The sequence below is a fragment of the Rhizobium sp. 62_C5_N11_2 genome, assembly GCF_051811185.1.
Classification (GTDB): domain Bacteria; phylum Pseudomonadota; class Alphaproteobacteria; order Rhizobiales; family Rhizobiaceae; genus Rhizobium; species Rhizobium leguminosarum.
Map to the genome: position 1 here is coordinate 3560473 of NZ_JBPWPW010000001.1, position 55147 is coordinate 3615619.

At 62.0% G+C, this 55147-nt stretch carries 57 protein-coding genes (2 of these 57 running past the window's edge); 33 read left to right on the forward strand and 24 right to left on the reverse strand.

All coding sequences use genetic code 11. The features are described 5' to 3' along the window. Positions 1-751, reverse strand: the 5' portion of a protein-coding gene (locus tag AB8B31_RS17735) for an inositol monophosphatase family protein (protein WP_018243486.1). It extends 50 nt beyond the left edge of the window; the window shows 751 of its 801 coding nt (coding positions 1-751); its start codon is at positions 749-751; its stop codon lies beyond the left edge, outside the window. 218 nt (positions 752-969) lie between these two features. Here AB8B31_RS17735 and AB8B31_RS17740 point away from each other — a divergent pair, with 218 nt between their 5' ends. Continuing rightward, on the forward strand, positions 970-1548 hold the full coding sequence (locus AB8B31_RS17740; RefSeq protein ID WP_018243487.1) for a TetR/AcrR family transcriptional regulator: 579 nt from the start codon (positions 970-972) through the stop codon (positions 1546-1548). 74 nt (positions 1549-1622) lie between these two features. After that, on the forward strand, positions 1623-2363 hold the full coding sequence (locus tag AB8B31_RS17745; RefSeq protein WP_018243488.1) for a 3-oxoacyl-ACP reductase family protein: 741 nt from the start codon (positions 1623-1625) through the stop codon (positions 2361-2363). A gap of 83 nt (positions 2364-2446) precedes the next feature. Here the strand turns inward: AB8B31_RS17745 and AB8B31_RS17750 are convergent, their stop codons facing one another. From AB8B31_RS17750 to AB8B31_RS17795, 10 genes are all read right to left on the reverse strand, one after another. After that, positions 2447-3544, reverse strand: coding sequence for a protein-glutamate methylesterase/protein-glutamine glutaminase (locus AB8B31_RS17750; RefSeq protein ID WP_018243489.1), 1098 nt, complete (start codon positions 3542-3544; stop codon positions 2447-2449). A 60-nt stretch (positions 3545-3604) separates the two neighbouring features. Beyond that, entirely contained in the window at positions 3605-4462 is an 858-nt protein-coding gene (locus AB8B31_RS17755) for a CheR family methyltransferase (protein ID WP_018243490.1), read from the reverse strand. A gap of 30 nt (positions 4463-4492) precedes the next feature. Beyond that, complete coding sequence (locus AB8B31_RS17760; protein ID WP_018072866.1) at positions 4493-4975, reverse strand: chemotaxis protein CheW; 483 nt, start codon at positions 4973-4975, stop codon at positions 4493-4495. Further along, positions 4972-6780 (reverse strand): methyl-accepting chemotaxis protein, encoded by a 1809-nt coding sequence (locus AB8B31_RS17765; protein WP_018243491.1) that lies wholly within the window; start codon positions 6778-6780, stop codon positions 4972-4974. The genes AB8B31_RS17760 and AB8B31_RS17765 overlap by 4 nt, the downstream gene beginning before the upstream one ends. A 162-nt stretch (positions 6781-6942) precedes the next feature. Next, on the reverse strand, positions 6943-8865 hold the full coding sequence (locus AB8B31_RS17770; RefSeq protein ID WP_018243492.1) for a HAMP domain-containing methyl-accepting chemotaxis protein: 1923 nt from the start codon (positions 8863-8865) through the stop codon (positions 6943-6945). Positions 8866-9112: 247 nt separating this feature from the next. Next, positions 9113-10819 carry a methyl-accepting chemotaxis protein gene (locus tag AB8B31_RS17775; RefSeq protein ID WP_018243493.1) on the reverse strand — a complete coding sequence of 569 codons (1707 nt, stop codon included), beginning with the start codon at positions 10817-10819 and terminating at the stop codon, positions 9113-9115. A gap of 33 nt (positions 10820-10852) precedes the next feature. Further along, positions 10853-11365, reverse strand: a complete 513-nt coding sequence (locus AB8B31_RS17780) for a chemotaxis protein CheW (RefSeq protein WP_018243494.1) — start codon at positions 11363-11365, stop codon at positions 10853-10855. Beyond that, positions 11362-13401: a chemotaxis protein CheA gene (locus AB8B31_RS17785; RefSeq protein WP_018243495.1), complete on the reverse strand. Its 2040-nt coding sequence runs from the start codon at positions 13399-13401 to the stop codon at positions 11362-11364. The genes AB8B31_RS17780 and AB8B31_RS17785 overlap by 4 nt, the downstream gene beginning before the upstream one ends. Continuing rightward, a complete protein-coding gene (locus AB8B31_RS17790; protein WP_003552634.1) occupies positions 13398-13766 on the reverse strand; it encodes a response regulator in 369 nt (122 codons plus the stop codon). The genes AB8B31_RS17785 and AB8B31_RS17790 overlap by 4 nt, the downstream gene beginning before the upstream one ends. Continuing rightward, a complete protein-coding gene (locus AB8B31_RS17795; RefSeq protein ID WP_018243496.1) occupies positions 13763-14092 on the reverse strand; it encodes an STAS domain-containing protein in 330 nt (109 codons plus the stop codon). The genes AB8B31_RS17790 and AB8B31_RS17795 overlap by 4 nt, the downstream gene beginning before the upstream one ends. A 339-nt stretch (positions 14093-14431) precedes the next feature. Between AB8B31_RS17795 and AB8B31_RS17800 the strand changes: the two genes are divergently transcribed. Beyond that, positions 14432-16174, forward strand: coding sequence for a hypothetical protein (locus AB8B31_RS17800; protein WP_018243497.1), 1743 nt, complete (start codon positions 14432-14434; stop codon positions 16172-16174). A gap of 15 nt (positions 16175-16189) precedes the next feature. On the opposite strand, the gene AB8B31_RS17805 is transcribed toward AB8B31_RS17800, so the two are convergent. Together AB8B31_RS17805 and AB8B31_RS17810 are read right to left on the reverse strand one after the other, a co-directional pair. Beyond that, positions 16190-17272 (reverse strand): tetratricopeptide repeat protein, encoded by a 1083-nt coding sequence (locus AB8B31_RS17805; RefSeq protein WP_018243498.1) that lies wholly within the window; start codon positions 17270-17272, stop codon positions 16190-16192. 10 nt (positions 17273-17282) lie between these two features. Then, positions 17283-17936: a thiamine phosphate synthase gene (locus AB8B31_RS17810; RefSeq protein WP_018243499.1), complete on the reverse strand. Its 654-nt coding sequence runs from the start codon at positions 17934-17936 to the stop codon at positions 17283-17285. A gap of 107 nt (positions 17937-18043) precedes the next feature. Here AB8B31_RS17810 and AB8B31_RS17815 point away from each other — a divergent pair, with 107 nt between their 5' ends. Next, positions 18044-18808: a sulfite exporter TauE/SafE family protein gene (locus tag AB8B31_RS17815; protein WP_018243500.1), complete on the forward strand. Its 765-nt coding sequence runs from the start codon at positions 18044-18046 to the stop codon at positions 18806-18808. Positions 18809-18989: 181 nt separating this feature from the next. Continuing rightward, entirely contained in the window at positions 18990-19250 is a 261-nt protein-coding gene (locus tag AB8B31_RS17820; RefSeq protein ID WP_003542830.1) for an ArsR/SmtB family transcription factor, read from the forward strand. A gap of 206 nt (positions 19251-19456) precedes the next feature. On the opposite strand, the gene AB8B31_RS17825 is transcribed toward AB8B31_RS17820, so the two are convergent. After that, positions 19457-19630: a YdcH family protein gene (locus tag AB8B31_RS17825; protein WP_003542831.1), complete on the reverse strand. Its 174-nt coding sequence runs from the start codon at positions 19628-19630 to the stop codon at positions 19457-19459. A 228-nt stretch (positions 19631-19858) separates the two neighbouring features. On the opposite strand from AB8B31_RS17825, the gene AB8B31_RS17830 reads away from it, so the two are divergent. The 6 genes from AB8B31_RS17830 (at position 19859) to AB8B31_RS17855 (ending at position 23933) form a co-directional block, all read left to right on the forward strand. After that, positions 19859-20062 (forward strand): YdcH family protein, encoded by a 204-nt coding sequence (locus AB8B31_RS17830; RefSeq protein ID WP_017968168.1) that lies wholly within the window; start codon positions 19859-19861, stop codon positions 20060-20062. Positions 20063-20080: 18 nt separating this feature from the next. Continuing rightward, on the forward strand, positions 20081-20575 hold the full coding sequence (gene purE, locus AB8B31_RS17835) for a 5-(carboxyamino)imidazole ribonucleotide mutase (protein ID WP_011653459.1): 495 nt from the start codon (positions 20081-20083) through the stop codon (positions 20573-20575). After that, positions 20572-21648 (forward strand): 5-(carboxyamino)imidazole ribonucleotide synthase, encoded by a 1077-nt coding sequence (locus tag AB8B31_RS17840; protein ID WP_439007479.1) that lies wholly within the window; start codon positions 20572-20574, stop codon positions 21646-21648. Before purE ends, AB8B31_RS17840 begins: the two co-directional genes overlap by 4 nt. Positions 21649-21812: 164 nt before the next feature. Then, complete coding sequence (ykgO, locus tag AB8B31_RS17845) at positions 21813-21938, forward strand: type B 50S ribosomal protein L36 (RefSeq protein WP_003566454.1); 126 nt, start codon at positions 21813-21815, stop codon at positions 21936-21938. 111 nt (positions 21939-22049) lie between these two features. Next, positions 22050-22685, forward strand: a complete 636-nt coding sequence (locus AB8B31_RS17850; protein WP_018243502.1) for a tetratricopeptide repeat protein — start codon at positions 22050-22052, stop codon at positions 22683-22685. A gap of 192 nt (positions 22686-22877) precedes the next feature. Then, positions 22878-23933, forward strand: a complete 1056-nt coding sequence (locus AB8B31_RS17855; protein ID WP_439007480.1) for an alpha/beta fold hydrolase — start codon at positions 22878-22880, stop codon at positions 23931-23933. A gap of 58 nt (positions 23934-23991) precedes the next feature. Here AB8B31_RS17855 and AB8B31_RS17860 read toward each other — a convergent pair whose 3' ends face one another. Then, positions 23992-24708 (reverse strand): SDR family oxidoreductase, encoded by a 717-nt coding sequence (locus AB8B31_RS17860; RefSeq protein ID WP_018243504.1) that lies wholly within the window; start codon positions 24706-24708, stop codon positions 23992-23994. 116 nt (positions 24709-24824) lie between these two features. Between AB8B31_RS17860 and AB8B31_RS17865 the strand changes: the two genes are divergently transcribed. From AB8B31_RS17865 to AB8B31_RS17875, 3 genes are all read left to right on the forward strand, one after another. After that, positions 24825-25682 (forward strand): helix-turn-helix transcriptional regulator, encoded by an 858-nt coding sequence (locus AB8B31_RS17865; protein ID WP_018243505.1) that lies wholly within the window; start codon positions 24825-24827, stop codon positions 25680-25682. Positions 25683-25818: 136 nt separating this feature from the next. Next, complete coding sequence (gene ggt / locus AB8B31_RS17870) at positions 25819-27555, forward strand: gamma-glutamyltransferase (RefSeq protein ID WP_018243506.1); 1737 nt, start codon at positions 25819-25821, stop codon at positions 27553-27555. 156 nt (positions 27556-27711) lie between these two features. Beyond that, a complete protein-coding gene (locus AB8B31_RS17875; RefSeq protein WP_018243507.1) occupies positions 27712-28686 on the forward strand; it encodes a threonine ammonia-lyase in 975 nt (324 codons plus the stop codon). A gap of 96 nt (positions 28687-28782) precedes the next feature. Here AB8B31_RS17875 and AB8B31_RS17880 read toward each other — a convergent pair whose 3' ends face one another. Further along, positions 28783-29580: an SDR family NAD(P)-dependent oxidoreductase gene (locus AB8B31_RS17880; protein WP_018243508.1), complete on the reverse strand. Its 798-nt coding sequence runs from the start codon at positions 29578-29580 to the stop codon at positions 28783-28785. A 116-nt stretch (positions 29581-29696) separates the two neighbouring features. Here AB8B31_RS17880 and AB8B31_RS17885 point away from each other — a divergent pair, with 116 nt between their 5' ends. Continuing rightward, a complete protein-coding gene (locus AB8B31_RS17885; protein ID WP_018243509.1) occupies positions 29697-30641 on the forward strand; it encodes a GlxA family transcriptional regulator in 945 nt (314 codons plus the stop codon). Between the two features lie 39 nt (positions 30642-30680). Here AB8B31_RS17885 and AB8B31_RS17890 read toward each other — a convergent pair whose 3' ends face one another. Together AB8B31_RS17890 and AB8B31_RS17895 are read right to left on the reverse strand one after the other, a co-directional pair. Then, positions 30681-31487, reverse strand: coding sequence for a phytanoyl-CoA dioxygenase family protein (locus tag AB8B31_RS17890; RefSeq protein WP_018243510.1), 807 nt, complete (start codon positions 31485-31487; stop codon positions 30681-30683). Between the two features lie 229 nt (positions 31488-31716). Beyond that, entirely contained in the window at positions 31717-32613 is an 897-nt protein-coding gene (locus tag AB8B31_RS17895) for a LysR substrate-binding domain-containing protein (RefSeq protein WP_018243511.1), read from the reverse strand. 117 nt (positions 32614-32730) lie between these two features. On the opposite strand from AB8B31_RS17895, the gene AB8B31_RS17900 reads away from it, so the two are divergent. The 3 genes from AB8B31_RS17900 to AB8B31_RS17910 are packed head-to-tail and all read left to right on the forward strand — an operon-like array spanning position 32731 to position 34105. Next, positions 32731-33150, forward strand: a complete 420-nt coding sequence (locus AB8B31_RS17900; protein WP_018243512.1) for a tautomerase family protein — start codon at positions 32731-32733, stop codon at positions 33148-33150. Further along, a complete protein-coding gene (locus AB8B31_RS17905; protein WP_018243513.1) occupies positions 33147-33551 on the forward strand; it encodes a cupin domain-containing protein in 405 nt (134 codons plus the stop codon). Before AB8B31_RS17900 ends, AB8B31_RS17905 begins: the two co-directional genes overlap by 4 nt. Next, on the forward strand, positions 33548-34105 hold the full coding sequence (locus AB8B31_RS17910; RefSeq protein WP_018243514.1) for a DUF4865 family protein: 558 nt from the start codon (positions 33548-33550) through the stop codon (positions 34103-34105). Before AB8B31_RS17905 ends, AB8B31_RS17910 begins: the two co-directional genes overlap by 4 nt. A 2-nt stretch (positions 34106-34107) precedes the next feature. Here AB8B31_RS17910 and AB8B31_RS17915 read toward each other — a convergent pair whose 3' ends face one another. From AB8B31_RS17915 to AB8B31_RS17925, 3 genes are all read right to left on the reverse strand, one after another. Continuing rightward, positions 34108-34743 carry a LysE family translocator gene (locus tag AB8B31_RS17915; protein ID WP_018243515.1) on the reverse strand — a complete coding sequence of 212 codons (636 nt, stop codon included), beginning with the start codon at positions 34741-34743 and terminating at the stop codon, positions 34108-34110. 139 nt (positions 34744-34882) lie between these two features. Next, positions 34883-36322 (reverse strand): pyruvate kinase, encoded by a 1440-nt coding sequence (gene pyk, locus AB8B31_RS17920; protein WP_018243516.1) that lies wholly within the window; start codon positions 36320-36322, stop codon positions 34883-34885. Beyond that, positions 36322-36807: a DUF1036 domain-containing protein gene (locus AB8B31_RS17925; RefSeq protein ID WP_017967841.1), complete on the reverse strand. Its 486-nt coding sequence runs from the start codon at positions 36805-36807 to the stop codon at positions 36322-36324. The genes pyk and AB8B31_RS17925 overlap by 1 nt, the downstream gene beginning before the upstream one ends. 201 nt (positions 36808-37008) lie before the next feature. On the opposite strand from AB8B31_RS17925, the gene AB8B31_RS17930 reads away from it, so the two are divergent. The 3 genes from AB8B31_RS17930 to AB8B31_RS17940 all read left to right on the forward strand — a co-directional run bounded on the left by AB8B31_RS17930 (position 37009) and on the right by AB8B31_RS17940 (position 38473). Beyond that, a complete protein-coding gene (locus AB8B31_RS17930) occupies positions 37009-37797 on the forward strand; it encodes an N-formylglutamate amidohydrolase (protein WP_131703032.1) in 789 nt (262 codons plus the stop codon). 15 nt (positions 37798-37812) lie between these two features. Then, positions 37813-38118 carry a DUF1244 domain-containing protein gene (locus AB8B31_RS17935; protein WP_003582233.1) on the forward strand — a complete coding sequence of 102 codons (306 nt, stop codon included), beginning with the start codon at positions 37813-37815 and terminating at the stop codon, positions 38116-38118. 91 nt (positions 38119-38209) lie between these two features. Then, the gene (locus AB8B31_RS17940) at positions 38210-38473 is read left to right on the forward strand and encodes a DUF2312 domain-containing protein (protein ID WP_008533181.1); all 264 of its coding nucleotides are present in this window, start codon (positions 38210-38212) and stop codon (positions 38471-38473) included. Positions 38474-38627: 154 nt separating this feature from the next. Here AB8B31_RS17940 and AB8B31_RS17945 read toward each other — a convergent pair whose 3' ends face one another. Together AB8B31_RS17945 and AB8B31_RS17950 are read right to left on the reverse strand one after the other, a co-directional pair. Further along, positions 38628-40475, reverse strand: a complete 1848-nt coding sequence (locus tag AB8B31_RS17945) for a DUF882 domain-containing protein (RefSeq protein ID WP_018243518.1) — start codon at positions 40473-40475, stop codon at positions 38628-38630. A gap of 178 nt (positions 40476-40653) precedes the next feature. Beyond that, positions 40654-42198 carry a sigma-54-dependent transcriptional regulator gene (locus tag AB8B31_RS17950; RefSeq protein ID WP_018243519.1) on the reverse strand — a complete coding sequence of 515 codons (1545 nt, stop codon included), beginning with the start codon at positions 42196-42198 and terminating at the stop codon, positions 40654-40656. A gap of 310 nt (positions 42199-42508) precedes the next feature. Here AB8B31_RS17950 and AB8B31_RS17955 point away from each other — a divergent pair, with 310 nt between their 5' ends. From AB8B31_RS17955 to AB8B31_RS18010, 12 genes are all read left to right on the forward strand, one after another. Then, the gene (locus AB8B31_RS17955) at positions 42509-44365 is read left to right on the forward strand and encodes a M3 family oligoendopeptidase (RefSeq protein ID WP_018243520.1); all 1857 of its coding nucleotides are present in this window, start codon (positions 42509-42511) and stop codon (positions 44363-44365) included. A gap of 92 nt (positions 44366-44457) precedes the next feature. Next, on the forward strand, positions 44458-45618 hold the full coding sequence (locus AB8B31_RS17960) for an aminodeoxychorismate synthase component I (protein ID WP_018243521.1): 1161 nt from the start codon (positions 44458-44460) through the stop codon (positions 45616-45618). Next, positions 45615-46244 (forward strand): aminotransferase class IV family protein, encoded by a 630-nt coding sequence (locus AB8B31_RS17965; RefSeq protein ID WP_020572932.1) that lies wholly within the window; start codon positions 45615-45617, stop codon positions 46242-46244. Before AB8B31_RS17960 ends, AB8B31_RS17965 begins: the two co-directional genes overlap by 4 nt. 2 nt (positions 46245-46246) lie before the next feature. Continuing rightward, complete coding sequence (locus AB8B31_RS17970; protein WP_018243523.1) at positions 46247-46531, forward strand: YciI family protein; 285 nt, start codon at positions 46247-46249, stop codon at positions 46529-46531. A gap of 17 nt (positions 46532-46548) precedes the next feature. Beyond that, positions 46549-46914: a nuclear transport factor 2 family protein gene (locus AB8B31_RS17975; protein ID WP_026188523.1), complete on the forward strand. Its 366-nt coding sequence runs from the start codon at positions 46549-46551 to the stop codon at positions 46912-46914. 195 nt (positions 46915-47109) lie between these two features. Continuing rightward, a complete protein-coding gene (locus tag AB8B31_RS17980) occupies positions 47110-48561 on the forward strand; it encodes a homospermidine synthase (RefSeq protein WP_018243525.1) in 1452 nt (483 codons plus the stop codon). 171 nt (positions 48562-48732) lie between these two features. Then, entirely contained in the window at positions 48733-49101 is a 369-nt protein-coding gene (gene omp10 / locus AB8B31_RS17985; protein ID WP_018243526.1) for an outer membrane lipoprotein Omp10, read from the forward strand. Between the two features lie 27 nt (positions 49102-49128). After that, positions 49129-49449 carry a hypothetical protein gene (locus AB8B31_RS17990; protein ID WP_018243527.1) on the forward strand — a complete coding sequence of 107 codons (321 nt, stop codon included), beginning with the start codon at positions 49129-49131 and terminating at the stop codon, positions 49447-49449. Between the two features lie 175 nt (positions 49450-49624). Next, positions 49625-51583 carry a bifunctional metallophosphatase/5'-nucleotidase gene (locus tag AB8B31_RS17995; protein WP_018517637.1) on the forward strand — a complete coding sequence of 653 codons (1959 nt, stop codon included), beginning with the start codon at positions 49625-49627 and terminating at the stop codon, positions 51581-51583. A gap of 125 nt (positions 51584-51708) precedes the next feature. Then, a complete protein-coding gene (gene hemH / locus AB8B31_RS18000) occupies positions 51709-52743 on the forward strand; it encodes a ferrochelatase (RefSeq protein WP_018243529.1) in 1035 nt (344 codons plus the stop codon). 285 nt (positions 52744-53028) lie between these two features. Continuing rightward, a complete protein-coding gene (locus AB8B31_RS18005) occupies positions 53029-54069 on the forward strand; it encodes an SPFH domain-containing protein (RefSeq protein ID WP_003542866.1) in 1041 nt (346 codons plus the stop codon). Positions 54070-54072: 3 nt separating this feature from the next. Then, positions 54073-54528, forward strand: coding sequence for an NfeD family protein (locus AB8B31_RS18010; protein ID WP_018243530.1), 456 nt, complete (start codon positions 54073-54075; stop codon positions 54526-54528). A 14-nt stretch (positions 54529-54542) separates the two neighbouring features. On the opposite strand, the gene AB8B31_RS18015 is transcribed toward AB8B31_RS18010, so the two are convergent. Further along, positions 54543-55147, reverse strand: partial view of a KpsF/GutQ family sugar-phosphate isomerase gene (locus AB8B31_RS18015; protein ID WP_018243531.1) — the 3' portion only. The gene runs 391 nt beyond the window's last position; the window shows 605 of its 996 coding nt (coding positions 392-996); the start codon falls outside the window, past its right edge; its stop codon occupies positions 54543-54545.

The following is a 55147-nucleotide window of genomic DNA, read 5'->3' on the forward strand; positions in this document are numbered from 1 at the left end:
TGATCTCGTTGCCGGCGACGATCGCGCCGCTCTCCAGCATCGTCGCGCCACCGTCCCAGTCGGTGGCGAAACCGCCGGCTTCGCGGATGAGCAGAATGCCGGCAGCCATGTCCCACGGCGCAAGCTCCGCTTCCCAGAAACCGTCGAACCGCCCGGCAGCGACATAGGCAAGATCGAGCGTCGGCGAACCCAGACGGCGGATGCCCGCCACTTCGCCCATCACGTGGCGAAGTTCGACCAGGAACTTGCCGTGATTGCGCTTGCCGAGCGCCGGCACACCGCAGCCGATGACGCAATCCGACAGCGCGCGACGCGCGGCGACGCGCAGGCGTCGGTCGTTGAGGAAGGCGCCGCCCCCGCGTTCGGCGGTATAAAGCTCGTCGGTTGCCGGATTGAAAACGACGGCGGCAACGATCTCGCCGTTGCGTTCGAGCGCGATCGAGACAGCAAAGGCCGGGATGCCGTGCAAGAAGTTCGTCGTGCCGTCGAGCGGGTCGACGATCCAGCGATGCGCGCCGTCGGTGCCCTTGATTTCCTCGCTTTCCTCGCCGAGGAAGCCATAGGTCGGACGCGCCTTGAGCAGCTCTTCCCTGACGATCTTTTCGGCCTTGCGGTCGGCGGTGGAAACGAAGTCACCCGGTCCTTTCACGGACACCTGCAGGTTCTGCACTTCGCCGAAATCACGTCCCAGCGACTTTCCTGCCTTGAGGGCAGCCTGAACCATGACATTGAGAAGAGCTGAACGGGCCATCGGCGCATTTTTCCTTGGGACTGATACGGGGCGCGCGCGCTGCCAGGGGCGGGAAGTGTCCCTGAACATGCATGACAGGCAGCGCTGCGAAGATTGGCGGCCTCAAGACCACAAAATCAGGGAAATTTCAAGGGGAGGCACGCATGGCTGCCCTGCGGCGGCGGAAACCATTCATTTTATTCTGGACAGATCAGTCCAATAAGAGTAGAAGCCTGTTCATGGCACGACACAAGGAATTCGATCGCGACACCGCCCTTCATGCCGCCATCGGCGTATTTTCCGAGCATGGCTATGAAGGCACCTCGACCGAGCAATTGCTGACGGCGATGAAGATCAGCCGGCAAAGCATGTACGACACCTTCGGCGACAAGCGCGGTCTCTATCTGGAAGCGCTAAAGCGTTACAATGTGGAGAGCATCGACAAGATCATCGCCGATCTTCGCCGCGAAAACCGGCCGATCGAGGCTCTGGAAGGCGCTCTCGTCGCCTTCGCCTCGCGTCCCGCTGCCGAGGCGCGGCGCGGCTGCCTCGGTGTCAGCGCCATCTGTGAATTCGGCCGTACCGATGCCGAGATCGCAGCTCTTACCGACAGCGCCGGCCACGCGCTTCACGCGGCGATCGAAAGCCTTCTCGCTGAGGCTCGCAGGACCGGAGATCTCGCAACAGATATCGATATCGCCGACGCCATTCCGTTTCTCGGCGCTGCCCTGTCGGGCATGAAAGTCAGCGCCCGAAACGGCGTCCCACCCGAGACGCTCCGCGGTATCGCACACATGGCAATCAGAAGCCTCCGCTGACGACGGGGCACCTCCGAACCGGCCTTTCCATGACCAATTATAGACTGATCAATCCAAAAACAAAGGAAACCTGCATGTCTCAACCCCTTTCCACCAAGATCGCTCTCGTCACCGGCGGCTCGCGCGGCATCGGTGCCGCCATCGTCCGAAGGCTCGCCGCTGACGGCGCCGCCGTCGCCTTCACTTATTCCAACTCCGAGCACAAAGCGAAGGCAATCGTTGCCGAGCTGGAGGCTGCTGGCGGCAGGGCGCTGGCGATCCGGGCCGACAGTGCCGATGCGAAAGCCGTACAGGATGCCGTCGCGCTGACAGCCGGGCATTTTGGCGGTCTCGACATTCTCGTCAGCAATGCCGGCATTCTCATCCTCAACCCGCTCGACGACTATTCGCTCGAAGATTTCGACCGGATGTTCGCCGTAAACGTCCGCGCTGCCTTCGTCGGCATCCAGGCAGCGGCAAGACACATGAAGGAAGGCGGCCGCGTCATCACCATCGGCAGCGTCACCGCCGATCGCAGCGGCTTTCCGACCTCCTCGGTCTATAGCATGACGAAAGGCGCGATCGCCTCGATGACCAGCGGCCTCGCCCGCGATCTCGGCCCACGCGGCATCACCGTCAACAACATCCAGCCCGGCCCGACGGCGACCGACATGAACCCCAATGAGGACGATCATGAGCGCCTCAAGCCGCTGATGGCGCTTGGCCGCCTGGGTGAGGACCGCGAGATCGCCGGCCTCGCCGCCTATCTCGCCAGTGCCGAGGCCGCGTTCGTCACCGGCGCCAGCCTGACGATCGACGGCGGTTATCTCGCCTGAATGCAGAACCTAGAGGGCTACAATAAAAGTCGGCGGCATCCTGCGACACCGCCGGCTTCGATCCCGTCCAGTTCAAACAGGTCCTAAAACTTCTGTTGTGTCATCAGCACTTCGCGAGCGATCTGATCGAGCGGCAGGACCCGGTCGACGCCGCCTTTGGCGATCGCCTCCTTCGGCATGCCGAAAACGACGGAACTCGCCTCGTCTTGCGCCACCGTGTAGGCGCCGGCCTGGTGCATTTCCAGCATGCCGCGCGCACCGTCGTCGCCCATGCCGGTCATGATGATGCCCATGGCGTTGGAGCCGGCCGAGCGCGCCGCCGAGCGGAAGAGCACGTCGACGGAAGGCCGGTGTCGCGACACCAGCGGCCCGGTCTTCACGCTCACATAATAGCGCGCACCCTGGCGCTCGAGCAGCATGTGCTTGTCACCAGGCGCGATCAGCACATGGCCGCGCAGCACCGGATCGCCATCGACGGCTTCCTTGACCTCGACCTCGCAGAGCCCGTTCAGCCGCTTGGCGAAGGCGGCGGTGAATTTCTCCGGCATGTGCTGGACGATCACCGTACCAGGCGCATTGGCCGGCAGTTCTTCCAGGAACTCGCGCAGTGCTTCGGTGCCGCCGGTGGAAGCTCCGACGCAGACGACCATCTCCGTCGTCTTCGCCATGGCCCGCCCCGTCGGTGGCGGCAGCATCACATCCGCCGTCAGTTTCTTGGCCGGCCCCTCCGCTGAAGCGGAACGGATGGTTCCGGCGGCGCGGCGGACATTGGAAAGTCGTGCATGCGAGGCGCTCTTGACGACTTCGCGAATACGCATCGCATCATCGGCAAGGCTGTCGGCGGCCCCGATCTTCGATTTCAGAATGACGTCGACCGCACCGGCCTCCAGCGCCTGGATCAGCGTCTCCGAACCCGCCTCCGTCAGCGACGAACACATCACGACAGGGATCGGCCGCTGCGCCATCAGCTTGCGCAGGAAGGTAATGCCATCCATGCGCGGCATCTCCACATCGAGCGTGATGACATCGGGGATCTCCTCCTGCAGCTTCCGCGCCGCCATGAAGGGGTCGGATGCGACCGCCATGATCTCGATATCGGGATCCTGCTCCAGCACGTGGGTCAGCGTCTGGCGGACGCTGGCGGAATCGTCGATGATGAGAACGCGGATTTTCTTAGCCATGAATGCCCCTAATGCATGCCGTCCAGAAGTGCGCAGCGGTTTTGGGATGACGCCATGCGCTTAGATACGCTGAAATACCGTATTCGAGACCTGCTTCAACGGCAGATCGAAGCCGGTGATCGATTCAGAATGGCCGATGAACATGTAGCCGCCCTTCGCCAGGCAATCACAGAGGCGGTTGAGCACGCCGGCCTGAGTCTGCTTGTCGAAGTAGATTAGCACGTTGCGGCAGAAGATGACGTTCATCGCCTCGCCGATCTGGTATTTCTCGTCCATCAGGTTCATGCGGGCAAAACCAATCTTGCTGCGCAGTTTCGGCGTGATGCGCACCTCCCGCCGATCCGATTGCTTGGCCGTCAGCACGTATTTGCGCTGTAGATCGCGCGGCACGGGCGCGACGAGGTCTTCCGGGTAGATGCCGCGGCGCGCCGTCTGCAGCACGTCGGTGGAAAGGTCGGTGGCCAGAACGCTGTAGGAGACGTCGTTGCGGCCTTCGGTGAATTCCGCCAGCACCATCGCCATCGTGTAGGGCTCGGCTCCCGTCGAGCAGGCAGAGCTCCAGGTGCGGATGGTCCGAACGCCGCTATTGGCGATCGTTGGCAGCGCTACCGTCTGCAGATAGTCGAAATGCTTGGCTTCGCGGAAGAAGTCGGTCTTATTCGTCGTCACCACGTCGATCAGGTAGACGGTTTCCTGGTCGAGCCCGTCGTGATTGAACAGGAAGTCGCAATAATCGTCGAAGGTGGCATGGTTGGTTGCGCGAAGGCGGCGCCTCAGCCGCCCTTCGAGCATCGTCAGCTTGGTCGGCGGCATCTTGATGCCGCTGTAATCGTAGATGAACCGGGCAAGCTTGTCGAAATTGCGCTTGCTGATCCGGTCGCCCGGCAATTGGGTTTCCACCGCTGCTGCCATACTCATAGAACGCAGTACTCCGAGTTGATGCGCGGGTCAGGCCGCCGATTGCAGTGCCGAGGCGTCCTCGCGCGACAGCAACCGTGCAAGATCGATGATGACGACGAAGCCGTTTTCACGGCGAACGACGCCGGCGATATAGTCCGAGCGCCAGCGCACGCCGATGTCAGGCGCCGCCTCGATCTGCTCGCGCCGGAACGGCGTGACCTCGAAGACGCGGTCGGCGACGAGGCCGAGGGTCAGGAGCCGGCTTTCCATCGGCACGTCGAGGACGAGCACGCGCGTATGCGGCGTCGGCACGGTCTTCGTCATGCCGAGCTTCAATCGAAGATCGATCGTCGGCACGCCCTGCCCGCGCACGTCGCGCAGGCCGAGCAGATAGTCTGGACCATTCGGAATCTTGAAAGCTTCCGCATAGTCAAGGATTTCCCGTACGACCTCAACCGGCACGGCGAAAATCTCCTCGCCGAGGCTGAAGGTCACGAATTGCGCTTCCAGGGATGTCGTGGCCATGATCATGCGCTTTCCTTGAATTCGGCGTCCCCATCGTCGGGACCGCCCATGGAGAGATCGAGAGCGAAGCCTTTTACCCGCGCCTGCTGGCCGGCAACGCTGTTGGCAGCCGGCTTCCTGGTGCTGGGCTTGCGACCGGCGGCCTGTGCCGGACTGCGGACCGTGACCTTGGCGGCCGGCGTGCGGGACTGGCGATTGCTTGCTGTATCGACCTTGAAGAAGGCAATCGAAGCCTGCAGCTCTTCCGCTTGGGTCGCGAGCTCTTCCGAGGTCGCCGACATCTGCTCGGAAGCACCGGCATTCTGCTGCGTCACCTTGTCGAGCTGCTGGATCGCCTCGTTGATCTGCGAGGCGCCGACATCCTGTTCGCGGCATGCGGCGCTGATCTCGGAGACCAGTTCCGCCGTCTTGCGGATGTCGGGCACCAGCCGGCCGAGCATGTCGCCGGCTTCCTGAGCGGCCTTCACCGTATCGCCCGACATAGAGCTGATTTCGGCAGCAGCCGACTGGCTGCGTTCGGCAAGCTTGCGCACTTCCGAGGCGACGACCGCAAACCCCTTGCCGTGCTCTCCGGCGCGCGCCGCTTCGACGGCAGCATTGAGCGCCAACAGATCGGTCTGGCGGGCGATTTCCTGGACGATGCCGATCTTCTCGGCAATGGTCCGCATCGCCTGTACGGCGCGCGTCACCGCGTCACCACTGGCTTCCGCGTCCTTGGCCGACTGACGGGCAATCTTCTCGGTCTGGGCGGCGTTATCGGCATTCTGCTTGATGTTGGCGGCCATCTCTTCCATCGAGGCGGAAGCCTCTTCGGCCGAAGCCGCCTGTTCTGTGGCGCCCTGCGACACCTGCTCGGAGCTCGAGGACAGTTCCTGGCTGCCCGCCGAGACATTTTCTGCGGCAGCAGCCGCATCGGAGACGACGCCACGCAGGCGCTCAACCATCTGTTCGAGGGCAATGCCGAGCGTGTCCTTCTCCGAAAGCGGCTTCGGAGACACCGTCAGGTCGCCGTTCGCGATCTGGTTGGCGATCTCAGCAGTGCTGCGAAGATTGTCCGTCATGACGTTGATCGTGTTGACCAGATCCTTGATCTCGTCGTTGCTCTTGATCTCGATCTTCTGGTTCAGGTCACCGATGGCGACGGCGCTGGCAACGTTCATGATCTTGCGCAGGCCGCTGTTGACACCGAGCGCGATCCACAGCGCAGCAGCGAACGCGATGACGGAAGCCCCGATAGCGATGCTGATCAGCATGTTTTTCGTCGAACTATAAAGAATGTCTGTATCGTTATCGGCTTGCGTCATCGACTTCTGCTGAAGCGTGACGAGCGTCTCGAAAACATCTTCGAGTTCCATGACGAGAGCGCGAACCTCTCCGGACGAAAGCGCCGCTGCCGCTGCCCTGTCGCCACTTTCCTGGATAGAGGCGACTTTGTTGGAGCCCTCACTGAAGCGTTTGGCCAACTCGACCAGCCTGTCCCAGGTGGGCTTGCCCTCGGCAGTTGCGAGCTGTTGGCCGCCCGTGGCGAAAACTACCATTTCATCCAGGCTCTTCGCCGAATTCTGGTAGTCCTTCCTGGCTACTTCCGGATCCATTTCCAGAAGGGCATTCTTCTGCCAGCGAACAGCATTAAGCTCCGCAGTCTTTGCCTCTAGAGCCAGTTCCAGCCTCTTTGCCGGACCCGAAATAAGGTTGCCGACAGCATCGTTCAGGGAACTGAGGCTGATGATTCCATAGACCGCGCTGCCCACCAGCAACAATATGACAAAGCCAAATGCGGCTGCGAGCTTAAGTTTAATCGTAATACGCATCTCAATATACCTCTCCGAGAGCGAAGCAATAAATGTGGACCAGGGGGCGCGGCATCATGCAGCAAAGACATTCCGGTAGGCGAAGCGTGCGTCGCGGGCCATCCTGATTGGCCCACGACAATTGCGAACGGGGAGCGGTCATGCGCTTTCCCCAGGGGAGCGCTATGCGCTCTCCCTAAACTCGTCATCGGCCGTATCGGGACCGCCCATCGACATGTCGAGGGCAAACCCCTTCACGCGGGCCTGCTGACCAGCGATCGTATTGGCCGGCGCCTTACTGACCGGTTTGCGCGGTGCGGCCGAGGCCCGGCTGCGGGCGGTGAGTTTTACAGCCGGCGCGCGCTCGCGGCGCCCACCCGCCATATCGACCTTGAAGAAGGCGATCGACGTCTGCAGCTCTTCGGCCTGGGAGGCGAGTTCCTCGGAGGTCGCCGACATCTGCTCGGAGGCGCCGGCATTCTGCTGCGTCACCTTGTCGAGCTGCTGGATCGCCTCGTTGATCTGGGCAGCACCGATATCCTGTTCGCGGCAGGCGGCACTGATCTCGGAGACCAGTTCCGCCGTTTTGCGAATGTCGGGCACCAGCCGGCCGAGCATGTCGCCTGCATCCTGGGCGGCCTTGACCGTATCGCCCGACATAGAGCTGATTTCGGCAGCAGCCGACTGGCTGCGTTCGGCAAGTTTGCGCACTTCAGATGCGACGACCGCAAACCCCTTGCCGTGTTCACCCGCACGAGCAGCTTCGACGGCGGCGTTGAGCGCCAACAGATCGGTCTGGCGGGCGATTTCCTGGACGATGCCGATCTTCTGGGCGATCGTGCGCATGGCGTCGACAGCGCGGGAAACCGCCTCGCCGCTGGCTTCCGCATCCTTGGCCGACTGGCGGGCGATCTTTTCGGTCTGGGCAGCGTTGTCGGCGTTCTGCTTGATGTTGGCGGCCATCTCTTCCATCGAGGCGGAAGCCTCTTCGGCCGAAGCCGCCTGTTCGGTGGCGCCCTGCGACACCTGCTCCGAGCTTGCCGAAAGTTCCTGGCTGCCGGAGGAGACGTTCTCGGCGGCAGAGATCGCATCGGCCACGACGCCGCGCAGGCGCTCGACCATCTGTTCGAGCGCGAGGCCCAGCGCATCCTTGTCGGAGAGCGGCTTTGGAGACACCGTCAGGTCGCCGTTTGCGATCTGATCGGCGATGCCGGCGGTGGTCCGCAGGTTGGAGATCATGCTCTGCATCGCGATGCCGAGCGTATCCTTATCCGAGAGCGGCTTGGCATCTGTGCTGAGGTCGCCCATGGCAATCTGATCGGCAAGAGCTGCCGTGGTGCGCAGATTGGCAGTCATGCTGTTGACCGTGTTGATGAGGTCCTTGATCTCGTCATTGGTCTTGACATCGACCGTCTGGTTAAGGTCACCGATTGCGACGGCATTTGCGACGGTCGTGATTTTCCTCAGGCCGTTGTTGATTCCGAGCATGATCCACAATGCTGCACCGAGCGCCACAAGCACGGCGATGCCGGAAGCAGTGCTGAGGATCAGCTTGGTCGAGTTATAAAGATCGGTGTTCGCCTGATCGGTCGTCTTCATGCCCTTGCGCTGGATCTCGATGAGTGCGGCAATCGCGTCACCCATGTCGTTGGTCATCGTGCGCAGGTCGCCGAGCGACAGCGCCAGCGCGCCGGCTTGATCGCCCCTGGCGTCAAGCTGCTGCAGCTCGGCGGATCTGTCGCGGAATTTCGCGCCGATCGTCTGCAGCTTTTCCCAATAGGGTTTTCCTTCCGGCGAAGCGATGGCGTGGCCGGCATCGACGGCCTCAAACATGGCCTGCAAGTTCTGGTCGGCCTCCTTGTAGAAACCGGCAGCGCTGTCGGGATCCGTGGAAAGCAGTGCGTTCTTCTGAGCGCGTATGGCGTTGACTTCGGCGACATTGGCGGTCAGTGCCAGTTCCAGGCGGCGCATCGGCCCGTCGATCATCTTGCCGCTGGCGTCATTCAAGGTGCCGAGGCTCATGCTTCCGTAGATGGCGATGCCAATCAACAGCAATGTCATGATGCCGAAGGCAAGCCCCAGCTTGAGCTTGATGGTGAAACGCATGTGGTACCCCCTCTATGCGGTCAAAACGAATGGATAGAAACGCGTCCCATCGGCGGGACGTCGAACTTGAAAGTGATGTGTCTGAAAAGGGGGAAAGCGACTACATTCACTTCCCGGCAGCCGGACATCTATCGATCGCAGCGCCAACGCCTACATGCGTTGGGGGACATTCCCGTCTCGGGCCGCCGGAGCAGCCCGAGGGATCAGTTTGAGGCGAAGGCGCATAAGCGCTTCCCCCGGGGAGCGCTTATGCGCTCTCCCTGAAATCGTCATCGCTGGCATCCGGACCACCCATCGACATATCGAGAGCAAAGCCTTTGAGACGCTGCTGCTGAGCCGAAATCGTCTGGGCGCGGCCTTGGCTATGGGCCTGCGGGGCAGCCTTGCGGACAGCGGCCGGGGCCTTCACCTTGGCGGAAGCTTTTGGCTGCGCTTTGTTGGCGCCGGACCGCGCGCTGCCTGCCGTATCGACCTTGAAGAAGGCGATCGACGTCTGCAGCTCTTCGGCCTGGGAGGCGAGTTCCTCGGAGGTCGCCGACATCTGCTCGGAGGCGCCGGCGTTCTGCTGCGTCACCTTGTCGAGCTGCTGGATCGCTTCATTGATCTGCGAGGCGCCGATATCCTGTTCGCGGCAGGCGGCGCTGATCTCGGAGACCAGTTCGGCAGTCTTGCGGATGTCGGGCACCAGCCGGCCGAGCATGTCGCCGGCATCGGCGGCAGCCTTGACCGTGTCGCTCGACATCGAGCTGATTTCGGCAGCAGCCGATTGGCTGCGTTCGGCAAGTTTGCGCACCTCCGAAGCGACGACCGCAAAACCCTTGCCGTGCTCGCCGGCGCGTGCCGCTTCGACGGCGGCGTTGAGGGCGAGTAGATCGGTCTGGCGGGCGATTTCCTGGACGATGCCGATCTTCTGGGCGATCGTGCGCATAGCGTCGACGGCGCGCGTCACCGCTTCACCGCTGGCTTCCGCATCCTTGGCCGACTGGCGGGCGATTTTTTCGGTCTGCGCCGCATTGTCGGCGTTCTGCTTGATGTTGGCGGCCATCTCTTCCATCGAGGCGGAAGCCTCTTCGGCCGACGCCGCCTGTTCGGTAGCACCCTGCGAGACCTGTTCCGAGCTTGCCGAAAGCTGCTGGCTGCCGGAAGAGACGTTTTCGGCGGCCGACAGTGCGTCGGCGACGACGCCGCGCAGGCGTTCGATCATCGTGTTGACGTTGCCTAGAAGTTCGCCGATTTCGTCATGGCTGGTGATATCGGCCATCTTTGTCAGATCGCCTTCCGACACTTCGCGAACCACGGTGTTGGCACGGCTGAGGCCCTTGCTGATCGTGCTGGCGATCCAGAAGGCGGTAAAGGCAGCAATCAGCAGGGCGACCGCGGCGACCGCAACCATCATTGTGCGCGTCGTCGTGTATTGCGCTTCGGCGCCGTCGTCAGCAGCCTTCATGCGCTGCTTTTCAAGTGCCAGGATCTCGCTGAGCGTCGAGTCGATGTCGTTGGCAGCGGCGCGCGCCGTCGTGACGGAGATGGCATTTGCGCCTTCGGCATTGCCGGCCTTCACATATTCGCGGATCTGATCGTCGGCTCCATTGAAGGTCTTGGAAAGTTCGGCGATGCGGGCCCAACGCGCCTTGCCTTCTTCCGTTGCCAGCGCCAACACCTGGCTGAAGGCGTCGGCGAATTCCTTGCGAGCCTGATTGCCCTTGGCGATTGCCCCGGCCGTCTCGTCTGCGCTGCGGGCGGTGAGCAGGTTCTTCTGCTGGCGGATCGCCTCGAGCTGAGCGATGTTGATCTGCTGCGCGAAATCCAGGCGGGCTGCCGGGCCGGCGAGAAGCTTATCGATCGTGTCGTTCAGCGATCCAAGGCTGAAGACACCGTAGGCGGCAGTGCCCACGAGCATTACAATGATGAAGGTGAACGCGGTCACCAGTTTCGTCTTGATTGTCAGTCGCATGGTCCCCAAACCCCTCGTTGAATTCATCCAGCGTCAATTAGCGGCTCCCGCCGCGTCGTGCCTCGATGAAAAAATCGCCTGCAGATTAGGGAGAATGATGAATTCTCCGCCCCTCTTCACCAGGCAGTTGATGTAGTCGGCGCGCCAGCGCATGCCGATGCTCGGCGGTGCCTCGCTCGCGGACTTTGCAAGCGTCGTCACCTCGTTCACCTTGTCGGTTCTGAGGCCGACGAGCGTCTGCTCGCCCTGCAGATCGATCTCGATGACGATGATGCGGCTGTCGATCGTCGCCTCTGCTGCTTCCATCCCGAAGGCGAGACGCAGATCGGCGAGCGGAATGACCTTGCCGCGAAAGTTGATGACGCTGGCGACGAAGGGCTGGCTGCCCGGCACCGCGGTCTCAGGAAGCAGGTCCAGGATCTCCTGGACGATGACCGCTTCAAGTGCGAAGGTTTCGCCATTGAGATCAAAGGTCAGGACCTCGACTTCCTCGGCATAGCTCCAGTGATTGTCGAATCGTTCGGCCGTTGCTGCTGTTGCGCTCATCCTGCTACACGCAATTGCGCCTCCTGTTGTTGACCCGCGGCAACCAGGTGCCCGACGTCGAGAATGAGAGCGACGCTGCCGTCGCCGAGAATGGTGGCGCCCGAGAAGGTCGCGACGTTATTGTGCAGCTTCGACATCGACTTGATGACCGTCTGGTGGTCGCCGATGATCTGGTCAACGACGAGGCCGACGCGCTCCGTGCCGGTCGAGATGACGACGACCTTCTGATGCACATCGGGCTTGGTGCCGGTGCGGAAGAGGTCGCGCAGGCGCAGGAACGGCACCAGGCTGTCGCGCAGCGAGATGAAGCTGCGGCCGCGCGAGCGGAGATCTTCCTCGAGCGACAGTTCGAGGCATTCCTCGACCGCCGAAAGTGGGATGACGTAGCGGCCGGAACCGACGCGCACCAGCAGGCCGTCGATGATGGCGAGCGTCAGCGGGATGCGCAGCGACACTTCCGAACCCTGTCCCGGCATGCTGACGATGTCGATTGCGCCGCGGAGGGCTTCGACCGTCTTCTTGACCACGTCCATGCCGACGCCGCGGCCGGACAGATTGGTGATAGCTGCTGCCGTCGAGAAGCCGGGGGCGAAGATCAGCTGCAGCAGCTCTGAGTCGGAAAGCGGCTGGCCGGGCTGGATAAGGCCGGAGGATTCGGCCTTGGCGCGAACCCGTTCACGATTGATGCCGCGGCCGTCGTCCTTGATCGAGATGATCACCTCGCCGCCGGCCTGGCGGGCCGAAAGCGTCACCGTCCCGGCTTCGGTCTTGCCGGAGGCAAGCCGTTCGGCGGGCGTTTCGAGGCCATGATCAATCGAGTTGCGCACCAGATGCACCAGCGGATCGGCCAGACGCTCGATGACCGTCTTGTCGACTTCGGTGCTCTCGCCCTCCGTCACCAGCTCGATCACCTTGCCGGTCTCGCGGGCGAGATCGTGGACGAGGCGGCGGAAGCGGGAGAAGAGGGTGGCGACCGGCACCATGCGCAGCACCATCATCGTGTCGCGCAATTCGCCGGACAGGCGTTCGATTTCTTCCGAAACGGAACGCAGCGCGATATCGGTGCTGGCGCTGGCGAGCTGGCTGAGGCGCGACTGCGCGATGACGAGCTCGCCGACGCGGTCCATCAGCTCATCGAGACGTTCGGCCGGAACGCGGACATTCTCGGCCGCCTTTGCCTGGCTGACGACGGCGGGCGCCTCGCGCTTGGCGGGAACCGCCTCGACTGGACGGAATTCCGGGACGGCGGTCGATGTTGCGGCGACGGGGACAGGGGCAGCCCTTTCCTCGACCGGAGCGGCGGTTGCCGCTGCCGTATCACTGATCTCCTCGACGCTGAGTTCCATGTCATCGAGCACAAAGATGAAAACGTCGTCGATCGCTGAACGATCCTGCTCGCTGGTCAGCGTCACGTCCCAGGAAATATGGAGCTCCGTCGGAACCAGATCGTCGAGGGCCGGAATGGCCGAGGTGTTGGCGCGCACGCTGCATTCGCCGAGATCGCGCAGCTCGTCCAGCAGGCCGAGCGGGTTGGTGCCGTTGGCCATCGAATTGGCGGGCAGGCTGAAGCGGATGCGCCAGCTGTTCTTCATCTTCGCCGGTGCGTCGAGCACGGCCGCGGGCGGGGGAACAGCGGCGGGCGCTGCTGCAGCCGCCGCTTGCTTGCCACCGACGGCAGCCTGCAGCTGCGCCAGAAGCTTATTCCCGGTATCGCCGTGATCGGCATCCGGCTGGTCGACGAGGGCACGCATATGGTCCTGGGCGGCGAGAACGGCGGCGACGAGTTCACTGGTCGCCGCGACCTCGCCCTTGCGGACGCGGTCGAAGGCTGTTTCGCAATGATGGGTGAAGGCGGCGAGCGCCTCGAAACCGAACATCGCGCCGGAGCCCTTGAGCGTGTGGAGCCCGCGGAACACGGCGTCGACCAGATCCTTGTTGTCGAGCTGGTGGGTCAGGTCGAGAAGACCGGCCTCGATCGCTTCGAGGCATTCGGCAGCTTCCGTGCGGAATACGGCGACCGGATCGAGTGTACTCATCGTCCGAGAACCTTCTTCACGATCTTCACCAGACTTTCCGGGTCGAACGGCTTGGTCAGCCAGCCCGTCGCGCCGGCGGCCTTGGCGCGCGCCTTGAGATCGGCGTCCGATTCCGTCGTCAGGAAGATGATCGGAACGCCGGCCTGCGCCGGCAGCTTGCGCAGTTCCTCGATCATCGTCAGCCCGTCCATGACAGGCATGTTGAGATCGGTCACGATCAGATCGAAGCTGCTGCCCTTGGCGGTCGCGAGGCCCTCTGCCCCATTGACCGCCTCGGTGACGCTATAGCCGGCATTGGTCAGCGTGACCTTGGTGGTCAAACGAATGCTGGCGGAATCGTCGACGGTCAGGATATTTGCACTCATAACGTCACCTCTTTATGCAACCAGAAATTTGCGTCTTCTTGATCGAAGGATTCGATGAAACCTGCGCGCTCAAGTACCTTCAAGACCGATCCATTGGCCGGCGAAGAAAGCTTGAACGTCTTTCCCTTGGATTTTGCTTGGTGGCGCGAGGATTCGATAAGTTGAACGAAACTCAGATCCGCTTCCGCACCTTCTGGAATGCTGACGATGATTGTATCGCGACTATGAAATGCATCATTAAACTTGGAATATAGTTCGCTCACGTTACGAATGCTGAGCACGTCCGGCAAATTTATAGATTCGTAATATTGTTTCTGAGTATCCAATGCAGCCTCCTGGGCCAGAAAATACTTGACGACCCTAAAAGGACTCTCACGGCAGCGTTAATGCAGGGTAAACAGCGGTTGTAGGAAACTGCCGTCTAGCGCGTTCCGCGACTCCCAATTCTCATCCGGGATAAGTTGTATTTTTTTCTCAAAATTTAGAAATAAATAAAATAAAAACAATATGTTGAATCATCAAGTCGAGCGTTAGGCTTTCAGCGACACGCCATCGACATCTTTCGTTAATCACAACGCTGGCGAGTCCGGCGCGTTTACCGGACGTTTCCATCCTGCCCGTAAAAATAGAGTTGAATTGCCTGGATTTTAAGAAAAGGTATAAAAGTGGCACACGCTCTGGTATCACCGAACGCTGCAGCCTCCACATCAGGACGGGACATCAGCCAGACCCTGGAATCCGCCCGCGGCCAAGTCGAGGAACGGTTCCTCGAAGGCGGCACCGTGCTGTTGTCGGTGATGGATGTCCTCAACCGTCTGTTGAACTCGCTCGAGAGTGTCACCACGACGCTCGACAACAAGGATGCGAGCGACACCAGCGCCGATCTTCGCGCCACGGTCGAGAGCTTGACGGCGCTGCCGGTCACCGAGGAAAACCGCCAGCAGGCGCTCGTCTCGCTGGCGCATACCGGCAGGGAGCTGCGCAAGCACGTCTCCGACATGCAGGAGACGATGCGTTATCTCAGAACCTTCGCCGTGACTGTGAAGATCACCGGTGCCGGCCTTGCCGAATTCGCCGGCTTCGCCCAGGAGATCCTGGAGCGCATCTATTCCGGCACCGATGAGGTCAACCGTTTCGCCACGCATCTCGACAGTCTCGATAAGGAGGTCAAGCTCGCCACCTCCTTTGGCGCCAGCGTTTCCAAGGGTTATGCCGATACCGTTCCGGCCGTCGCCGGAGCCCTGCGCGATGATGCCGCCAAGATCGCCGAACATCGCAAGGATCTCGGCGTCATCGCCCGCGAGGTCGGCGCGATTGCGCGCGCCGTCCAGAGCAAGGTCGCCTCGACGCTGTCTGCCCTGCAGATCGGCGATATCACCCGCCAGCGTATCGAGCATGTGCAGGCCACCTTTTCGCTGCTTGAGGATTTCTTTGCCGGCGAGGATGGCGCCAGCCTCGACGCCGGCGCGCGCCAGCGCCTCCAGAACGTCATTCACCACCTGACCGCAGCGCAGATGAGCGACATGTGCGCAAATTTCCAGCGGGATTCTGAGAACGTCGTCAAGACGATCGCGAGTTTCGACCACGACATGCGAGAGATCCTCAAGCTGCGCGATCAGATGAGCGGTCAGAGCGGCGAGGCCGGCGGCAACTTCATGCGCGCGCTGGAATCCAGCGTTTCGGCCGCCCACGAAATCGTCAAGCAGGTCGACACGGCAAGCCGCCAGGCCGATCAGGTGAGCCAGTCGACGATCGGCACGGCCGCCAAGCTCTCCGAAGCGATCGGCAACATCCGCGCCGTCAAGACCGACATTCACTATATGGCTTTGAATACCAACCTGCGCTGCAGCCGCCTCGGCGAGGAAGGCAAGTCGATCAACGTCGTCACCGCCGAACTGCGCATCTTCGCCGGCAAGCTCGATGATTCCGCCGACGCCATCGTCAACGGCCTGCCGGCGCTCGAAGCCGCAGCCGGGCGCGTCGCCCCCGCCACGGATGCCGGAGCCGGCAGCCTGGGAGAAAGCCTGACGTCGGCCGTCGGCAACATCCGCTCTGCAGCCAACGTGATGGAAAACGAATTGAAGGTGCTCGCCGAGAACGGTCGCGAGGTCGCCACCAAGATCAGCCTGCTGATCGGCAAACTCGATTTCCAGCATGATCTCGGTGAAGTCCTTGCCGGCTGCGCCGATCTGCTCGAAGGCGTCGCCGGCACTGAGGTCGCCGATATCTCCGATCTCGCAGAAACGATCGCGCCGCTCGACCGCAAGATCTTCAAGCACTACACGATGGTCCAGGAGCGCAACATTCATCGCGACATCATCCCGGCAAGCGAGGACACCACCCCCGCCCCGGCCGAGACCGCCAAAGCCGAAAACGATGAAGACCTCTTCGCCGATGCGCTTTTCTAAGTTGGGATACGGTCGCTATCGCCGCCGGAACTTGTTGGCGGCCTCGATCGCCGCCTTCTGCTGATCGTCCTCAATGCCGAGATAGAAATCCTCGAGCGACGGATCGGCAAGCCCGGCCCGGCGCGACAGCACGTACCACTTCGCCGCCTCGACCGGATTGGGCGGCGTGCCGATCGCATTGATATAGAGATGGGCGAGCTTGTTCTGCGCGACGACGTTGCCGCCATTGGCGGCAAGTTTCAGCCATTCGAAACCCTTGACGTAATCCTTCGGCCCACCGACGCCGTTGACCAGCCAGATGCCGAGATCGAGCTGGGCCGTGTCGAAACCGGCGCGCGCTGCACGTGCCATCCACTCGCGGGCAAGCTTTTTCTTTTCCTCCGGCAGGTCCTTCAGCGTCGCATAGATCTGCGCTACGGCATATTGCGAATCGGCAATGCCCTGCTCGGCTGATTTCTCGTAGAACGGCAGGGCGAGCTTCAGTCCCTTCTCGCCGGGATTGTCGGCGACGAGAAGCTGCGCCCAGTTGAATTCCGCCGAAGGATTGCCGCCCTCGGCCGCCTTGTGCATGTACTCGTCGGCCTTGACCTTGTCACGCGGCACGCCCTCGCCTTCCATCAGGATCAGCGCATATTTGAACATGGCCGCCGCATCGCCGCCTTCGGCCGCCTTGCCGTACCAGAAGGCAGCATTCTTCACGTCCTTCTTGACGCCGAGACCCTGCGAGAGGATTTCGCCGATCAGCGTCTGCGCCGCCGGATCGCCCAGCTGGGCGCGCGGCAGCGCCTTGTCCATTGCCGTCAGGTAATAACCGCGTTGGAAGGCGCCGTAAGCTTCATCGATCGGCCCCTTGTAATCCTTCTCCGGCGGCAGATCCGGCAACTTCGCACCCATGCGGTCGAACACGCCGACGCCATCGGAGGGCCCGACGTCCGAGGCGGAGGGCCGGTCCGTGCGGAAGGTCGAAGCCGGCGCTGTACCCGGCTGGCTGATGACGCTGTCCGGCGCCTGCGCCAGGGCGACATTCGGCCCGGCCGCAACGAGGGCGGTCACGCTGGCAAGGATATATTTCAAAGGGCGGGCGGGCAGGATCGGCATGAGCGCGATTTCAATCCTCAAACCGTGGCGCTTTTTCGTCAAGCAACGCGTTGATTTCGGCAACGACCGACGGCGCCCGGCCGGGCTCACCAAAGACCGCCAGCCGCAGCGCCACGAACTCCGCACCAGTCTCGGCGACGGCGAGCGCCGAGGCCGGATCAGTGCCGCCCATGACGATGCAGGGAATCTCGATCATCGAGGCCCACCATTCGCCGAGCGCAAGGTTCTTCGGATGCGCCTCCGGCTTGATGTCGCCATCGAGCTTGCCGAAGAAGATATAGTCCGGCCTGACTTCGCCGATCTCCAGCGCATGGTGCCGGTCGGCCGCGTTGCCACCGCCGACGATCAGCTTCGGCGCATGTTTGTCGATCGCTTCCGAAAGCGCCTCGGCATTGCTGGAAAGGTGCAGGCCATCGGCCTTTGCCCGGCCTGCGACACGGCTGTCACCTGCAATCAGCGCGGCTGCTCCAGCATTCTGGATCAATGGCACCAGCTTTTCGGCATGTTTCTGGAAGGTGCCGTCGTCGAGCCCGTATTGCGGCACGATCACCGAGGCGACATCGCCGCCCTTCAGCGCATCGGCGACGATCTTTGCCTGTTCATCGGCATCGGCGATATCAGGCACGATGAGCACAAGGCGGCAGCGATTTTCCGGTTCGGTCATGAGGTCTTTCCGTTTCCGGCGAATTCCCCTTCGAAATGAGGGATCCGCACTCGTTTTGTGTGAGTAGTTCCGTTAGACGAGGCTTGCAAGAGGAGGACGTCGAAAGCATGCCGCAGGATTTGTCATTCTATTACGCCGCCGTGCCCGCCGTTCTGCTGGTGGGGCTCGCAAAGGGCGGCATGGGCGACGCTTTGTCGCTGATCGGCTTGCCCTTCCTCGCCCTCGTCGTCTCACCGGTCGAGGCGGCGGCCATCCTGCTGCCGATCCTGGTCTTCATGGACATGATCTCGCTCGTCATCTGGCGCAAACATGGCGACTGGGCGACGCTGAAGATCATGCTGCCGGGCGCCGTCTTCGGTATCGCGCTGGGCTGGGCGACCTCGGCCCTGGTTCCGGGCAACATGCTGCGCATCGTCATCGGCGCGGTGACCATCCTCTTCTGCCTGCGCTATTTCTGGAACAATTTCGGCCCCGGCGCCGGCAAGGTGATCCCGCCGCGCGGCCAGCGGCCGGTGGCTGCCAGCCTCTGGGGGACATTTTCCGGTTACGGCAGCTTCGTCGCCCATGCCGGCGGTGCGCCCTTCCAAATCTATGCCCTGCCGCTCAAATTGCAGCCGCGCGAATATACCGGCACCAGCGTGCGCTTCTTCGCGATCCTCAACGCCATCAAGCTGATCCCCTATTTTGCACTCGGCCAGCTCGATACCCAGAACCTTGCGACCTCCGCGACGCTTCTGCCCTTTGCCCCGCTCGCCACCATTGCCGGCGCGTGGTGCGTGCGCCGCATGAGGCCACAGATCTTCTATCCCTTCATGTATGCAATGGCGCTGATCGCCGCCTTCCTGATCGTGCGCGAGGGCCTTGGCTGGTAGAAACAACTAAAGCATGTCGCGCAAAACTGTGCAGCGGTTTTGCGATAACGACTGGCGTAAAAACAAAGACCGAAAGCGCAAGGCGCGACTCTGAAAGATCGCGACGCGCTTTGGAAACCACGGCACGCTGCAATGCACAATTTCCTTGCTGGCGCGGCCGGTTTGACGTAGCGTTCCTGCCATGTCGAACACGGACCCTTTCTCTGCGATTGCCGATCCGAACCGGCGGTTTCTGCTGGAGGAATTGCGTCGCGCGCCACGGACGGTCAATGAGCTCGCCGAGGGCCTGCCGATCAGCCGCCCTGCTGTTTCGCAGCATCTGAAGGCGCTACTCGACAGCAATCTCGTCTCCGTGACCTCGGAAGGCACCAAACGTATCTATACGGTCAACAACCGCGGCTTCGACAAGCTCAATTTGTGGCTGGATCAGTTTTGGGCCTGAGGCAGGTCCCCATAAGATCTGGGGATACGATGCGAATCATAAGAACGCGATGTGAGACGTGGCGGACCCAAAAGCGCCAGCCACGATGCCGGATGCATCGGACTGGCGCAAATCTGGTGTCAAATCACCGGTTCTTGCTAATTTTTGGCGGAATGGATGGATTTACCTTGTTGCGCAAGATGATCGCCCGGCGACCCTTGGGAAGATTAGTGGACGGATGACTTAAGACGCTGAATCTCGTCCTTGATGCGCAGCTTGCGGCGCTTGCATTCGGCAAGTTCCGTATCGGAAATAGAGGGAGATGTTCTGAGCGCGTGCAACTCCTCCTCGAGAGCAACATGCTTTTTCTGGAGTGACTCAAGATGAGCTTGAACAGTCATATGACCCTTCCTTCCTCTTTACCCTCCCCGGCCATCATCGTCGGGGATCAAGGTGTCAACGGCCGGACTGTGACATATTTTTGAAGGCTTGTCGAAGGCCAAAAGATGGAGACTGGATGGCAATTTCATGATCAAGACTAACTAGCCGTTACCTGTATTTGGTGATAGGAGCTTGCGGAAATCATCGGCAGATCGGACAAGGTCCAGGGACGGTAACGGGGAATGCATATGGCCGATCAGGAACAGGCGGAAATCAGGCTCACGGTGGCGCGTCTGCGTCAGGAGCACGAGGATTTCGATGCCGCGATCAACGCCATGATCCAGACCGGATGCGATGCTCTGCGGATCCAGCGTATGAAAAAGAAAAAGCTCGTCATCAAGGACAGGCTCTCCAAGCTGGAAGATCAGATCATCCCTGACATCATCGCCTGAGAGGGAATAGCAGCAACGATGACAGACAGACCACCCGTCGCCATCATCATGGGCAGCCAGTCCGACTGGGAGACCATGAAAAACGCCGCCGACACGCTGGAGGCGCTTGAGATCCCTTATGATGCGCGCATCATTTCGGCGCACCGCACAGTGGACCGATTGGTCAATTTCGCCAAGGGCGCACGTGCGGAGGGCTTCAAGGTCATCATCGCCGGCGCCGGCGGCGCTGCCCACCTGCCGGGCATGACCGCCGCGATGACACCGCTGCCGGTTTTCGGCGTGCCGGTCCAGTCGAAAGCCCTGTCCGGCCAGGACAGCCTCCTTTCCATCGTGCAGATGCCGGCAGGTATTCCTGTGGGCACGCTTGCCATCGGCAAGGCCGGCGCGGTCAACGCCGCCCTTCTCGCCGCCGCCGTGCTTGCCCTTTCCGACGAAGAAATCGCCGACCGGCTCGACGAATGGCGCGAGCGCCAGAGTGCTGCCGTCGCCGAATACCCGATGGACGACCTATGACGGCAAGAACGATCGGCATTATCGGCGGCGGCCAGCTCGGCCGCATGCTGGTGATTGCCGCCGCCCGGTTGAATTTTCGCACGGTCATCCTCGAGCCGCAGCCGGACTGCCCGGCCGCCCAGCTCGCCAACCGGCAGATTACCGCCGCCTACGACGATCCCGCCGCGCTGGCCGAACTCGCCGATATCTGCGATGTCGTCACCTACGAATTCGAAAACGTGCCCGTCGCGGCCGCCGAAAGGCTCTCGGCGACCGTGTCGGTTTATCCGCCGCCGAAGGCGCTGGAAGCCGCCCAGGACCGCCTCGTCGAAAAGCGCTTTCTCAATGACTGCGGCATATCAACCGCCCGCTTCCACGCGATCGACAGCCAGGCCGATCTCGAGACGGCACTGAAGGATTTCGGCGGCCAGGGCGTGCTGAAGACCCGGCGTCTCGGTTATGACGGCAAGGGCCAGAAGGTTTTCCGCTCGGCCGCCGACAACCCGGATGGCGCCTATGCCGCACTCGGCGGCGTGCCGCTCATCCTCGAAAGTTTCGTCGCTTTCGAGCGCGAGGTCTCGATCATCGCTGCGCGGGCCACCGACGGGACGGTCGTCTGCTTCGATCCCGCCGAGAACGTGCACCGCAACGGCATCCTCCATACCTCGACGGTTCCCGCCGCGATCTCTGCAGCGACGGCGGACTCGGCGCGCCAATCTGCCGAAAAGATCCTTGCCGCGTTGAACTACGTCGGCGTCATCGGCATCGAATTCTTCGTGCTGGCCGATGGCGGCCTGATCGCCAACGAGATGGCGCCGCGTGTGCACAACTCCGGTCACTGGACGGAAGCCGCCTGCGTCGTCAGCCAGTTCGAGCAGCATATCCGGGCCGTCGCCGGCCTGCCGCTCGGCAGTGCCGAACGGCATTCCGACTGCATCCTGCAGAACCTGATCGGCGACGATATCCTTGCCGTTCCCGACTGGTTGCGGCGCCCCGACACGCTGGTTCATCTCTATGGCAAGACCGAGTGGCGCCCCGGCCGCAAGATGGGTCACGTCACCACCTTGACGCCGAAATCGCTGGTTTTGGCCTGAGAAAACACCCTTGTGCCTTGGGAAAAACACCTTCATGTGGTTGACACGGAAAAGGTGACGAGGTATCTGCTCCCCCACCTAAACAGCGCGCCCGATGGCGCGCTTTTGATTGTTAAAGATACGGGCGAATGTGAATTCCCCCATAGAGATCGCGGATCAGAAAAATGAAGATCAAGAATTCGCTCAAGTCGCTCAAGGCTCGTCACCGTGACAACCGTCTGGTTCGCCGCAAGGGCCGCATCTACATCATCAACAAGCTGAACCCGCGCTTCAAGGCTCGTCAGGGCTGATTTCGCGCGTCCGGATCGCCTTGCCGCGCAGGTTACGCCGGCAGATATATCCGGTGGGTCGCTGCGGCGATCACGTCAAATTTGTTTGATCTTCGGCGTTGGCGGGCTAATATGTCCGCCATGCGCTTTTTTGCTTTGACGTCAGCGGCACTGCCGCTCGCCCTCATCCTGCTCACCTCCCCCTTTCCGGCCGCCGCCGCGGAGCAGTCGGCTGCCGCGACGAAAAAGGATGTCATCGTCGAGCAGACGGATGTCAACGGTTCGCCCAAGCAGCACCTCGACCAGCTCTTCAGCCAGTTGAAGCGTGAACGCGACCCCGACAAGGCCAGCGGCATCGCCAATGAAATCCGCATGGAATGGAACGATTCCGGCAGTGCCACCGTCAATCTGCTGATGCAGTGGGCCGACAAGGCGATCGAGGAAAAGCGCAATCCCGCTGCCCTCGATTTCCTCGATGAGGCGATCGCGCTGAAACCCGATTATGCCGAAAGCTGGAACCGCCGCGCCACGCTGAATTTCGTCATGGGCAATTACCGCAAGTCGATGTCCGACATCGAACGTGTGCTCGATCTCGAACCGCGCCATTTCGGCGCGCTCTCCGGCATGGCAGCGATCCTCAGCAATTCCGGCAACGACCAGCTGACCTTGAAGGCTTGGGAGCGTTTCCTCGATGTCTATCCCGCCGAACGCACTGCGCAGGAACAGGTCAACACGCTGGCGGAAAAACTCGCCGGCAATCGCACCTGATTCCCGGGCTGATATCTTGACGTCGGATCGTGCCGCGCAATTTAAAGCATGTCGCGCAGAAGTGTGCAGCGGTTTGCGATAGCGACATGCGTAAAACAAAGACCTGAGCGCGACGCGCTTTAGAATCCAGAGGGAACGATGTAGCGGTCTGTCCGCATGCAGGTCATCCCGCAATTATCGCTCGTTGAGATCATGCTTGCAGAAGTTTCCGCTCTTCTCGCCCCGCTCGCCGCCGCCATCGGTTACTCCACTTATAAGGCGCGGCAATTCGAACAGGCTTATCCGAATATCGGCGAACTGACGGATGTCGGCGGCTACCGCATGAATGCCGTCCACATCGAGCGTCCCGAAAATGCGGATCTGCCGGCACTGGTCTTCATTCACGGCGCCAGCGGCAATCTGCTCGATCAGGTCGTCGCCTTCCGCGCCGCACTCGAAGGCCGGGCAGAAATGCTGTTCGTCGATCGTCCCGGCCATGGTTATTCCGAGCGCGGCGGCCCCGAGAATGCCGTCCCCTCCGGCCAGGCCGATGCGATCGCCAGCCTGATGGAAAAGCGCGGCATCGAAAAGGCGATCATTGTCGGCCATTCCTTCGGCGGCGCGATCACCGCCGCCTTCGGCCTGCGCCATCCTGACAAGACATCAGGCCTGCTCTTCCTCGCGCCCGCCACCCATCCCTGGCCGGGCGGCATCGACTGGTACTGTCACGTGGCGACCGTGCCGATCGTCGGCTGGCTCTTCAACCATGCGATCGTCGTGCCGCTCGGGCTGAGCCGGCTGGAGCGCGGCACGCGGAACGTTTTCCGCCCTAATCCGCGCCCGGCCGACTACATCGAAAAAACCGGTCCGTCGCTCGTATTGCGCCCCGGCGCCTTCCAAAACAACGCCGCCGATTTCAAAAGGCTGCTCGCCTATGTGAAGGAGCAGTCGCTGCTCTATTCGCAGATCACCGCGCCGACCGTCATCATAACCGGCGACAGCGACGAGATCGTCTGGGAACACTTGCACTCGCGCGGCCTTGCCCGCGATATATCAGGCTCCGAACTCATCACCGTCAGCGGCGTCGGCCACAAGCCGGATTATCTCGCGACCGATGTCGCCATCGCCGCCATGGAAAAAATCGCCGGAAAGCCGCTCGACCTGCAGGCGGTTGCCCGCAGGGCCGAGGAGAGACTTGCCGCCGCATCACGCAATCGGACGGTCGTAACCGTGCCGTCGTTGGGGCCAGGCGCCCTGCACGGCGCATGACCTCTCCGGCTTGGATTTCCGGCCCGCGAGATCGTCGGCGGTCCGCCTGAATGCTGCTTCAAGCGCTGAGACGCACACCGCCGTCGCAGGTGATGACATGGCCGCTCATGAAGCCATTTCCGATCAGGAAGGCGATCGCCTCTGCAATATCCTCCGGCCTGCCGACACGACCGACCGGCGTGCGGCCGGCGAAATCCGCAAAAACGCTGCCGCGCTGCTCCGGCGGCAGGAAACTCCACCACGGCGTATCGACGACCCCAGGTGAAACGCCGTTGACACGCAGCGGCTTCAACTCGGCGGCAAGCACCGGCACCATCGCCTCGATGCCGGCATTGACGGCCGCAAGTCCAGCCGTGCCAGGCATCGCTGCCTGCGCGCTGACTGCCGAAACGAAGGTGATGCTGCCGCCCGGCTGCAGCAGAGGCAGTGCTGCCTGGGCTGTCGCGGCATGCGGAATGAGCTTGGTCTGAAACCCGGCAAGCAGATCCGCCATGGCGAGCGTCGCGAAGGGTCCGGCGCCGTGACCGCTGCCCATCGCCAGCACGAGATGACCGAATGCGCCGATCCCGGCAAAAGCCTCCCCAAGGCCGGAAAGCTCCGCCGCATCGAGCACGAGGCTGCGCCGCTCGCCCTCGAGCGATGCCGTCGCCGCGGCAAGCTTTTCGCCGTCGCGGCCCGCAATGGTGACTGTGTAACCCTGTTTCAAAAGTAATTTCGCCGTGGCAAGGCCGATGCCGGAAGAACCGCCGATGACGACCACATGCTGCAAAGACATGACGCTGCTCCTTGAATTGATCGAGCCGCAGACGCTTCAACCACCTGCGACACCGGCATCATGCGCGGCCCGGAAACGGCAACCAGTTCCGGTTTTATCCTGGTATCAATACTGATATGATTCCCGCCATGGACCAGAGATCCGACACATTCGAAGCCCGCCGCCGTGAATTCGCAGCCTTCCTGCGCTCCCGTCGCGAACGGCTGACGCCCTCCGAGGTCGGTTTGCCGGAGGGGTTTCGCCGGCGCACGCCGGGTCTCCGGCGTGAGGAGCTCGCCATGCTCGCCGGCGTCGGCACCACCTGGTACACCTGGCTGGAACAGGGCCGCGAAATCAGGCCCTCCATGCAGGTGCTCAACGCCCTTGCCGATGCGCTGCGCCTCGACGAGGCCGAGCGCCGACATCTCTTCACCCTCAACAATCGCCAAGCGCCGCAGGCAGTCTCATCCGCACTCGAATGCGTCGACGAGCCGCTGCAGCGCATGCTCGCTAACCTGACCCACCAACCGGCTTATGTACTTGGCCGCCGGTGGGACGTGCTCGCGTGGAACCGTGCCGCCGAGGTGCTGTTCGGCGGTTACGACACGCTCGACCGCGACGAGCGCAATACCATGCATCGCCTCTTTGCCGACCCCGCGCATCGCAAGCTGCTCGTCGACTGGGAGGCGGTTGCCCGCGTCTCGCTGGCGATGTTTCGCGCCGACTGCGCGCGTTATGCCGGCGATCCGGATTTCGAACGGCTGATCGCGCTGCTGAAACAGGCAAGCGCTGAATTTCGTGATTGGTGGCAGCGCCACGAGGTCGTCAATCCGCTGTCCGGCATAAAGCGCATCAACCATCCCCTCAAGGGCCGCATGTCCTTCGAGCATACCGGCCTGACACTGACGAGCCGGCCGGAGATGAAGCTCATCGTCTATACGCCGCTCGATCACGATGACACCAACCGGAAACTCGCCGAACTCCTCACGCTTTAAGTTTTGTTTTCGCATATCGTCGTCGCAAAGCCGCTGCACACTTTTGCGCGACATGCTTTAAAGCCAACCCCTTGCATTGCCTCAGGCTGTCGCAGCCCCATATGTTTTTTCATCATTGTCCATAGGAGGGGAAATCATGGGCCGCCTGCATATCGGGACGATCTCCGTCATATCAGCATTGTCGCTGAGCCTTACCTCGGCTTTCGCCGCCTCGCCTGCGCCCGTAGAAGCCGAGCACGGCATGGTCGTCACCGCTCAGCATCTGGCGACCGATGTCGGTGTCGAGGTGCTGAAAAGCGGCGGCAATGCCGTCGATGCGGCAGTTGCCGTCGGCTATGCATTGGCAGTCGTCTATCCCGCGGCCGGCAATCTCGGCGGCGGCGGCTTCATGACCATCCGCCTGAAGGACGGCACGAAGACTTTCCTCGATTTTCGCGAACGCGCACCGCTTGCCGCAACGAAGACCATGTATCTCGATGCCAAGGGCGATATCGTGCCACGCGCCAGCCTCGACGGTTATCTCTCGGTCGGCGTGCCGGGCTCCGTCATGGGCTTCGAGACCGCGCGCGAGAAATACGGCACCAAATCGCGCCAGGATCTGATCGCGCCGGCACTTCGCTTCGCCAAAGAGGGTTTCACCCTGGAACAGGGCGACGCCGCAAGTTTCGCCGGCAACGCCAAGCGCCTCGCCAAGGATGAGGCGGCGGCAAAGATATTTCTGAAACCGGACGGCAAACCCTATGCATCCGGCGAAAAACTCCAGCAGCCGGACCTTGCTTCGGTCCTGGCAGGCATCTCCGAAAAAGGCTCCGACGCCTTCTACAAGGCCGCGCCCGCTGAGGCGATCGTCAAGGCGAGCCAGGCCAAAGGCGGCATCCTTGCCAAGGAGGATTTCGAGCAATATGCCGTGCGCGAATTGAAGCCGATCGAGTGCAATTACCGCGGCTACGACATCATCTCCTCGCCGCCACCTTCCTCCGGCGGCGTCATCATCTGCGAGATCCTCAACGTTCTGGAAGGCTATCCGCTCTCCTATCTTGGCTATAACTCGGCCGAAACCGTGCACCTCATGGTCGAGGCGATGCGCTATGCCTATGTCGACCGCAATGCAGCACTCGGCGATCCCGATTTTGTCGAGAACCCGGTCGCCAAGCTTCTCGACAAGAAATATGCCTTGGAGACTGCCGCCAAGATCGACCCCTACAGGTCTGGCACCTCGGCGAACCTCAAACCGCTCGGCGGCAAGGAAAGCACCGAGACGACGCATTATTCGATCATCGACGACGAGGGCAATGCGGTCGCCGTCACCTATACGCTGAACGGCTCCTTCGGCGCCGGCGTCGTGGCACCCGGCACCGGCGTCCTGCTCAACAACGAGATGGACGATTTCACCTCCAAGCCCGGCGTGCCAAACCTCTACGGACTGGTGCAGGGCGAAGCCAATGCCATCGCGCCGAAGAAGACGCCGCTCTCCTCGATGAGCCCGACCATCGTCACCCGGGACGGCAAGCCCTTCATGGTGATCGGCAGCCCCGGCGGCTCGCGCATCATCACCATCACGTTGGAAGCGATCCTCAATGTCGTCGATTTCGGCATGGATATCAGCCAGGCGGTCAACGCCCCGCGTCTCCACCACCAATGGCAGCCCGACAAGGTCTTTCTCGAACCCTATGCGCTTTCGCCCGATACCGAAAAGACGCTCGCCGCCATGGGCTACAGCTTCGATGGCGGCAATGACGCGCCGCAATGGGGCCAGGCCGCCGGCATCCTCGTCGGCGGCAAAAGCCTTGCCGCCATCGCAAAAGGCGGCGGCGCCCGCTACAACGGCGCCATGGATAGCCGCGCAGCGGAAGGGTCGGCAAGCGGTTACTGACGCTTCGGGGATCGCCTGATCGAACAGTCGGCGGAAGCGCAACGCGGCTCGAAAAGCAGCGGTGGCACCATTCATGTCACCGTGACAAAGTCGCCGTTCACAATTGGCTTGCCGCGCCCTATGCATGGGCGAACCCGCAAGCAGAAAGATTCCCGAATGGCCAGCATTGAAATGATTGTCGCAGCTCGCGCCCGTCTGCGCGGTCATGCAAGGCGCACGCCGCTTCTCTCCTCCCCTTTCCTCGATGAGATCGCCGGCCGGCGTCTGTTCGTGAAAGCGGAATGTCTGCAGCATTCCGGCTCATTCAAGTTTCGCGGCGGCTGGTCGGCCGTCTCCGGCCTTGATGCTGCGGTACGCTCGAAGGGCGTCATCGCCTTCTCCTCCGGCAACCACGCCCAGGGAGTTGCGCTTGCTGCCAAGCTGCACAATATCCCCTCCGTCATCATCATGCCGAGCGATGCGCCGAAGCTAAAGATCGCCAACACCCGTGCCTTCGGTGCTGAGGTGGTGCTCTACGACCGCGTCAACGAGGATCGCGACGAGATCGGCGCGAGGCTTTCTGCCGAGCGCGGCCTGACACTGATCAAGCCCTTCGACGAACCGCTTGTCATCGCCGGCCAGGGCACGACCGGCCTCGAAATTTCCGAGCAGGCTGGGGAGGAAGGGGTGACATCAGCCGAAGTCCTCGTTCCCTGCGGCGGCGGCGGATTGACCTCCGGCATCGCGCTCGCCCTTGAAGCCAGTTCCCCCGGCTTTCGTGTCCGCCCCTGCGAGCCCAAGGATTTCGACGACACCACCCGCTCGCTCGCCTCCGGCAAGATCGAACGCAACGCGACGGTTTCGGGCTCGATCTGCGATGCGATCGTTACGCCGCAGCCGGGCAACATCACCTTCCCGATCCTCAAGCGCCTCGCGGGCCCTGGCATCGTTGTCACCGACGAGGAGGCGCTGCGCGCCATGGCGCTCGCCTTCACGCGGTTGAAGATCGTCGTCGAGCCTGGCGGCGCCGTGGCGCTCGCCGCCGCCCTTTTCCATGGCGAGGCGCTGGAAAGCGACACGATCGTCGCCGTCACCTCGGGTGGCAATGTCGATGCCGATATCTTCGCCATGGCGCTCGAACGGTTCGGCTAGAGCGTGCAGGTGCAAGGTTGCAATCGGCCGCAAATGCCGTGAACGCTCTTGGGCCATCCGCAGCATATGCCGCGGATGGTTTTCGTTAGCAAACCATCATGCCAGCTTGTAACGCTTGGCCGGCATGCTGCGAGACAGGTTGGGCATCAATGCCTGGCGCGCCTGCTCGTAGGCCGAAAGCAAGCCTGCATCCTCAAGCGCCGGAATCGTTGCGAACTCACCCTGCTTAAGGCCGGCGAGCGATGCATCGACCATGGCTTCGGCCGACATTACGATCTCGCTCGGCAGATGCTCTATCGGCGTGCCGGCAATCCCCCAGAATTCCGTCGCCGTGGCACCCGGTAGCACGGCCTGTATACGGATGTTCCTCTCCGCCAGCTCATGCTTCAGCGACTGGCTGAAGGCGAGCACGAAGGCTTTCGTGGCGCCATAGACGCCGTTCAGGCGCTCTGGCACGATCGCGACGATGGAAGCAATGTTGATGATCGTGCCACCACCGCGGGCAACGAAACCGGGAACGGCGGCATAGGTCAGCCGCATCAGCGCCGTGACGTTGAGTTCCATCATCTTCTGCATCTTGTCGACATCGGCGGCGAGCAGCGGCGCCGTTCCGCCGACGCCGGCATTGTTGACCAGAAGCGTGATGCTCCGGTCTTGCTTCAGCACGCCCTCGACACGGGCGAGGTCGGCCGTGTTGCCGAGGTCAGCCACAACGGTCTCGACCGTCCTGCCCGTCTCCTCAGTCAGCCCGCTTGCCAAGGCCTTCAGCCGCTCGCCGTTACGGGCAACGATGATCAGGTCGTAACCCTGCTTTGCCAGCCTGTGCGCATAGACTGCGCCGATGCCCGAGGATGCGCCGGTTACAAGCGCAGTACCCTTGTATTCCTGTGTCATGATCCATCTCCTTCAATTGCGCCGGCGTCTGCCCTGCGCCTGAGGAGAGTCATACTCCGGATTGTCAGCGTCCTGAATGTCATATACACCACCTTTTAGGACATAGGAGCTTCGCCATGCAGACCATCGCTTTCCTGCTCTATCCCGGCTTCCAGATCATGGGCCTGGCGGCCGTGTCGGCCTTCGAATTCACCAATCTGCATTTCCGCGAGAAGGTCTACGACATCCGCTACCTCTCGGAAGCCGGGGGTTCGCTGCGCACCTCGCTCGGCATGACGATCGAGACCGAGCCCTTCGGCGATCCCGGATTCGATACGCTGATTGTCACCGGCGCACCCGGCATTGCGTTGCCAAGTCCCGGCGAAAGCGGCTTCATTCGCGCGGCTCTTGGCGCCTCTCGCCGCATCGCTTCGATTTGCACCGGCACCTTCTTCCTCGCCGAAGCAGGCATTCTCGACGGCCGGCGCGCGACGACGCATTGGTATCTCGCCCGCGAAATGAAGGCGCGTTACCCAAAGATCAAGGTGGAAGAGGATCGCATCTTCATCATCGACGGTTCGGTCTGGACATCGGCTGGCATGACGGCCGGGATCGATCTGGCACTCGCCGTGGTCGAGAAAGACCACGGCATTGAAGTCGCCCGCGCCGTGGCCCGAATGCTTGTCGTCTATCACCGCCGTTCCGGCGGCCAGTCGCAATTTTCCGCGCTGCTGGAGCTGGAACCGAAATCAGACCGCATCCAGAAGGCGCTCGACTTTGCCCGCGGCAATCTGAAATCGCAGCTTTCGGTCGAAGAACTGGCGGAAGCCGCCCATCTCAGCCCCCGCCAATTCAGCCGAGCTTTCCGCGCCGAAACCGGGCAGTCACCGGCCAAGGCCGTGGAAAATCTCAGGCTCGAAGCCGCCCGGCTGATGATGGAGCAGAGTCGCCATCCGATTGACGTCGTCGCCGACGAGACCGGCTTTGCCGACCGTGAGCGTATGCGCCGCGCTTTCCTGCGCGCCTTTGGCCAGCCGCCGCAGGCAATACGCCGCAACGCCCAGCAGGAACTGCAGATGTGAGCACCCAGCCTGCGACGGGCTGGGTGCTTTCTGTCCTCGCTACTGTTGCTGAAGCGCCCGGCGGATCGCGATCTCGATCGGCGAATAGGCGCCGTCCTCCCGTTCGAGCCGGAGAGGTTCAGAAGGCGCAAGGCCGGGCTGCGCCATGAAGCGCGGCTGCCTGCCGCGATGCATCTGCGCTGCATGGATGAGGAACGGATGGCACAGATAGACCGTGCCAGCCGGGCCCGTCGCTAACGCCAGCGGCCGGTCCTCCCCCACATGCTCCAGCCAGAGGTACGCCATTCCCGCCTCGCCCGCTGGTGCCAGGAGGCGTGCGATATCCTTGTGCGAACCGACGCGGATGCGGGTCGGCGCGTCCTCCTCTCCGACATCCGAGAACAGGAAAAGCATCAGCAACGCCCGCCCGCGCGAGGTGATGTTCACCCGCCAGGCAGAAAAATCCCGCTGCTCGTTCGGATCGGAACCCTCGCCGGGAAAGCTGAGGTCGACATGCCAGCCGGCATCACCGGGATCATCGGGATGGGGGAAGCGCACCGGAAAACTGCCAAGTCCATTGCGCGGCTCCCAGCGACCGGTGCCGACGAGCTGGTCGAAGGCCGAATGCAATACCGGCGTGTTGACGGCTTTCTCGAAAGGTCCGCCGCCATAGCCGGCAAGTCGCACGACGGGCTGCGCCCACGTCCTTGGATCATCCGCGGCGAAGGGAATGTCACGCCACATGATGGCACGGGCTTCCTCGGCCAATGCGGGGGGAAAAGCGTCGTCGATCCTGACGAAACCGTCCTCGATGAATCGCTCGATCTGCGCAGCACTCAGTGCCGGCGGGTAAATATCTGATGTCATGAAATATCTCTCTATCGCCAAACCTGCCGGCTCTTTCCTTGGCCAGACGCAGGGTGGTTACATCCACGGCAACGCACCAGCCACGAAGGCTGGTCAGCGGCCGCATCTTCTGATGCCCGAAGGCAGAGCCTTAGAGGCTCAAGAAGAAGACCGAAGCGATATTGAGGGTGAACGTCTTCATAGCGGTTCGAGGCTACAGGCTTGCGCCCGAGGGGTCAATGCGGAGATGTCAGGCCAACACCTCGCGCAGCGCGGCATGCACCGACTGAAGCACGAGCTCGGCGAGCCGGGCCGCAGCCGGCTGCGGTTCGGCTTCCGCCCGATGCAGGACCAGGCCGAGTGTCGGCAAATCAGGCAGACCGATCGTCTCCGGCGCCAATGGGCGGACCTTCGCCGGCAGGCCGATCGGCGTGCGGATGGTGAGACCGAGGCCTGCCGCAGTCGCGGCCCAGAGACCGCCGAGACTGGGACTGACGAAGGCGAGCCGCCAGGAGATGCCGGCCTCATCAAGCGCCTTGGTCGCTGCACTGCGCAACAGGCACGGTGCCTCCAGCGAGGCAAGCGGCATCGGCTCGCCGCTTGCGGCTTGCCAGCCGGGCTGGCCCTCGGCAGGCCCGATCCAGCGCATCGGCACTTCGCCGATCCGCTCGCAATGCGCCGTCAGCGTGCCATCGCTCCAGGCGAGCGCCAGATCGAGCTTGCCTGATGTGACGCGCTCGAGCAGTTCGGCATTGCGCACCACCCGCGCTTCGATCCGGACCTTCGGATGGGCGCGCGCAAAGCGGCCGAGCACATCAGGCAGCAGGGTCTCACCGAAATCCTCCTGCAGGCCGAGCCGCACCCAGCCTTCCAGCTCGACGCTGTGCACGGCCGCAGCCGCCTCGTCGTTGAGCTCCAGCAGCCGCCTGGCATAACCGAGCATCGTCTCGCCGGCATCGGTCAGCGCCAGCCCGCGACCCACCTTGCGGAAGATCGGCGTGCCCGCCTGTTCCTCCAGCCTCTTCAGCTGCGCACTCACTGCCGAGGTCGAACGCCCGAGCCGCTCGGCCGCCTTGGCGAAATTGCCGAGTTCCATGCCGGTCGAAAAGGTTCGAAGCACATCGAGATCGAAGATCGTCCGTCGCATTGCATAATCCCATTTTTCAGGATCATCAGTCCATAAAATTCTTATTTTCGGCATCATCGTGCCGTGCGATGGTTCAGCTGTCAAGGTCGACGGACGACCTGAACCATGGAGATCCCGATGCCCTTCGTTCGCATTTCCCTTCGCAGAGGCAAGTCGCCGGACTACCTCATGGCGCTGGCCGACAACATCCAGCGCGCCTTGGTCGAGACCTTCGACGTGCCCGAAAACGACCGCTTCCAGACCATCTACCAGCATGACGAGAACGAGCTGATCTTCGATCGCAGCTATCTCGCCGGCCCGCGCTCGGACGACTTCGTCTATATCTCGATCACGATCGGCAGGCCTCGCACCGGCGAGATGAAGGCGGCGCTCTATCGGCGGCTCGCCGATCTCCTGGCGCAATCGCCGGGCCTCCGGCCTGAGGATGTGATGATCGTCATCAGCACCAGCGCGCCGGAAGACTGGTCCTTCGGCGACGGCATTGCCCAGATGACCGACCCAGACTGGCGGCTTCGTGTGGCTGGAGGCCGGCAATGAGCGCTTCGAACCCGAAGACCATGACCATCAGGCGCCCCGGCAAGGCAATCCGCTCGCCGGAGGGCGTCGCGACTGCGCCCTTCTGGGTCGAGATGCTGCTCGAAGGCAGCGCCGATGGCGAGAACACCGCAATGCGCGCCGCGCTCGATCCCGGCACCATCACCCGCTGGCACACGCATCCCAGAGGCCAGTTGCTCTATGTGCTTTCGGGCCATGGGTTGGCGCAGAATGACGGCGGCCCGATCGAAGCATTGCGCGCCGGCGATGCCGTCTGGTTTGCGCCCGGTGAGCGTCACTGGCATGGCGCAGCCGATGACAGCCCCTTCAGCTATATCAGCGTCCAGCCGACGGAAAACGGCAGCATCGTCGAATGGCTGCAACCGGTGGAGGGACAGTCATGATCACCATGCAGTACAGCTTCACTCTGCCCGCCGATTACGACATGTCGATCATCGACCGCCGCATCCGCGACAAGGGTCCGTTGCTCGACGGCTTTCCCAATCTCGGTTTCAAAGCCTATCTCAGCGCCCGCAAGGGAGAGTTCGGCAGCCACGACAATCTCTATGCGCCCTTCTATCTCTGGCAGAGGCCGGAAGGAGCAAGCGACTTCCTCTGCGGCCCAGGTTTCGAGGCTCTCACCAGCGCCTTCGGGTGGCCACAGGTGAGGACCTGGATCGTCTGGCAGGCAGAAATCTCAGCTGATATCGCCTCAGCCAAGTTCGCCACGCGCGATGTCCTGCAGACAGAGCCATATGCGCCGCTCGCCGATATCCGCCGCGCCGAAAGCGCGCAGGCTGGTGCCGACATCGCGACAGGCGACGCGCTCGCCTCCGTCACCGGCTTCGAACCGACGACCTGGACGCGGGTGCGCTTCAGACTGTGGCGAGAAATTCCCGAGATCGGCGAGCACACACAGGCCTATCGCGTCGGCCACCTATCCCTGGCTCGACCCTGAACTCAGACGGTTGCCCGGCGATACAATGCCAGCGAGCCGGCAAGCGCCAGTAGCGCGCCACCGCAGGCCCGCTCCAGCCACATGGCGCCTGAGGTCTTGAGGAACCGTACCGCCTGCGAACCGAAGAAGGCGTAGCCGAACATGATGAGGAAATCGAGCACGGCAAAGACCAGCGCAAGCAGCGCATATTGCGTTGCCTGCGGCAGGCTCGGGTCGATGAACTGCGGCAGGAAGGCCGAGAAGAACAGGTAGCCCTTCGGATTGGTCGCCGCGACCATGAAACTCTTCAGCCCGATCGAGAAGGGCGAAGTCGCGCCCGCAGGCGCTCCGGACTTCAACGCCGCATCGATCGTGCCCTTCGAACGCAGCAGCATGATGCCGAGAAAGGCGAGATAGGCGGCACCTGCCCATTTCAGCATCGAGAACCAGAATTCCGACGCAGCGAGCAGCGCACCGAGCCCGATCGCGACGGCGCCGATCAGCACGAAATCGGACAGCACCGCGCCGATCATGCCGGCAACTGCGCGGCGCAGGCCATGCCGAGAACCATTGGTCAGCGCAAGCAGCACCGTTGGCCCCGGCGTCGCGATGCCGACAAAGGAAACGGCTGCAAAAGCCAGAAGCGTGACGATATCCATGATGCTCCTCCGAACCCAGAGCATGTCCTGCTCCAGGGACCGAAACTTGCATGCGCCGCCAAGCTTGGCAATGCCGGGTCCGTCAACGAAAAACCCGCCGCCTCTTCAGGCAGCGGGCTTTCGAAGGCATGCGATTCGCTCAGACGCCGCTCTGGCCGTCGGAGCCGATATAGGCAATGCGGATCATATTGGTGGCACCGGGCGTGCCGAGCGGCACGCCGGCCGAGATGATGATGCGATCGCCCGGCTTGCCGAAGCCTTCGTCCGCGACGATGCGGCAGGCGCGATTGACCATGTCGTCGAGATCGGTCGCGTCATGGGTGACGACGCAATGCAGGCCCCAGACGACGGCAAGGCGGCGTGCCGTCTTGATGATCGGCGACAGCGCCAGGATCGGCACCTGCGGACGCTCACGCGAGGCGCGAAGGCCCGTCGTACCCGACGAGGTGTAACAGACGATCGCCGACAGCTTCAGCGTCTCGGCGATCTGACGGGCAGCAAGCGAGATTGCATCGGCACCGGTCGCTTCCGGCTGGGCACGCTGGGCATAGATGATGCCGGGATAATGCGGCTCGCGCTCGATGGCAGTGGCAATCGACGCCATCGTCGCGACAGCTTCGACGGGATAGTCGCCCGAGGCCGACTCGGCCGAGAGCATGACGGCATCCGCACCTTCGAAGACGGCGGTCGCGACGTCGGAAACTTCGGCACGTGTCGGCACTGGCGCTGAGATCATCGATTCCAGCATCTGCGTGGCGACGACCACCGGCTTGCCCGAACGGCGGCAGGCACGGATCAGCTGCTTCTGGATGCCGGGAACCGATTCCAGCGGCATTTCGACGCCGAGATCGCCGCGGGCGACCATCAATGCGTCGGAAAGCTCGATGATTTCCTCGATGCGCTCGAGAGCCTGCGGCTTTTCGATCTTCGACATCAGGCCGACACGGCCACGGGCGATCTTGCGCACTTCGGCAAGGTCGTCGGGACGCTGGACGAAGGAAAGCGCCACCCAGTCGACATCGTCGGTGGCGAGCACCGCATCGAGGTCGGCGCGGTCCTTATCCGTCAATGCGCCGACGCCGAGCAGCGTATCGGGAAGGCTGACGCCCTTGCGGTCGGAGATGCGCGTGCCTGAAATAACAGTGGTGACGATGCTCTTGCCGTCGCATTTTTCTGCGCGCAGGGCGAGCTTGCCGTCATCGATCAGCAGACGGTGGCCGGGCTGGACCGACTCGAGGATCTCGGGGTGCGGCAGATAGACGCGGTTCTGGTCGCCGAGCGCTTCGTTGTTGTCGAGCGTGAAGGTCTGGCCGGGCTTCAGGTCGACCTTGCTGTCGACGAACTTGCCGACACGCAGTTTTGGTCCCTGCAGGTCGGCGAGAATGCCGATCGGCCGGCCGGAGCGCGCCTCGACCGAGCGAATGCGCTGGATAAGCGTACGCATCAGGTCGTGGCTCGCATGGCTCATATTGATGCGGAAGACATCGGCACCGGCCTGGTGCAGCTTCTCGATCATCGATTCCTCGGAGGAGGCTGGCCCGAGGGTGGCGAGGATTTTAACTTTGCGATTACGCTTCATCAATTCTGGCTTTCTTGCGTCCCTGGGGTGTCGGAGAGCTGAACCATCCAGCTACCCTGGCGGCCCGTATCATATTCCTTGAATCCCATCTTCTGGTAACCGCGGGCATAACAGTCCTGCACACCCGTGATTTTGAATTCGTTTTCCGCCACGCACATCTGCACGTCACCCGTCCATCGTCCTCCCCGGGCGGCGTCCTCTGCGTAGAGGTAGTAATAGCGCGACTGCAATTCTCCCTCGATCAGCGTGGCGCAGGTCGTTGCCGGCACCTGCCACCAGCCCTCAGTCACCCAGCCATCCTTGGCCCGGTATCCGATCGCGACGCCGACGAGATTCTGTGTTCCGTTGCAGACGCGAAAATCGGCGCGTGCGGCGTCTGCGATGAAAAACGGCATGGCGGCTGCAAGAGCGAACAGAGCGAGACGGACCAGCGGTCCGGACCGCGTGAGGAAACTTGGCGCGGCTTGGATCAACACGGCTCCCAAATAGCTCCACGGTTATTCGTATCCGTGTCTTCTTGCGCCGCCGTCAAGCGAAAGTCAACGCAATGCTAATCGATTATATTTCCTTTCATAACCACCCGTCGAGGGTCGGGCGCAACCTCTCCCCACCTGCCGCGCTTGAACCTGCCGCAGGCGCATGCGATCACTGCGCCCGGCGGCGCAATGACGAACGGCAATTCCCTGATGGACGACTTCCAATCTTTCGAAATCCTATCCGGTAAACATGACAAAGGCATGGTGATCCTCGCAGATCACGCGATGAACCGCCTTCCCGCGCGATATGGCCGGCTCGGACTGCCCGACGCGGCCTTCGCCCGCCACATTGCCTATGACATCGGTATCGAGGGCCTGACGCGGCAGCTTTCGGCAAAACTCGGCGTTCCCGCCGTGCTCGGCGGTTTTTCGCGCCTGCTGATCGACCCGAACCGCGGCGAAGACGATCCGACGCTGATCATGAAAATTTCAGACGGCGCCGTCATATCAGGCAATCATCCGATCACGCCGCAGGAATGGGACTACCGCATCGAAACCTTCCATCGCCCCTATCACGACGCCGTGGCCGCCACGATCGACAGAGTGGCGAATGCCACCGGCAGGGCGCCGCTGGTGCTGTCGCTGCACTCCTTCACGCCGGCCTGGAAACGTATTGCCCGTCCCTGGCACGCCGCCGTGCTCTGGGATAGCGACCATCGCGCCGTCGGCCCGCTGCTCGACATGCTGCGCGCCGATCCCGATCTCGCCGTCGGCGACAACGACCCCTATGACGGCGCGCTGAAGGGCGATACCATGTACCGTCACTGCATGATCACCGGCATTCCGCATGCGCTGCTCGAGGTGCGCCAGGATCTGATCGCAGACCAGACCGGCATATCGGCATGGGCCGAACGCTTGGTGCCGATCTTTGCGGCGATGAATGCCGATCCCGCCTTGCACGGATATGACGTTCACCTGTCGCGCACCGGCCCCTATTGAACGAAAGGAAGCAAGATGACCGCGCTCAGCAAGGAACAACAGACCGAATTCGAAGCTGCCGCCTTCCGCCGCCTCGTCGCACATCTTCGCGAACGCAGCGACGTTCAGAACATCGATCTGATGAATCTGGCCGGCTTCTGCCGCAACTGCCTGTCGAACTGGTATCGCGAAGCCGCCGAGGCCGAAGGTGTCCCGGTGACCAGGGACGAATCGCGCGAGATGGTCTATGGCATGCCCTATGAGGACTGGAAGAATCTTCACCAGAACGAAGCCTCGCCTGTGCAAAAGGCTGCTTTTGAACTGAACAATCCACACAAATAGCTTGGCTGGCCGCGAACAGGCTTGACCACGACGCCGCTTCGCGGCAGTCACTGGCATCCAAAATTGATCACCGAAAAATCAGGAGAACACGATGTCTGATGCTCATGGCGTCGCCCGCGATCAGCTTCGCGCTTTCATCGAGCGCATTGAACGGCTGGAAGAAGAAAAGAAGACCATCGCCGACGACATCAAGGACGTCTATGGCGAAGCCAAGGGAATGGGCTTCGATACCAAGATCCTGAAGAAGGTCGTGGCGCTGCGCAAGAAGGACGAGCAGGAGCGTATGGAAGAGGAAGCAATCCTCGACACCTATCTGCACGCGCTCGGCATGATCGAGGCGCCGCCGGAAGGCTGATCCGCCGACATCGCCGATATCGACAAGCCGCCGGGCTCTTCGGCGGCTTTTCTTTTGCGCGCAAGGCAGAACGGCCATCTCGCTCCACCGAAACAGCAAAAAGAAAAACCGCCGGATCGCTCCGGCGGTTTTCGATATTCCGTAATCGGCAGGCTCAGTTCGTGTTGAACTTGCGCACTTCCATGAAGTTTACAGCCGTGCCGCTGAAGCGGGCCGGATCGACCGAAGCGGTCTTGATGTTGAAGCCCTCCGCATAGACGGCGGTCGGCTGAGCCCGCATCGTCTGGCTGACGAACCGCGGCGCCTTGACCTGCTTGGAGGCCATTTCCAGGCGGGCATTGGTAAGCGCCCACTGCGAAATCATCTTTTCCGTCAGCTTCGGCTCGGTGCGTACCGTCGTGCGGCTGGCATCCGCTGCCGCGGCTTCCTTCTGCGTCGGGCGACCACCCTTGGCGGGAAGTCCTTGCGCCACGGCGCTTTCGGCCGCCGGTTCGTCGAAGCTGTCGCCAAAGCTTGCCGATTTGGTCATCGGTGCCAATGCTGCGAGCTCGAGCGGCGGCTTTGCGGCAGGCGTCTTTTGCGTCATCGCAGCGTTGATCGCCTGCTCCACCGTGACCGGCGGCGCCTTCGATGCGATCTGGCTTTCCCCTTCGTTCCGCTGCTGGTCGAGCGCATCGGCCACGGCAGGAGACAGTGCGTCCTGATCGGCTTCGTCGGCCTCTGCTTCCGGATCGGCATCGGCCGCGGCAAGAAGGTTCTCGGCAACGGAAGGGCGTTCGATCGGCGTCGGTACCGGCAGTCCATTCGCGCCCGTCAGCACGGGATCGGTCGACGCGACCTCGGCGTCGCCAGGCGCGCGGCGCGGGCCGAGAAGCGAGGGAACCGGAATGCTGTAGGCGCTAAGATCGGCGAACTGCTGCGGCTGAGCCTGATCGGCCGGAAGGGCCGCCGCAAGAGCCTGCTGGGCAGCATTACCCGAAGGCGGCGCGACGAGCGCACTCGCCACTTCGCTGCCTGCCGGCTGGTTGCTGAATGCCGGGCGAACCTGCGGCACCGGCGCATTCAGATCGGCGACCTCGGTCGGCTGCGGCTCGGCCGGGGCGGGCTCGGCCTTCGGCGGCGTCGCCTTGGCAACTGCAACAGGCGTGGAATCGTCCGACTCGTCTTCCTGCTCGTCCGCTCCGCCGCCAAAGAGCGCTTCAAACAGCGTCTTGTGCTTCGGCGATTCCGATTCGGAAGCGCTGGCGATCTGGATCTGCGTGCCGCTGGCGCGGCGCTTATAATCGGCCATCGCCTGCTGGTAGCCCGGCAACGGCTTGCCGTCAGCCGGAATATGAATGGTGTTGCCGTTCGGGAAAAGCCGAACCAGCTCGTCGCGGCTCATGCGTGGCCAGGCGCGAACGCCGCCGACATCCATATGCACGAAGGGCGAGCCCGACTTCGGATAGAAGCCAACGCCCCCGACCTGCATCTTCATACCGATGCCGCGCAACGTCGCCAGCTTGACGTCGGGAATGAAGAAGTCCATCGCCTTGCCAAGCATATGCTGGCTCTTTTCGGCGACACCGGAATTGCGCGAGCGGCCGCGTAGCATCTCGTTGGTTCCCGGCGAACGGAAACCGCAGACGACATTGATGTAGTCCCTCGAACCGCTCTGGCGATAGACTTCCCAGATCAGGTCGAACAGGCGCGGATCCATCTTCGTCGGCTGGTTCTTGCGCCAGTCGCGCAGGAAGCGGTTCAGCTGCTCCAGACCCTTGGGGTCGAACTTGCCATTACGCTTGTAGGTGATGACGGCTTTTTCGCCGGTATGAATGAAATAGAGCTTGAGACTGCGGGTGTCGCCCGCTGCCTGCGAAGGCGTACCAACGAATACCGGTGAGGAAACCGCGAGCGCAAGAAGGGCGGCCGCTACCGTCCTTATTGCCTTTCCGCAAATGTCGGCGCACAACAAACGCCAGCTCAAGCGCGAAGGCTTGGAATTCCCATTCAGATTCGGCAACTCGATCCCCGTCAGACAGACAATGTCCCGTACTGTCTCAGATGACTGTCAAATGCGGTCACACGATGGCAAAAATGCCACACATGATCAACCTTTTCTTTACATAGTGAATGCACCACTAACAAGTGGTTTATGACTAGTAACAAAACGTGGTTGCCTTAATCTTAACGAAAAGCGCTTAAGCCGCATCTTTCTGGGGATTGTCAGGGTCTATGCCGTAATCCTTGAGCTTGCGATAAAGTGTGGATCGGCCGATGCCAAGCTTGCGCGCTACTTGACTCATCTGTCCGCGATAGAATTTGAGTGCGAATCGGATAAGTTCCTCCTCGACATCGGCAAGCCTACGCACGTCTCCGGCAGGATTGACGCTGGCGATCGCGTTTTCCGATACTTCGGACAGGCGGTGGTGCACCTCTCCCGACATCGAAGCCCTGAAGTCCTCGCCATAGCCATTGTCGGGATCGAGGCCGGTATTGTCGGCAACGAGCGCCAGATGATCCACCACGTCATATTCCGGAAGCTGGGCAGCGATCTGCGGGAAATCAGCCTCGGTCAGCTCCGGCCCTTCGGCCAGAACGACCGCGCGGAAGATCGCGTTTTCGAGCTGTCGGATATTGCCCGGCCAGTCATAGGCGGTCAGCAAAGCCAGCGTGCCGGCATTCACCGTCATGCGGCGGCCACTCTTCTGCTCGCTGGAGAAGCGGTCGGCAAAGACGCGCACGAGATGCGGAATGTCTTCCTTGCGTTTGCGCAGCGCCGGAATGGTGATCGGGAAGACGTTGAGGCGATAATAGAGATCCTCGCGGAAATGGCCGTTCTTGACCTCCTCGATCAGATCCTTGTTGGTCGCCGAGATCAGTCGGACATTGACCTTGTGTGCGGTGCGGGCACCGACGGTCTCGATCTCGCCCTGCTGCACGGCACGCAAGAGCTTCACCTGCACCTCGAGCGGCAAGTCGCCGATCTCGTCGAGGAAGATGGTGCCGCCGTCGGCTTCCATAAATTTGCCGATGTGGCGCTCGGTCGCGCCGGTAAACGCGCCCTTCTCGTGACCGAAGAGAATGCTCTCGACCAGATTATGTGGGATCGCCCCGCAATTGACGGTGACGAAGGGCTTGTTCGAGCGGTCGCCGCCGGACTGGATGGCCCGCGCCACCAGCTCCTTGCCGACGCCGGATTCGCCTTCCAGCACGACGGGGATGTTGGACTGAGCCGCCCGCTGAGCAAGATCGATAACCCTGAGCATCGCCGGGCTTGCCGAGACAATATCGTCGAAGCCGACGGAGCCTGAGCGCGACCGGCGTCCGGCCCGCGCCTTCACCTCGCGCTGGTCGAGCTTCATCGCGTTCGATATCGACGTGGCGATGCGTTCGGGCGAGACCGGCTTGACGACGAAATCGAAGGCGCCGGCGCGCATCGCCTGCACCACAGTCTCGATGCCGCCCTGCCCCGTCTGTACGATGACGGGGATCTGCGTGCCGAATTCGTGAAGCGCGTCGAGAAATTCGAGGCCGGTCATCTCCGGCATCATCAGGTCGAGCACGATGACATTGAAAAGGCCGGAGTCGCGTTTGACCATTTCCAGGCCGATGCGGCCGTTTTCCGCCTGGTGCACGACATGGCCGTGACGCTCGATTGCGTTCTTGAGCAGGCGGCGCTGCACGGGGTCGTCTTCGACCACGAGGATTTGCCCTGCTCCCTTGAGCTCATTGTAACCGGTCATTGTCGCCTCACTTCATGCGAAACCATAAAGCGCACTCTGACAGGAAGGCTTGAACATCCAGTTTTGAGAAACAATTGCATTTTAACAATTGCAACGGGTCGTTTTCGTGCCGAAGCGAGCCTTTTCATGCACCGAAAGCCCCGCAATGCCGGGCCTTGGCACGCTGACAGCGCCGCGCGTCTTTCAGGCGCGCAAAGGTCGCTGTAACACTTTCAATCAACGCATCATGCTTTCCGAAAATCGATTCCGATTTTCGGGCCGATGCGCTAGACAATCAGACCTGTTATGAAAGTGGAGAGGAATTGCGCCCATGAAAATCACGCTCCCGCATGCCGGCCTTCATTTGTCGGCAGCAGCACCGGCTGGGGCCGCCGACCCGGCGCTCGGCGATCTGCCGGTCTGGAAGCTGCAGGATCTTTATCCCTCCGCGACCTCCACCGCCTTCGTCGCCGACATGGAAAAGGCCGGCAAGGCCGCAATCGCCTTTGAAGAAAAGTGGAAGGGCAAACTTACTGAGGCGGCGACGAAGACCGGCGCTGAGGGCATCGGCGCGGCCCTGAAGGAATATGAGGCGCTGGACGACATCATCGGCCGCCTCGGCTCCTTTGCCGGCCTCACCTATTTCTCCGACACCACCAACCCGATAAACGGCAAGCTTTACGGCGACGTACAGGCCAAGATCACCGAATTTTCCGGCCATCTCCTGTTTTTCGCGCTGGAACTGAACCGCATCGACGACGCGGTCGTCGACGCCTGCATGGCGAATGACCCCGCCGCCGGGCACTATCGTCCTTGGCTGCTCGACCTCAGGAAGGACAAGCCCTACCAGCTCGACGACAGGCTGGAACAGCTCTTCCTCGAGAAGTCGATGACATCGGCCGCCGCCTTCAACCGCCTCTTCGACGAAACCATGGCGGAACTTCGCTACGACATCGATGGCGAGAAAGTGCCGCTCGAAGTGGCGCTGAACAGGCTGCAGGAAAAGGATCCTGAGGCACGACGCAAGGCAGCCATGGCGCTCGCCGAAACCTTCAAGGCGAATATCCGCACCTTCACGCTGATCACCAACACGCTTGCCAAGGACAAGGAGATCGCCGACCGCTGGCGCGGCTTCGAGGACATCGCCGACAGCCGCCACTTGGCAAACCGCGTCGAGCGCGAGGTCGTCGACGCGCTGGCCGCGGCCGTCCGCGAAGCCTATCCCCGCCTCTCGCATCGCTATTACAAGATGAAGGCGAAATGGCTCGGCATGGAACAGATGAATTTCTGGGACCGCAACGCGCCCCTTCCGGAAACCTCCAGCGCCATCATCTCCTGGCCGGAGGCGAAGGACACGGTGCTTTCGGCCTACAGCAATTTCGCCCCGGAGATGGCTGATATCGCCAGGCGCTTCTTCAACGAACAGTGGATCGACGCCCCGGTCCGTCCCGGCAAGGCGCCCGGTGCCTTCGCCCATCCGACGGTTCCCTCGGCCCATCCTTATGTGCTCGTCAATTATATGGGCAAGCCGCGCGACGTGATGACGCTCGCCCACGAACTCGGGCACGGCGTGCATCAGGTTCTCGCCGGCGCGCAAGGGGCGCTGATGTGCCAGACGCCGCTGACGCTTGCCGAAACCGCGTCCGTCTTCGGTGAGATGCTGACCTTCCGCGCGCTTCTGCAAAAGACCACCGACACGCGCGAGCGCAAGGCGATGCTTGCCCAGAAGGTCGAGGACATGATCAACACGGTCGTGCGCCAGATCGCCTTCTACGAATTCGAGCGCAAGCTCCACACCGCCCGCAAATCAGGTGAACTCACAGCTGACGACATCGGTGAACTCTGGCTCTCTGTTCAATCGGAAAGCCTTGGGCCGGCGATCAGCATTTCCGAGGGATATGAGACCTATTGGGCCTATATCCCCCACTTCATCCACTCGCCCTTCTACGTCTACGCCTATGCCTTCGGCGATTGCCTCGTGAATTCGCTCTATGCCGTCTACCAGAAGGCCGAGAAGGGCTTCCAGGAGAAGTATTTCGAACTGCTGAGGGCCGGCGGCACCAAACATCACTCGGAACTGCTGAAGCCTTTCGGCCTCGACGCCACCGATCCGTCGTTCTGGAGCCAGGGCCTGTCGATGATCGAAGGGCTGATCGACGAGTTGGAAGCGTTGGACCGAGCGGCCTGATCAGCCCTGTCCCCACGCCAAACCTCTTCCCGCAAGCGGGGAGAGGCGCCGGCTGGCGGACCAGGGAGATCGCACTCCAAGAAAAGACGCCGATGGCCGAAACCCAACCCTATATTCTGTTCCGCGACGACGCGACCGGACAGGTGATGCTTTTTGCCGAGCCGGCAGAGATCATCCTTGCCAGGACGCGCGCCGAGTTCTTTGCAGGCCTTATCAGGATGGAGCAGGCCAAGACCGCAGGCAAATGGCTTGCCGGCTACATGGCCTATGAGGCCGGATACCTCTTCGAAGAGAAACTCGCTCCCTTCACCGGTGAACATCGCGAAACCCCGCTGCTCTGTTTCGGTGTGTTCGACGCTCCACAGCCGGATACACATCCGCTTGCCCAACCAAAACAGCGCCCCGAAAACGAGGAATTCCTCACCGCTCCGAAAGCCGCCTGGGATTTCCCTGTATATAAGGAGCGCTTCGACCGCCTCCATAAGCACCTGCGGCTCGGCGACGCCTATCAGGCGAACCTCACCATGCCGGTCGGGGCCCGCTGGAACGGTGATCCCCGTGCCGCCTTCTGGTCGCTGATCGAACGCCAGCCGGTCAAATACGGCGCGCTGGTCGATCTCGGCGGTCCGGTCATCCTTTCGCGGTCGCCCGAGCTTTTTTTCCGCACCGATGAAGAGGGCTGGATCGAGACCCATCCGATGAAGGGCACGGCGAAACGCGGCGCGACCGCCGCCGAGGATGCCGAAATCATCGAGGCCATGCGCCGCGATATCAAGACGCAAGCGGAAAACCGCATGATCGTCGATCTCCTGCGCAACGATATCTCCCGCATCACCGAGGTCGGCACGCTTGACGTCCCGAAGCTCTTCGACATCGAGACCTATCCGACCGTCCACCAGATGGTGAGCCATGTGCAGGCAAGGCTCCGCCCCGATCTTTCGATCCATGACATCTTCTCCGCGCTCTTCCCCTGCGGTTCGATCACCGGCGCGCCGAAGATGCGGGCAATGGAAATTCTCCATGCGCTCGAGGATGTCCCACGCGACGCCTATTGCGGCGCGATCGGCATGATCTCGCCCACCGGCGCCATGCGTTTTTCCGTCGCCATCCGCACCATCACGATTTTTGAGGGCGGCAGGGCCGTATTCAATGTCGGCGGCGGCATCGTCTTCGATTCCACCGCCGAGGCCGAATATGAGGAATGCCTGCTCAAGGCCCGCTTCGCCGTCGGCGACCAATGGATTGCGCGATGATCGATTTTTCGCTGATCGAGACGCTGCGCTGGCAGCCAGGCGAGGGCTTCATTCGGCTGCGGCTGCATCTCGCCCGGCTTTCCCGCTCCGCCCGTCGCCTTGGCTTCCCGCAGCCGATCGAGGCGGCGGCCAAGCTCGACGAAGCCGTTGCGGGTGCTGCCGGTCCGCTGCGCATCCGCCTGACCTTCGATGCGCAAGGCCGGATCGAGGTGACGAGCGCCGCCTTCCTCCCGCTGGCGCCCGATACGACCTGGATCGCCCGCCTCGCCGAAACCCGTCTGAATTCCGCCGACAGGCTGCTGCGCGTCAAGACCACGCGCCGCGCCGTCTACGAGGCCGCGCGGGCCGAATATCGGCCTGATGAGGCCGATGAGGTCATCCTTTTGAACGAGCGCGGCGAAATCTGCGAGGGTACCATTACCTCGATCTTCCTGGACGACGGAACCGGCATCCTGCGCACCCCGCCCATCTCCTGCGGCCTGCTCGCCGGTGTGCTGCGCACCGAGCTCATCTGCCGGCGCCAGGCCCGCGTCGGCCGCCTCGCGCTTGCCGATCTCGATGCCGGCACGCTTTATATCGGCAACTCGCTGCGCGGCCTGATCCGCGCAAACCTCGTCAGGAACTGACCATGTTCATTCTCTCGCTCACCTATGTAAAATCCAACGATGAAGCCGACAGGCACATGGAGCCGCACATGGCCTGGGTGAAGGAGGGGTATGCCAAGGGCTGGTTTCTCGCCTCCGGCCGCAAGGTGCCGCGCACCGGCGGTGTCATCCTCGCAATCGGCGATCGCGCCGCGGTCGAGGCCTATGTCGCCACCGATCCCTTCACCATCCACGGCGTCGCCGAATACGAAATCACCGAGCTAGCCGTGACGACGGCGGTCGAAGGACTGGAAATCCTGAAGCGCTGAATTTGCAGGAGCCGATTGTGGATGATCTCGCCGCCCATCTGAAAGAACTCGAGGAAAAACTCTTCGACCCATCGGTTCGCGCCTCGCGGGAGATGCTGACTGCGCTGCTCTCTCGCGATTTCCGGGAAATCGGCAGTTCCGGACGGCTCTATACCTTCGATATGATCGTGCCCGCTCTTTTGGCCGAGCATCGGACGGGAACGTCACGCGGCGAGCATTTCGAAACCCAACGACTTGCCGAGCATATCGCGCTAGTCACCTATCGCGCCATTTACACGGACGTCGACGAAAGCGAAAGGCAAACGCTGCGCAGTTCCATCTGGCGGCTGGAAGAGGATGGGCATTGGCGCATGCTCTTCCACCAGGGCACCGTCATCGGTTAAGCCAAGCCATGCTGGCTGCCGATCCCAGGACGGCTTCGCCGGCCTCTATCGCCGCTCGATATTTGGCCTTTCCCCCTCAATGCTCTTTATTGTGACGTCGTTTTATGGTTAGAGCCGGTCACCTCGCACTCTCTGCGGCAATTTCAAAACAATTCTCTGGCTGAACGCCTTCGTCCCCTTCCACAGGAGAAAAGAATGACGGAACAGAATTATCCGGTATATGCCGAAATTACCGGTCCGATCGTGATGATCGGCTTTGGCTCCATCGGCCGCGGCACATTGCCCCTGATCGAGCGCCATTTCAAATTCGACAAGAGCCGGATGGTCGTCATTGACCCGCGCGAAGAGCCTTCCGACATGGAGATCCTGAAGAAGCACGGCGTTCGCCATATCAAGGAATATGTCACCAAGGACAACTATAAGGAACTGCTGAAGCCGCTGCTGACGGAAGGCGAAGGCCAGGGTTTCTGCGTCAACCTCTCGGTCGACACCTCCTCGCTCGACATCATCAAGCTCTGCCGCAAACTCGACGTTCCCTATATCGACACCGTCGTCGAACCCTGGCTCGGCTTCTATTTCGACAAGGGCATGAGCAATGCCGACCGCACCAACTATGCGCTGCGCGAAACCATGCGCAAGGAAAAGGCGAAGAACCCGGGCGGCGCCACCGCCGTCTCCACCTGCGGCGCCAATCCGGGCATGGTCTCCTGGTTCGTCAAGCAGGCGCTCGTCAACCTTGCCAACGATACCGGCCTCAAATTCGAAGAACCGGACCAGCACGATCGCGAAGGCTGGGCAAAGCTAATGAAGAAGCTCGGCGTCAAGGGCGTCCACATCGCCGAGCGCGATACCCAGCGTACCAAGCATCCGAAGCCGCTCAACGTCTTCTGGAACACCTGGTCGGTCGAAGGCTTCATTTCTGAAGGCCTGCAGCCGGCCGAACTCGGCTGGGGCACGCATGAAGAATGGATGCCGAAGAACGCCAAGAAGCACAAGAAAGGCAACAAGGCGGCGATCTACCTGGAACAGCCGGGCGCCAACACCCGCGTGCGGACCTGGTGCCCGACGCCCGGCCCGCAATACGGCTTCCTCGTCACCCACAATGAGTCGATCTCGATCGCCGACTTTTTCACGGTCCGCGACAAGGACGGCGAAGTGACCTTCCGCCCGACCTGCCACTATGCCTACCATCCGGCTAACGACGCCGTGCTCTCGCTGCATGAGATGTTCGGCAATGGCGGCACGCCGCAGCCGGTCCACCACGTTCTTGATGAGGACGAGCTGGAGGACGGCATCGACGAACTCGGCGTCCTGCTCTACGGCCATGAGAAGAATGCCTACTGGTATGGCTCGCGCCTGTCGCTGGAAGAAACCCGCCGCATCGCGCCCTACCAGAACGCCACGGGCCTGCAGGTCACATCAGCCGTCCTCGCCGGCATGGTCTGGGCGCTGGAAAACCCGAATGCCGGCATCGTCGAAGCCGACGAGATCGATTACAAGCGCTGCCTCGAAGTGCAGATGCCCTATCTCGGCCCGGTCGAGGGCCACTACACCGACTGGACCCCGCTCGACGGCCGTCCGGGCCTCTTCCCCGAGGATATCGACACCAAGGATCCGTGGCAGTTCAGGAACATTCTCGTTCGCTGAGATCGCCTGCACGACTTTGACAATGCCCGCCACAAGGCGGGCATTTTTGTAACGCCGGCTGTCTAAATGCCGCCCGCTGCCCTTCCAAGGCTTGCCTTCATGCCGGGCGCGCGCCATGTTTTGCCCGAAGTTGGCGGGTGTCCGCCGCGCCGATTCGCCGGGAGAAGCCTTATGAAAATCAGAACTGGTCTCGTTCTTGTCGGTGCAGCGGCCGCTCTTGCCGCCTGCGTTTCATCAGAGCCGCGCCGTCTGCCGGTTGCAACCGCGCCCGCCGCTACCGGCGTCGAAGGCAACTGGAGCGATCCGAACGGCATCGTTTCCACCTTCCAGGGCGGTACTTTCACCACCCGCACGACCGACAGCAACCAGCTTCTTGCCTCGGGTACCTATATCAATACCTCACCGACCCTGGTGGAGATCAACATGACTTCGCTGGTGCGCAAGACCCAGTCCAAGGTCAATTGCGCCCTCGTCAACCCGAGCCAGCTCAATTGCACCTCCGATTCCGGCGCACAATTCACGCTTTCCCGCCGCGGCTGAAAAATGAGGTGATAGGCTAAGCACACCATGCGGGCCTTCGCCTCTTATCTCATCCTGCTGCTCGCAATGCCGCTTGCGGCACTTGCGGTCGTCTTGCCGGCCAACGTCTATCGTGCCCAGGGCATCGCCGCTCCCGATTGCGACGGGCCGCTGCAGGTGTTGATCTTCGCCGTGCCTGCCGTCCTGATCTACGGCGCAGGTGCGCTCCTTGCCTATCGGGCCGGCCGGCGCTTTCATCGCCTTGTTTCCCTTCTCTGCTTGGTCATAGCACTCGCTGCAGTTCCGAATATTGCAGAGGCCGTGCACGAACTCTATCGAAACGCCGCCGACGGCGAATGCCGGGGATAAGCAACCCGGCTTTTTTGCCCTGCCCCCTTGGAAAGCGCCCAGCCTGGCCCAGCTTTCTCTTGCGGTTGTGCATCGTCTGATGGAACATCCGCACGCCGGGAAACCGCCCCGGCGCACGATGAAAGGGATCGGCGAGGATCAAGGGGGATTCTTCGCCTCAATCAGGAGAACAGGGATGACGAAGTCTTTCAGCTTCGGTCTTTTGACCGCGTCCATGCTGGCGCTGAGCGCGGGCGCCGCCTTTGCGGATTACGAACTCAATATTCTTCATATCAACGATTTCCATTCACGCATCGAATCGATCAACAAGTTCGACTCCACCTGCTCGGCAGAGGAGGAAGGCAAGAAGGAATGCTTCGGCGGCGCCGCCCGCCTGAAGACCGCGATCGACCAGCGTCGTCAGGCGCTATCGGGCAAGAATGTCCTCCTCCTCAATGCCGGCGACAATTTCCAGGGCTCGCTCTTCTACACGACCTACAAGGGAGCGGCCGAAGCCGAATTCCTGAACCTGATGAAGTTCGACGCCATGACCGTCGGCAATCATGAATTCGACGACAGCGAGGATGGGCTTGCGACCTTCCTCGACAAGGTGCAGTTCCCCGTCGTGACGGCGAATGTCAAGGCGACAGCCGCCTCCAAGCTCGGCGACCGCATCAAGCCCTCGCTGGTGCTCGATGTTGGTGGCCAGAAGATCGGCATCGTCGGCGCCGTCACCAATGATACGGCAGAGCTTTCCTCCCCCGGCCCGAACGTGACGATCGCCGATGACGTCCAGGCCATTACTTCAGCCGTTCAGGATCTGAAGAGCCAGGGCGTCAACAAGATCATCGCGCTGACCCATGTCGGTTATCCCCGCGATCTCGCCCTGATCGCCAAGATCCCGGATGTCGATATCGTCGTCGGCGGCCATTCCCACAGCCTGCTCTCCAACACCGACCCCAAGGCCGAAGGCCCCTACCCGACGATGGTCGACAATCCCGGCGGCTATCAAGTGCCGGTCGTCCAGGCCGCCTCCTACAGCAAGTATCTCGGCGACCTCGTCGTCAATTTCGACGATAGCGGCGTCGTCAAGGATGCCAAGGGCGATCCGATCCTGATCGATTCCACCTTTACGCCCGATCCGGCCGTCATCACCCGCATTGCCGAACTGGCAAAGCCGATCGAGGAATTGCGCAAGAAGGTGATCGGCTCTTCCGAAAGCCCGATCGAAGGCGACCGCAAGGTCTGCCGCGTCAAGGAATGCTCGATGGGCAATCTGGTGGCCGATGCCATGCTCGATCGCACCAAGAATCAGGGCGTCACCATCGCCGTTCAGAACGGCGGCGGCCTGCGTGCTTCAATCGATGGCGGCGAGGTCACCCAGGGCGAGGTCATCACCGTCCTGCCGTTCCAGAACACGCTCGCCACGTTTGAGCTGACCGGCGCAAACGTCGTCAAGGCGCTCGAAAACGGCGTCAGCCAGATCGACCAGGGCGCCGGCCGTTTCCCCCAGGTCGCCGGCCTCAAATTCTCCTTCGACCAGTCGAAGCCCGTCGGCAGCCGTGTCAGCGATGTGCAGGTGAAGGACGGCGACAATTTCGCTCCGATCGATCCGGCCAAGACCTACAAGGTCGCGACCAACAACTTCATGCGGGCCGGCGGCGACGGTTATTCGATCTTTAAGGAAGGCCAGAACGCTTATGATTTCGGCCCGGATCTTGCAGATGTGACCGCCGAATACGTCGCCGCGCATTCGCCTTACAAGCCATACACGGATGGCCGCGTCACGGAATTGGCGCAGGCAGCGCCCGCTCCTTCCGCTTCCGAGCCTGCGCCTGCCGCACCGGCTGCTCCGGCCCCCTCCACCGAACCCACCCCTGCACCGGCCGCTCCTGCTCCATCCACAGAGCCGGCTCCCGCACCCGCTGTACCTGCTGCCCCGGCACCAGCAGCACCGGCCCCTGCGCCGGCAGCCTCCGCACCTGCCGCAACGACGCCTTCTACCCACGTCATCGCCGCGGGCGACACCTTCTGGGATCTCGCCGTGACCTTCTATGGCGACGGCACGTTGTGGCGGAAGCTTTCGGATGCCAACGGCAAGCCGAACCCGCGTCACCTGACGGTCGGCAAGGAGATCGAGGTCCCTGCCAAGTAAGACGATTTGTCCCGATGTCACTGGCCGGCCCGGGGTTTCCCGGGCCGGTTTTTGTTTCTATAGGGTGAACCACGATCTCTAGGCTGCGTATGAGCCGAAGAGACAGAAAGAGCTTTGGGACCAGAATGACAGCAGATATTTCACTCCGCCCGGCGGACCATCCGGCCGTCAAGTCAGGCAAGGTCGGTGTCCTGCTGGTCAATCTCGGCACGCCTGATGGCACCGACTATACCTCGATGCGCCGCTATCTCAGGGAATTCCTCACCGATCGCCGCGTAATCGAATGGTCGCCCTGGAAGTGGTATCCGATCCTGTTCGGCATCGTCCTCAACACCCGCCCGCAGAAGGTCGGCAAGGCCTATGAGCTGATCTGGAACAAGGAGAAGAACGAAAGTTATCTACGCACCTACACCCGCAATCAGTCGGAGCTGATGGCCGCGCGCCTGAAGGATCTTGATAACGTCAAGGTCGATTGGGCGATGCGCTACGGCACCCCGTCGATTGCCTCGCGCATCGACGCGCTGAAAGAAGAGGGTTGCGACCGTATCGTGCTCTTCCCGCTTTATCCGCAATATGCGGCGGCGACGACCGCCACCGTCAACGACAAGGCCTTCCAGAAGCTGCTCTCGATGCGCTGGCAGCCGGCGCTACGCACCGTTCCCGCCTATCATGACGACGAGACCTATATCGAGGCGCTCGCCACGTCGGTCGAGAGGCATCTTTCGACCCTCGACTGGAAGCCGGAGATGCTGCTCGCCTCCTTCCACGGCATTCCAATGTCCTATTTCAAACAGGGCGACCCCTACTACTGTCAATGCCAGAAGACCGGCCGGCTGCTGCGCGAGCGGCTCGGGCTGACCAAGGAAAACTTCATGGTCACCTTCCAATCCCGCTTCGGGCCGGAGGAATGGCTACAGCCCTATACCGACAAGACGGTGGAGAAGCTCGCCAAGGACGGCGTCAAGCGCATCGCCGTCATCAATCCCGGCTTCGTCTCCGACTGTCTGGAGACGCTGGAGGAAATCGCCGAGCAGGCGGCCCATTCCTTCCATGAGAACGGCGGCGATAAGTTCGCGCATATTCCCTGCCTCAACGACGGCGAGGACGGCATGAAGGTGCTGGAAAAGGTCGTCCGTCGCGAATTGCAGGGCTGGGTCTGAGAGCCCCACTCAGAAAGCGGCGTCGGACGAGGAGCTAAAGCATGTCGCGCAAAACTGTGCAGCGGTTTTGCGATAACCAAATGCGTAGAAACAAAGACATAAAGCGCGGGAGCGAATCTGAAAGATCGCGATGCGCTTTAGCAACCGCCCAATGAATTAACCGAAACGGAACCTCCTTTTCACTTGCAGCCCGGGCGGTTGCGCCCTCATTTCTTCCTCGCAAATAACGTGCTAACTCACCACATGAGTTGGGCAGGCGCGCATGCGCCGATAGGAGGAATTTTCATGCTGTTCGGCGGCTTCGACATCGTCGTGATCGTGCTGGTCATCTTCGTTATCCTAGTGCTCTTTGCCGGGATCAAGACCGTGCCGCAGGGCTACCGCTATACGATCGAGCGCTTCGGGCGTTATACCCGCACGCTGGAGCCTGGCCTCAACCTCATCACCCCCTTCATCGAGCGTGTCGGCGCCAAGTTGAACGTGATGGAACAGGTGCTGAACGTGCCGACCCAGGAGGTGATCACCAAGGATAATGCCTCGGTTTCGGCCGATGCCGTCTCTTTCTATCAGGTGCTGAATGCTGCCCAGGCCGCCTATCAGGTCTCCAACCTCGAAAACGCCATCCTCAATCTCACCATGACCAACATCCGCTCGGTCATGGGTTCGATGGATCTCGACGAACTGCTCTCCAACCGTGATGCGATCAACGACCGGCTGCTGCGTGTCGTCGACGAAGCCGTGCATCCCTGGGGCATCAAGGTCACCCGTGTCGAGATCAAGGACATCCAGCCGCCGCGCGACCTCGTTGATGCGATGGCCCGCCAGATGAAGGCCGAGCGCGAGAAGAGGGCGCAGGTGCTGGAGGCCGAAGGCTCGCGCAACGCGCAGATCCTCAGGGCCGAAGGTGCCAAACAATCCGCCATTCTCCAGGCCGAAGGCCAGCGCGAGGCCGCCTTTCGCAACGCCGAAGCCCGCGAACGTCTAGCCGAGGCCGAAGCCAAGGCAACGAAGATGGTCTCCGAGGCGATCGCCGCCGGCGACATCCAGGCGATCAACTATTTCGTCGCGCAGAAATACACCGAAGCGCTGACCTCGATCGGTTCGGCGCCCAATTCCAAGATCGTGATGATGCCGATGGAAGCGTCTTCCATCCTAAGCTCGCTCGGCGGCATTGGCGCCATTGCCCGCGAAGTCTTCGGCGATGCCGGCAGCAGCCCGTCGACGCCACTACCCGTGCCGCCGCGCCCGCGCCCCGCACCGGCACGCTCGACGCCGCCGATCAATCCGTCGACCCCCAATCCTTTCAATCCCGAGCAGGAGCGATAAGCCATGCTGGCGAAGATCGTCACCGAACTCGGTCCATGGAGTTGGTGGGTCGCAGGGCTCGTGCTGCTTGCCGCCGAGATGATTGTTCCCGGCTTCTTCCTGGTCTGGATCGGCCTTGCCGCCTTGATCGTCGGCGCGCTATCGCTACTCTTCTGGGACAGCGCCTTCTGGGTCTGGGAGTTACAGGCGATTCTTTTTGCGCTTCTCGCCGTTGCCACGACCTTCGCCGGCCGCCGGCTGACGCTGCGCAATGCCACGACCGACGAGCCCTTCCTCAATCAGCGCGGCGCAAGCCTCGTCGGCCGCACCGCCACCCTGCACGAACCGATCCGCGAGGGCCGCGGCCGAATCCGCCTCGACGATACACTATGGCAGGTGATGGGACCCGACCTGCCCGTCGGAACGCAGGTGAAGGTGGTCTCGAGCAATGGCCGCGACCTCAGAGTCGAGCCCGTCTGATCGAACGAGCCTGATCAGGCGACGCCGATCCGCAGCAGGTCGTGGAAGTGCACCAGCCCGACCGGCCGGCGGTCGTCGTCGATGACGATCAGCGCGCCGATGTGATGCTGGTTGAGCAGCGCCAGCGCTGCCGTCGCCAGCACCGTCGGCTTCACCGTCTTCGGCGTCCGCGTCATGATGTCGTCGACATCAAGCTCTGAAAGATTGCGCGTGAGATTGCGCGCCATGTCGCCTTCGGTGACGATGCCGCAGAGCCGCCCATCTTCATCCAGCACCCCGACGCAGCCGAAATGCTTGCGCGACAGCACGGTGATCGCCTCCGGCATCGGTGTGCCCTTGGCAACGAGCGGCAGCCGCTCGCCGGTATGCATGACATCGGCGACATGCATCAGGCTCGCACCCAGCTTGCCGCCGGGATGGAAGACGTGGAAATCCGTAGCGGTAAAGCCGCGCGCCTCCAACAGCGCCACCGCCAGCGCGTCGCCGATTGCAAGCTGCATCAGCGTCGAGGTCGTCGGCGCCAGCCCATTCGGGCAGGCCTCCTGCTCGTTCGGCATCAGCAGGACGATATCGGCGGCGGTCGCCAGCGAGGACCCTTCGCTGCAGGTGATCGCGATCA

Bases quoted from the DNA above. Each gene is read 5' to 3' on its own strand.
- AB8B31_RS17740 (WP_018243487.1), top strand. From the start codon at position 970: ATGGCACGACACAAGGAATTCGATCGCGACACCGCCCTTCATGCCGCC.
- AB8B31_RS17745 (WP_018243488.1), top strand. From the start codon at position 1,623: ATGTCTCAACCCCTTTCCACCAAGATCGCTCTCGTCACCGGCGGCTCG.
- AB8B31_RS17750 (WP_018243489.1), bottom strand. From the start codon at position 3,544: ATGGCTAAGAAAATCCGCGTTCTCATCATCGACGATTCCGCCAGCGTC.
- AB8B31_RS17755 (WP_018243490.1), bottom strand. From the start codon at position 4,462: ATGAGTATGGCAGCAGCGGTGGAAACCCAATTGCCGGGCGACCGGATC.
- AB8B31_RS17760 (WP_018072866.1), bottom strand. From the start codon at position 4,975: ATGATCATGGCCACGACATCCCTGGAAGCGCAATTCGTGACCTTCAGC.
- AB8B31_RS17765 (WP_018243491.1), bottom strand. From the start codon at position 6,780: ATGCGTATTACGATTAAACTTAAGCTCGCAGCCGCATTTGGCTTTGTC.
- AB8B31_RS17770 (WP_018243492.1), bottom strand. From the start codon at position 8,865: ATGCGTTTCACCATCAAGCTCAAGCTGGGGCTTGCCTTCGGCATCATG.
- AB8B31_RS17775 (WP_018243493.1), bottom strand. From the start codon at position 10,819: ATGCGACTGACAATCAAGACGAAACTGGTGACCGCGTTCACCTTCATC.
- AB8B31_RS17780 (WP_018243494.1), bottom strand. From the start codon at position 11,365: ATGAGCGCAACAGCAGCAACGGCCGAACGATTCGACAATCACTGGAGC.
- AB8B31_RS17785 (WP_018243495.1), bottom strand. From the start codon at position 13,401: ATGAGTACACTCGATCCGGTCGCCGTATTCCGCACGGAAGCTGCCGAA.
- AB8B31_RS17790 (WP_003552634.1), bottom strand. From the start codon at position 13,766: ATGAGTGCAAATATCCTGACCGTCGACGATTCCGCCAGCATTCGTTTG.
- AB8B31_RS17805 (WP_018243498.1), bottom strand. From the start codon at position 17,272: ATGCCGATCCTGCCCGCCCGCCCTTTGAAATATATCCTTGCCAGCGTG.
- AB8B31_RS17810 (WP_018243499.1), bottom strand. From the start codon at position 17,936: ATGACCGAACCGGAAAATCGCTGCCGCCTTGTGCTCATCGTGCCTGAT.
- AB8B31_RS17815 (WP_018243500.1), top strand. From the start codon at position 18,044: ATGCCGCAGGATTTGTCATTCTATTACGCCGCCGTGCCCGCCGTTCTG.
- AB8B31_RS17820 (WP_003542830.1), top strand. From the start codon at position 18,990: ATGTCGAACACGGACCCTTTCTCTGCGATTGCCGATCCGAACCGGCGG.
- AB8B31_RS17825 (WP_003542831.1), bottom strand. From the start codon at position 19,630: ATGACTGTTCAAGCTCATCTTGAGTCACTCCAGAAAAAGCATGTTGCT.
- AB8B31_RS17830 (WP_017968168.1), top strand. From the start codon at position 19,859: ATGGCCGATCAGGAACAGGCGGAAATCAGGCTCACGGTGGCGCGTCTG.
- purE (WP_011653459.1), top strand. From the start codon at position 20,081: ATGACAGACAGACCACCCGTCGCCATCATCATGGGCAGCCAGTCCGAC.
- AB8B31_RS17840 (WP_439007479.1), top strand. From the start codon at position 20,572: ATGACGGCAAGAACGATCGGCATTATCGGCGGCGGCCAGCTCGGCCGC.
- ykgO (WP_003566454.1), top strand. From the start codon at position 21,813: ATGAAGATCAAGAATTCGCTCAAGTCGCTCAAGGCTCGTCACCGTGAC.
- AB8B31_RS17850 (WP_018243502.1), top strand. From the start codon at position 22,050: ATGTCCGCCATGCGCTTTTTTGCTTTGACGTCAGCGGCACTGCCGCTC.
- AB8B31_RS17855 (WP_439007480.1), top strand. From the start codon at position 22,878: ATGCTTGCAGAAGTTTCCGCTCTTCTCGCCCCGCTCGCCGCCGCCATC.
- AB8B31_RS17860 (WP_018243504.1), bottom strand. From the start codon at position 24,708: ATGTCTTTGCAGCATGTGGTCGTCATCGGCGGTTCTTCCGGCATCGGC.
- AB8B31_RS17865 (WP_018243505.1), top strand. From the start codon at position 24,825: ATGATTCCCGCCATGGACCAGAGATCCGACACATTCGAAGCCCGCCGC.
- ggt (WP_018243506.1), top strand. From the start codon at position 25,819: ATGGGCCGCCTGCATATCGGGACGATCTCCGTCATATCAGCATTGTCG.
- AB8B31_RS17875 (WP_018243507.1), top strand. From the start codon at position 27,712: ATGGCCAGCATTGAAATGATTGTCGCAGCTCGCGCCCGTCTGCGCGGT.
- AB8B31_RS17880 (WP_018243508.1), bottom strand. From the start codon at position 29,580: ATGACACAGGAATACAAGGGTACTGCGCTTGTAACCGGCGCATCCTCG.
- AB8B31_RS17885 (WP_018243509.1), top strand. From the start codon at position 29,697: ATGCAGACCATCGCTTTCCTGCTCTATCCCGGCTTCCAGATCATGGGC.
- AB8B31_RS17890 (WP_018243510.1), bottom strand. From the start codon at position 31,487: ATGACATCAGATATTTACCCGCCGGCACTGAGTGCTGCGCAGATCGAG.
- AB8B31_RS17895 (WP_018243511.1), bottom strand. From the start codon at position 32,613: ATGCGACGGACGATCTTCGATCTCGATGTGCTTCGAACCTTTTCGACC.
- AB8B31_RS17900 (WP_018243512.1), top strand. From the start codon at position 32,731: ATGCCCTTCGTTCGCATTTCCCTTCGCAGAGGCAAGTCGCCGGACTAC.
- AB8B31_RS17905 (WP_018243513.1), top strand. From the start codon at position 33,147: ATGAGCGCTTCGAACCCGAAGACCATGACCATCAGGCGCCCCGGCAAG.
- AB8B31_RS17910 (WP_018243514.1), top strand. From the start codon at position 33,548: ATGATCACCATGCAGTACAGCTTCACTCTGCCCGCCGATTACGACATG.
- AB8B31_RS17915 (WP_018243515.1), bottom strand. From the start codon at position 34,743: ATGGATATCGTCACGCTTCTGGCTTTTGCAGCCGTTTCCTTTGTCGGC.
- pyk (WP_018243516.1), bottom strand. From the start codon at position 36,322: ATGAAGCGTAATCGCAAAGTTAAAATCCTCGCCACCCTCGGGCCAGCC.
- AB8B31_RS17930 (WP_131703032.1), top strand. From the start codon at position 37,009: ATGGACGACTTCCAATCTTTCGAAATCCTATCCGGTAAACATGACAAA.
- AB8B31_RS17935 (WP_003582233.1), top strand. From the start codon at position 37,813: ATGACCGCGCTCAGCAAGGAACAACAGACCGAATTCGAAGCTGCCGCC.
- AB8B31_RS17940 (WP_008533181.1), top strand. From the start codon at position 38,210: ATGTCTGATGCTCATGGCGTCGCCCGCGATCAGCTTCGCGCTTTCATC.
- AB8B31_RS17950 (WP_018243519.1), bottom strand. From the start codon at position 42,198: ATGACCGGTTACAATGAGCTCAAGGGAGCAGGGCAAATCCTCGTGGTC.
- AB8B31_RS17955 (WP_018243520.1), top strand. From the start codon at position 42,509: ATGAAAATCACGCTCCCGCATGCCGGCCTTCATTTGTCGGCAGCAGCA.
- AB8B31_RS17960 (WP_018243521.1), top strand. From the start codon at position 44,458: ATGGCCGAAACCCAACCCTATATTCTGTTCCGCGACGACGCGACCGGA.
- AB8B31_RS17965 (WP_020572932.1), top strand. From the start codon at position 45,615: ATGATCGATTTTTCGCTGATCGAGACGCTGCGCTGGCAGCCAGGCGAG.
- AB8B31_RS17970 (WP_018243523.1), top strand. From the start codon at position 46,247: ATGTTCATTCTCTCGCTCACCTATGTAAAATCCAACGATGAAGCCGAC.
- AB8B31_RS17980 (WP_018243525.1), top strand. From the start codon at position 47,110: ATGACGGAACAGAATTATCCGGTATATGCCGAAATTACCGGTCCGATC.
- omp10 (WP_018243526.1), top strand. From the start codon at position 48,733: ATGAAAATCAGAACTGGTCTCGTTCTTGTCGGTGCAGCGGCCGCTCTT.
- AB8B31_RS17990 (WP_018243527.1), top strand. From the start codon at position 49,129: ATGCGGGCCTTCGCCTCTTATCTCATCCTGCTGCTCGCAATGCCGCTT.
- AB8B31_RS17995 (WP_018517637.1), top strand. From the start codon at position 49,625: ATGACGAAGTCTTTCAGCTTCGGTCTTTTGACCGCGTCCATGCTGGCG.
- hemH (WP_018243529.1), top strand. From the start codon at position 51,709: ATGACAGCAGATATTTCACTCCGCCCGGCGGACCATCCGGCCGTCAAG.
- AB8B31_RS18005 (WP_003542866.1), top strand. From the start codon at position 53,029: ATGCTGTTCGGCGGCTTCGACATCGTCGTGATCGTGCTGGTCATCTTC.
- AB8B31_RS18010 (WP_018243530.1), top strand. From the start codon at position 54,073: ATGCTGGCGAAGATCGTCACCGAACTCGGTCCATGGAGTTGGTGGGTC.